We start from the raw sequence: 57,671 nt of genomic DNA, 5'->3' as shown, positions 1-57,671 counted from the left end.
GTAGCCGATTTCATTCCATTCCTCGCCCCGTTCGCGGCCGTGGCGCGCCAGGCCGCGCGCGCCGAAGCGCGTCACCAGGGTGCCGTCGGCCAGGGTGAATTGCAGGCTTTCCAGCGGCTGGGCGGCGGCCGGCAGCGGTGTCCAGCCGGTGCCGTTGGCGGGGAATTTCAAGGCCGACGTCGCAGTCGACGGCAGGCTGTTGTCGCTGCCCGGCGTCTTGAAGCTTACTTCCAGCAGCGAGTAGCCATACTGCGTGGCGCGCGCCACGCCCTGCAGGCGGGTGTAGCGGGCGTTCACGCCCAGATTGAAGAATTCCTCGGTGCCGCCGTGGCCATTGCTCACGTAGCGGATTTGCGACCATTTCTGGCCGTCGTCTGACACCTGCAGCGCGTACTGCTTGCCGTATGCGTTTTCCCACAGCAGTTTCATGTAGCCGACGGGCGTCTTCGCGCCGAAGTCGAACTGGATCCAGGCGCCGTCCTCGAACTTGCTGGCCCAGCGCGTGCCCGTCTTGCCGTCGATCGCCATGGCGGCCGACATGCCGTTGTTTTCCACGGGCGAGGAAGTGGCGGCCACGGGGCGGATATCCACGCCGGGCTGGCCCGGATCGATGGTGACCGGAGGCGGTTCGGTGACGGGCGGCGTCACAGGCGGCAGGACGGGCGTACCCGAAAATGCCTGGATTTCAAAGATGGAGTAACCGTACTGGCCCGCGCGCTTGACGCCCTGCATGCGCAGGTAGCGGCCTTGCGCGTCGAACCCCGTGATGTCCTCGATGCCGCCCTTGCTGTCGCTGACGTTCTGGATGGTGCTCCAGTGCGTATTGTCATCCGATACCTGCAGCAGGTAGGCGCTGGCGTGCGCGTTTTCCCAAGCGATATGCACGCGGGTGATGCGCTGCGAAGTGCCGAAATCGAGGGTCAGATATTCGTTGTCGCTAAAGCCGCTGCCCCAGCGCGTGCTGTCGTTGCGGTCGATCGCGGCGCTGGCTGACAGATCGCCCCGTTCCGCCGAACTGGCCGTGGCGGCGACGGGCGTCAGCGTCGTTTCCGCCGACGTTTGCGCCAGCAGGCGCTGCGCCATGGCGGGCGTGGCCGGGTTGTCGCTGCCACCGCCGCCACCGCCACCGCCGCATGCGGCCAGCAGCAGGGCCAGGGCCAGCGGCAAGCGTCGCATGGAAAAGTGGATACAGCCGGCTTGGTGCCGCCGGGGCCGAAGCAGGGATGTGTGCATGCTATCTTCCTTGTTTTTATTGATTATGCAAGATTGGTCAGAGTGGCCGTCTCCGCATCCCCGTCAATGGTGTTGCGCATGCTGCAGCGTCACCGCAGCGCCTTGCGGCCAGGGGCGGCAAGGAGGGGCATGGCGGGCAAAGATGGGGGAGCAGTTTTAATTGCCGTATGGCAATAATTTTCTTAAGTTATAGAAGCGCATGAGGCATGTCAAGAGGTCTCGTGGACTTGTCGTCAACTGTTCATGTAGTCCGGGTTTTTTGCACTATGCTGGTGCGCAAGATGAATAAGAATGGGTGATAGCATGAATAAAATTCAGGAAGAAATGCGTGGCGCGCGACGGGAATGCGGTATCTTCCTGAAATGCCTGCCGACTGCGCGTCCCCTTTTTTGAGGAAGAACTGACCTTGCCGATTCCACCCGCCACACCGATACTCCCGCCGCTCTCGCTGCCCGCCGCGCGCGCCTTGCACCTGGCCGCGCAGGGCTTGCTGCAGGCGCGCCGCAAGAAGGCCGTCAAGGCTGACGTGCTGGCCGCCGTGCGGCAGATGGGCGTGCTGCAGATCGACACCATCCACGTGGTGGCGCGCAGCCCGTACCTGGTGCTGTGGAGCCGCCTGGGCGACTATCCGCAGCCGTGGCTGGAGCAGCTGCTGGCCGAGGGCGCGCTGTTCGAGTACTGGGCGCATGAAGCGTGCTTCGTGCCGATCGAAGACTATGGCTTGTACCGCCACCGCATGCTGGACCCGGCCGCCATGGGCTGGAAATACTCGGTCAAATGGATGGCCGAGCAGGGTGATGCCGTCGCGTCGGTGCTGGAACATATCCGCGTCAACGGCGCCGTGCGCTCGGCCGACTTCGAGCGCACGGATGGCCAGGCGGGCGGCTGGTGGAGCTGGAAGCCGGAAAAGCGCTCGCTCGAAGTGCTGTTTACCTCGGGCGTGCTGATGATCGCCAAGCGCCATCAGTTCCAGCGCTATTACGACTTGGCCGAAAGGGTGCTGCCAGGCTGGCACGACGGCTTGCTGCCGCCGGAAGAACAGGTGCGCCGGCGCCTGCTGCTGGCCAGCGTGAAGGCGCTGGGGCTGGCGCGGGCCAGCTGGATCAGCGACTACTTTCGCACGAAACAGTCGCGCGTCAGCCTGGCGCACGACTTGCAGGCGCTGGTGGACGAGGGCGCGCTGCTGCGCTGCACGGTCGATGGCTGGATTGACGCCGTGTACGTGCATGCGGACCATGCGCAATTGGCGCGCGACGCGGCCGCAGGCAAGCTGGCGCCCACCCTGACGACGATTTTGTCGCCGTTCGATCCCGTCGTGTGGGACCGGCGCCGCGCGCTGGAATTGTTCGGCTTTGACTACCGGCTCGAATGCTACACGCCCGCTGAAAAACGCCGGTATGGTTATTTCACCTTGCCGATCCTGCGGCGCGGCGCGCTCGTGGGGCGGCTGGACGCCAAGGCGCACCGCGCGCAGGGGCGTTTCGAGATCAAGTCGCTGGTGCTGGAAGTGGGTGTGCGCGTCAGTGCCCGCCTGGTGCAGGACGTGGCAGGCGCCGTGCAGCGGCTGGCGCTCTGGCATGTCTGTCCCGATATTGATATTGCGCAGGCGCAGCCGGCGCTATTTGGCCAGCAGCTGGCTGAGGCCCTGCACGACGGCGATGCTGCCGCAAGGCGGGCCGCATGATGCTGCCACCGGCTCCGCCCGCGCTGCTCGACGCCGACGGTCAGCCCCGTTTTGGCCGCTACACGGGGCAATTGAACGCCTTCGACTGGGCCGCGCTGGCGCCACCGCACGCGCGCGGCGCCTTCTGGCGGCTGTTTCACCATAAGCGCTGGCACTACGTGGCCCTGTCCACGCCCACCCTGTTTTGCGGCGTGGCCATCGTCGACCTGGGCTGGACCAGCACGGCGTTCGCGTATGCCTTCGACCGCCACAAGGGCAAGATCGTGGCCAGCTTTTCGCAGGATGGCGTGCCGGGCTTGAGCGCTACCGTGGCGCCGCATGCTGCTGGCTGCAGCCATTTCCGGTTTTTCTCGCAAAAAATCAGCATCGAAGCCCAGCCCCAGCAGCGCTACCGTTTGCTGCTCGATTGCGGCCATTTCGGTATCGATGCGGAATTCGGCCCGCCCGTGGCACCCACCTTGCTGGCCGTGGGGCCCGTGGGCGAGGGCGGCAGCGTGCATGCGACGCAAAAGTCGGGCGGCTTGCCCTTGTGGGGCACTGTGCGCTGCGGCGCCATGGGCTACAGCCTGGACGATGGCGTGGCCAGCTTCGATTATTCGAATGGCTTGCTGGCGCGCGAAACGGAATGGCGCTGGGCCTCGGCGCACAGCCTGGACCTGGGTTTCAACCTGCAGGCCGGCTATTTCGGCGCGCATGAAAACGCGCTGTGGCTCGATGGCCAGCTGTATCCGCTGGGCCGCGCGCATTTCGACTTCAATCCCGACAACCCGCTGGCGCCGTGGCATGTGTGGACGGACGACGATTTGCTGGACCTGCACTTCAAGCCGGAAGGCGCGCGCCGCGAGGATAAAAACCTGTGGATCGCCGCCAGCCGCTACATCCAGCCCATCGGCACTTTCAGCGGCTGGGTGCGCACCAGCGCGGAGTCGCCCAAGCGCATCGTGGCGCAGCTGGCCGGGGTGACGGAAAGCCACCGCTCGCGCTGGTAGGCGCATTGTTTTTTGCGAAACGCGTGACAAGGTCAAGTTTTTTTGGCAATGCATCCTTTACACTGGCGCGTAGCCGCTCCGGCAATCCATGAGGCCAGAACATGAGTATCCGTAATCTCGACAAGCTGTTCAAGCCGGCCTCGGTGGCCCTGATCGGCGCCACGGCGCGCGAACGCAAGCTGGGCGCCATCGCCCTGTACAACCTGCTGGGCGGCGGTTACCAGGGAGAGATTTGGCCCGTCAATCCCAAGTACGACGAGCTGATGGGCCTGAAATGCTACCGCAAGCTGGCGCACTTGCCGAAGGCGCCGGACCTGGCCATCATCTGCACGCCGCCGGCCACCATCGCGGCCATGATCCGCGAACTGGGCGCGCTGGGCACGCGCGCGGCCATCGTCATGACGTCGGGCCTCGACCCCGTGCGCGAGCAGTCGCTGCGCCTGGCCATGCTGAAGGCGGCAAAACCGCATTTGCTGCGCATCCTCGGCCCCAACAGCATGGGGTTGCTGGTGCCTAAACTGGGCTTGAACGCCAGCTTTGCCCATGTCGGCGCGACGAGCGGAAAGATCGCCTTCGTCTCGCAATCGGGGGCGCTGGTGTCGGGCGTGCTCGATTGGGCCAATGCGCATGGCGTGGGCTTTTCCAAGTTCATTTCGCTGGGTGCCAGCTACGATATCGATTTCGGCGACTTGCTCGATTACCTGGCCGGCGACATCGACACGGCCGCCATCCTGCTGTACATGGAGGACATCCAGGCGGCGCGCAAATTCATGTCGGCGGCGCGGGCGGCCGCGCGCAGCAAACCCGTCATCGTGTTGAAAGCGGGGCGCGAAGCGGAAGGCGCGGCCATGGCGGCCTGGCATACGGGCGCGCTGGCCGGTTCCGACGCCGTGTACGACGCGGCCATCCGCCGCGCCGGCATGCTGCGCGTGTATTCGGCCGAGGAGCTGTTCGATGCCGTGGAAACCCTCACGCATATCCGTTCGCAGCGCGGCGAGCGCCTGGCGATCCTGTGCAACGGCGGCGGCCTGGGCGTGATGGCCACCGATGCGCTGGTGAGCAGCGGCGGCAAACTGGCCGAACTCTCGCCCGATACCGTCATTGCGCTGGAAAAGGCGCTGCCACGGGGCTGGTCGCACGACAACCCCGTGGGCTTGCCCGGCGACGCGGCCGTGCAGCGCTATGCCGATGCCATCAAGCCGCTGCTCGACGAGCCGCAGGCGGACGCCTTGCTGCTGCTGCACGCGCCCACGGCCATGGTCTCGTCGATCGACATCGCCGAAGCCGTCACGCCGCTGATCAAGGCCACCTCGCGCACGGTGCTGTCGTGCCTCTTGGGCGGGACCACCGTGGCGCCCGCGCGCCAGGTCTTCAACCGGGCCGGGATTCCCACCTACGACACGCCGGAAAAGGCCGTGCATGGCTTCATGCAGATCGTGCAATACCGGCGCAACCAGGAAACCCTGATGCAGGTGCCGGCGCAGCTGCCCATGTCGGCCACGCCGCGCCGCGCCAGGGTGCGCGAAATCGTTGCCGCCGCGCTGGCCGCTGGCCAGACGGTGCTCGGCGAATGTCGCTCGAAAGAGATTTTGGCCGCCTACGGCATTCCCGTCGCCACCACGCGCATGGCGGCCGACGTGGAAGAGGCGCTGGCCGTGGCGGCGGACATCGGCTACCCGGTGGCGCTGAAAATCCATTCGCCCGACATCGCCCACAAATCCGACGTGGGCGGCGTGGCACTCGACCTCGATACGCCCGACATCCTGCGCACGGCCGCCGCCGCCATGCTCAAGCGCGTGCGCCGCATGCGTCCCGACGCGCTGATCGACGGTTTTACCGTGCAGCAGATGGCGCGCCGGCCGCAATCGCATGAATTGATCGTCGGCGTCACCACGGACGCCGCCTTCGGCCCCGTCATCCTGGTGGGGCAGGGCGGCATCGCCGTGGAAGTGACGGCCGATCACGCCATCGGCCTGCCGCCGCTGAACATGGTGCTGGCGCGCGACATGCTGGCGCGCACGCGCGTGTCGAAACTGCTGGCCGGCTACCGCAACCAGCCGCCGGCCGACATCGACGCCATCTGCTACACCCTGATCCAGGTGGCCGAACTGGTGGCCGACATCGGCGAGCTGGCCGAACTCGACATCAACCCGCTGGTGGCCGACGCAGACGGCGTGATCGCCCTCGACGCGCGCATCCGCCTGCAGCCGGGCCAGCAGCGCGACCGCCTGGCCATCCGCCCGTACCCGCAGGAGCTGGAAGAGCAGGTGACGTGGATGGACCAGTCGATCCTGCTGCGCCCCATCCGCCCCGAGGACGCGCCGCAGCACATGGACCTGTTCCACGCGCTGGACCCGGACGACGTGCGCCTGCGCTTCTTCACGTCCATGCGCGAGTTGCCCGTGTCGCAGCTGGCGCGCCTGACGCAGATCGATTACGACCGCGCCATGGCTTTCATCGCCACGCACACGGGGCCGGACGGCAAGCCGGAAACCCTGGGCGTGGTGCGCGCCGTGGCCGACCCGGACAATATCCACGCCGATTTCGCCATCGCCGTGCGCTCGGCCCTGAAGGGCAAGGGGCTGGGCCACATCCTGTTCGAGAAGCTGGTCGATTACTTCCGCAGCCGCGGCACGGAAGCGCTGGTGGGCGAGGCGATGGCGCGCAACAAGGGCATGCAGCGGCTGGTGAAAAGCTTTGGCGGCGAAGTCACGCCGTCGGAAGAGCCTGGCGTCGTCAACCTGCATATCGGCCTGCGCGAGTCCTGAAAAAAGCGCAGGGGTCCCGCCGCGGGTTTGTGCAGGATCAAACCGCCCCCTGTCGGTAGTCTTTACACTTTCACTTCCAGGATGACATATCCAGCGCGTTTTCGGGAGTGAGTGCATGCTTACGGCAACATATATATTGGTTTCCCTGTCGGTGGAACAGGCCAGCATTCGCATGAGCCTGCTGGCTTTTCAGAAGTACATGCATGTGCAGCTGCGCCACCAGAGCCAGCTCAGCCTGGCGCAACTGCAGTACGCGGGCGACTGGCTGAACCGGCTGTACCAGGGGGGCTACTGGCGCAAGCTGGAGATGTACCTGATTCCTGCCATCCGCCAGGCCGCGCCCGATGCCGATGGTCTGTTGAATGAAATCAATGGCTTGAACCATGCAGCACTGGAAAGCATCAATGTCGTGCAGCAGCGCGCCGGTGCCGCCATCGACCATTCCGAATTGCAGGCCGAACAGCTGTGCGCCGCCATCGACGCCTTTTGCGCGGTCTTGCTGCAGCGCCTGGAAAAAGAAGAGCGCGAGCTGTTCGCGCTGGCGCGCAAGGTCATCGTGGGCGAAGCGTGGTTTGCCATCGCCTACCAGTTCCTCGCCCACGATGCGCGCGCGCGGGAAGCGCGTCGTGGCAGGGCGCAAGTGTTACCCTTTTTTTTGCCAGCACCCTTGCCAGCGCCTTTGTCAACGCCCTTGCAGGCAGCCGGCGGCAGCGCTGAAACGGCAGCGGATGGCGCCGCGTCCGCGCCGCCCGTGCCGCGGCAGCCGCTGCGCGCGCAGGCTTGAACGGGTAGCGAGCGCACACCCCGCCAGGCAGTATCTGCCGGGGGTGTTTTTGTGATGCTGACTGGCGCGCCGTCATAGGGGGAAAATATAGGGAAAAGATTGGCTTTATTCATTTGATAACTTGTTCAGCCCTGTCCGATGCAATACCCCGGGCTTTGTTATGATGGTGGTTTTGATCCACGCGAAACCCGTCATGTTCGAATTTCTCTTCAAGCGTTCTGCCAGCAAGACTGCCGTACCCGATCCTGTCGTGGCAGAACAGGCCGCCGCCTCGGCGCAGAGCGCATCGCGCCGCGCCGAACAGGTTGCGCGTGCCCATGCCGTGGCCGGTGACGAAGCCGCCGCCTTTGAATTCATCGTGTCCAGCGAATTTGCCGATGCCCGCCTGATTGCGGCTGAACACGTCCATGCCTTGCCCCTGCTGGAAAAAGTCCACCACGCCATGCGCAACACGGACCGCCGCGTTGCCAAGCTGGTGCAGGGCCGCATCGACCTGATCCGCCACCAGGCTGCCGAGACGCAACGCGCCCAGTCCAGCATCGCCACGGCTGAGCGCCTGTTGAGCGATGACAAGCTGAGCCCCAACCAGGTAGCCGAATTGGACCGCCAATGGCAAGTCATCAAGGCCACGCCCGAGCTGGCAACGGCGTTTGCCGCCGCACGCGCTGCGCTGGCCGCCCGCCTGGAAGCGCAAGTGGTGCTGCAGCGCGCCGTGATCGACGCCGTCGGCGCAGCGCGCGCGCTGGCCAGCAATGGCCAGTCCGCCGGCGAGCTGGCGCAGGCGCTGGCCCGCCTGGACGCGGAACATGCGCAGCATGCGCAATCGCCCGAGCGCGGCTCCTTGCCGAAACACCTGGAAAGCGATTTCACGCAGGCGCGCGAGCAGGCACAGTCCGCCCTGCAAGCGCTGCAGCAACACCAGGCTGTGTTCGACGCGCGCCAGGCCGCGCTGGCGGAATGGCAGGCGCAGGACGCCGCTACCCTCGATGCGGATACCTTGAAACGCACTTGGCAAGCCCTGCCGCGCCTGCCCGAGTCGCCGTTGTCCGACAGCCTGCAGCAGCAATTTGCGGCCCTGCTGGCCAGCGCGCCGGCGCCCGTGCAGTCGGCGGCGCCAGAGGCCGCAGCGGCCCATGCCGAGCCTGTACCTGTACTGCGCAAGCCGCGCCAGGAGCACGCGCCCGTGTCGAAAGAAGCGACGGAGCAATTCTTCAAGGTGCTTGACGCCATGGAAGCGGCCCTGCAGGATGGCTTGTTGCACGTGGCTTCCGAGCATGACAAGACCTTGCGTGATAGCAAGCACGGCCGATTGACGCCTGCGCAAGCGGATCGCCTGGCCCATGTGCGCGGAGAGTTCAAGCGCCTGGCCGACTGGGCGCGCTGGGGCGGCAACGTGTCGCGCGAGGAACTGGTCAAGGCGGGCGAGGAATTGCCGGCGCAAGAATTGCCAATGGCCGAGCTGGCCAAGAAAGTGGGCAGTCTGCGCGAGCGCTGGAAGTCGCTCGACACCCTGTCCGGTCCGGCACCGAAATCCCTGTGGGAACGTTTTGATGCGGCCTGCAGCGTGGCGTATGCGCCAGCGGCCCAGCATTTCAAGCAATTGGCCGAAGAGCGCCACGGCAATGCGGCCAAGGCCCAGGAACTGATCGCGGAAACGGCGGCCCTGGCGGCCGAAGAGAGCACCGACTGGAAACACGTCGCTTCAAGCTCGCAGCGCTTGCGCCAGGCGTGGACGCGCCTGGGCACCATCGACCGCAAGGAAAAGAAACGCCTGGATGCGGAATTCGGCGCCGCGCTGGACGCCCTGTCGAAGCCGCTTGACACGCAGCGCCAGATCGAGACGGCGCGCCGCGAACAATTGATCGTCGAAGTGGGCTTGCTCAAGCCGTCCGAGCGCAACACCGTCGACATGCTGAAAGCCTTGCAGGATAAATGGCAGGAACTGGCGAAAGCCCTGCCGCTGGAGCGCCGCGCGGAACAGGCGCTGTGGCAGCGTTTCCGCGCCGCCTGCGACGATATCTTCGCCAGGCGCAAGGAAACGGCCCACGCGGCAGACCACGAGCGCCGCGAACACTTGCATGCGCGCGAAGCGCTGTGCGCCGCGCTGGAAACGGCCGTCGTGCCCGAGGGCGACGACAAAACCCGCACATCCTTCATCAACCACTTGCTGCGCGACACGCGCGCCGCCTGGAACGCCACCGGTCCCGTGCCGCGCGCCAGCGAAGCGAAGATCGAGCAGCGCTACCAGGCGGCCGTGGCCGGCGTGCAAGCGCAAGCGGATGCCATCGCCGAACGGGCCGGCGCGGCCCAGGCCAACGCCCTGCGCGACAAGCTGCGCCTGGTGCAATCGCTGGAAGCCGCACTGGCCGAGGGCGACGCCAGCGCCGATGCGGTCACCTGGTCCGAACGCTGGAGCGCCTTGCCGCCGCTCGACGTCCAGTACGAACGCAGCCTGCAGCAGCGCTTTGCCGTCGCCCAGGCCGCGCTGGGCGAGGGCGCTGCCGCCTACGTGCAGCAATTGCAAGGTAACCAGGCACGCTTGCTCGAGGAAGTCTTGCGCCTGGAAATCGTCGCCGGTGTCGACAGCGGCGCCGAATTTGCCCGCGACCGCCTGAAAATGCAGGTGGAAGTGCTGCAATCGTCGCTGAAATCGGGCCAGAAGCCGCTTACGCAAGTGTCGCAGCTGATGCAGCTGTGCGCGATTGCCGCGGCCACCGATGCGCGCACGGCCAGCCGCATCGAAACCTTGCTGCGCCGTATCGGAGGGCATGCCAAATGAGTACCAGCGTCCGCGTCCAGCAAGCTGATTTTGACTTGAGTCAAGAAATCGCACAATTGCGTGCAGGCAACCCCAAGGTGGGCGCCATCGTCGGCTTTGTCGGCACGGTGCGCGACATGAACGAGGGGCTGGACGTGGCCGCCATGGAGCTCGAGCACTATCCGGGCATGACGGAAAAGTCCATCGAAGCGATCGTCGAGCAGGCGCGGGGCCGCTGGCCCCTGTCTGGCGCACTGGTGATCCACCGCGTGGGACCCTTGCTGCCGCAGGAGCAGATCGTGCTGGTGGCGGTCTCGTCCGCCCACCGGGGCGAGGCCTTTGCCGCCTGCGAGTTCATCATCGATTACCTGAAGACGGAAGCACCGTTCTGGAAGAAGGAAGACACGCCGGAAGGCGCGCGCTGGGTCGATGCGCGCGACAGCGACGAGACGGCGCTGGACAAATGGGCGTCGAAAGCCGGCCCCGTCTGAAGTGTAGTTGCCGCGCACGCTAGCATTTGCCCAAGTGCAGCGGATTTCTGCTTTGTGTATGCTTGAAAAGTACTGCCTCACCCCAATTTGGTTAACAACTAATTAACCGGGAGCGCTTTTCATGCGACAAGACAAACTCACTACCAAATTACAGGAAGCCCTGGCCGATGCGCAAAGCTTGGCCGTGGGCAACGACAACCCCTATATCGAACCAGTCCACCTGCTGACGGCCCTGTTGAACCAGGACGACGGCGGCGCCCGCTCGCTCTTGCAGCGGGCCGGCGTCAATGTGGGCGGCCTGTCGAAGGCCCTGGGCGCGTCCCTCGAACGCTTGCCGAAAGTGTCGGGCACGGGCGGCGACGTGCAGGTCAGCCGCGAATTCGTGGCCCTGCTGAACCTGGCCGACAAGGAATCGCAAAAGGCGGGCGACCAGTTCGTGTCCAGCGAGATGGTCTTGCTGGCCATGACGGACGACAAGTCCGATTGCGGCAAGCTGGCGCGCGAAAACGGCCTGACCCGCAAGGCCCTGGAAGCGGCCATCGAGGCTGTGCGCGGTGGCAACAAGGTCGATTCGCAAGAAGCCGAAGGCCAGCGCGAAGCCCTGAAAAAATACACCTTGGACCTGACGGAGCGGGCGCGCAAGGGCAAGCTCGACCCTGTCATCGGCCGCGACGATGAAATCCGCCGCACCATCCAGATCCTGCAGCGCCGCAGCAAGAACAATCCCGTGCTGATCGGCGAACCGGGCGTGGGCAAGACGGCCATCGTCGAAGGCCTGGCGCAGCGCATCGTCAATGGCGAAGTGCCCGAGTCCTTGAAAGGCAAGCGCGTACTCTCGTTGGACATGGCCGCCTTGCTGGCTGGCGCGAAATTCCGTGGCGAATTCGAGGAGCGTCTGAAATCCGTGCTGAAGGAACTGGCCATGGATGAAGGCCAAACCATCGTCTTCATCGACGAAATGCACACCATGGTGGGCGCGGGCAAGGCCGAGGGCGCGATGGACGCGGGCAATATGCTCAAACCTGCGCTGGCGCGCGGCGAGCTGCACTGCGTGGGCGCCACCACGCTCGACGAGTATCGCAAGTACATCGAGAAGGATGCCGCGCTGGAGCGCCGCTTCCAGAAAGTGCTCGTCGACGAGCCGACCGTGGAAGCGACGATCGCCATCCTGCGCGGCTTGCAGGACAAGTACGCGCTGCACCACAAGGTGGAAATCACGGACGCGGCCATCATCGCCGCCGCCGAGCTGTCGCACCGCTATATCACGGACCGCTTCCTGCCCGACAAGGCAATCGACCTGATCGATGAAGCGGCGGCGAAGATCAAGATCGAGATCGACTCGAAGCCGGAAGTGATGGACAAGCTGGAACGCCGTTTGATCCAGCTCAAGATCGAGCGCGAAGCCGTCAAGAAGGAAAAGGACGAAGCGTCGTTGCGCCGCCTGGCCTTGATCGAGGAAGAGATCGTCAAGCTGCAGCGCGAATACAATGACTTCGAGGAAATCCTGAAGGCGGAAAAAGCCGTGGTGCAAGGCAGTACGCACATCAAGGAAGAGATCGAGCAAGTCAAGCTGCAGATGGAGCAGGCCACGCGCGAGAGCAACTGGCAGAAAGTGTCGGAGCTGCAGTACGGCAAGCTGCCGCAGCTGGAAGCCCAGCTCAAGCAGGCTGACAGCGGCATCCCGAAACTCGACCCGGATCAGCCGAAACTGCTGCGCACGGAAGTGGGCGCCGAGGAGATCGCCGAAGTGGTGTCGCGCGCGACGGGTATTCCCGTGTCGCGCATGATGCAGGGCGAGCGCGACAAACTGCTGCACATCGAAGAGAAGCTGCATGAGCGCGTCGTGGGCCAGGATGAAGCGATCACGGCCGTGGCCGACGCCATCCGCCGCTCGCGCGCCGGCCTCTCCGATCCGAACCGTCCATATGGTTCCTTCATGTTCCTGGGACCAACGGGCGTCGGCAAGACGGAATTGAGCAAGGCGCTGGCGACCTTCCTGTTCGATACGGAAGAATCAATGATCCGCATCGACATGAGCGAGTTCATGGAGAAGCATTCCGTGGCCCGATTGATCGGCGCGCCGCCCGGCTACGTGGGCTACGACGAGGGCGGCTACCTGACGGAAGCCGTGCGCCGCAAGCCGTACAGCGTGATCCTGCTCGACGAAGTGGAAAAGGCGCATGCCGACGTCTTCAACGTGCTGCTGCAAGTGCTCGACGATGGACGCATGACGGACGGCCAGGGCCGCACGGTGGACTTCAAGAATACCGTCATCATCATGACCTCGAACCTGGGTTCGCACAAGATCCAGGCGATGGAAAGCGATGATCCCGGTGTCGTGAAGCTGGCCGTGATGGCCGAGGTGCGCTCGCACTTCCGTCCCGAGTTCGTCAACCGCATCGACGAAATCGTCGTGTTCCACGGCCTCGACGAGAAGAACATCGGCGCGATCGCGAAGATCCAGCTGAAGATCCTCGAAGAACGCCTGGCGCGCATGGACATGCAGCTGAGCTTGACGGACGCGGCACTGCAGCAAATCGCCGAAGCGGGCTACGACCCGGTGTATGGCGCCCGTCCTTTGAAACGGGCGATCCAGCAGCAGATCGAAAATCCGCTGTCGAAGCTGATCCTGGAAGGCAAGTTTGGCCCGAAAGACGAGATCCGCATCGACGCCCAGAACGGCAACCTGGTGTTTACGGGGGCGCAGGTGGGGCTGGACAAGGTGTAAGCTGCCACGGTAATACTGCGCGATAGGCAAGGGCGCGATCAGGGTAGACCTGATCGCGCCCTTCTTGCTATCATCGTCACTATTTTCTGACTAATTCCGGAGGCGGTACGATGGCAAACACATGGCAAGCAGGGCGGCGCATTGGAGTGGGACTGGCCTTGGCGGCGGCCGCACTGGCCTTGTCTGCGCAAGCTCAGGCTCAGGAAGAGAAAGTCCTGAACATCTATAACTGGTCCGACTATATCGGCGACGATACGATCAAGAATTTTGAGAAGGAAACGGGCATCAAGGTACGTTACGACGTTTTCGACAATAACGAAATCCTCAATGCGAAACTGGTGGCGGGCAAGTCCGGCTACGACATCGTCGTGCCGACGGCCCAGTGGGCGCGCCTGCAGATCGATGCGGGCTTGCTGCGCAAACTCGACAAGAGCAAGCTGACGAATTTGGGCAACCTGGACCAGAACCTGCAGGCCAAGCTGTCGAAGATCGACCCGAACAACGATTACCTGGTCGACTGGCTGTGGGGCTACACGACGGTGGGCATCAACGTCAACAAGGTCAAGGCCGCGCTGGGCGGCATGGCCATGCCCGACAATGCGTGGGACCTGATCTTCGACCCGAAATACGCGGCGAAGCTGAAATCGTGCGGCGTGTCCTTCCTTGACTCGCCGTCGGAAGTGCTGCCGGCCGCTCTGCAATACCTGGGCAAGCCCGCCTACTCGAAAACGGCCGCCGACTATCAGGAAGCAGGCAAGGTGCTGCAGGCGATCCGCCCCTACGTGACCCTGTTCAGTTCGTCCGGCTACATCAATGACATGGCCAACGGTTCCGTCTGCGTAGCGCTGGGCTGGTCGGGCGACATCAATATCGCGCGCCAGCGCGCCATCGATGCGAAGAACGGCAATGTGATCCAGGTGCTGGTGCCGAAGACGGCCGCCCTGATGTTCGATACCATGGCCATCCCGGCCGACGCGCCGCACCCGACCAATGCGCACCTGTTCATCAACTACATTTTGCGCCCGCAAGTGCATGCCAGCCTGAGCAACAAGGTATTCTATGCGAATCCGAATCCGGCCAGCATCAAATATGTGCGCAAGGATATCGGCGAGAACAAGGCCATCTTCCTGTCGGACGCGGAAAAGCAGCGCATGGCGGCGCCGGAAGCGACCACAGCCGATATTCGCCGCTTGATGACGCGCATCTATACGAAGTTCAAAACGGGAGTGTAAAAACAAGGATGGCGCGAGGGACGGGCCTGTAGGCCGTCGCTGGCGCCATTCGATATTGCCGAGGTGAACACTACTCGTGGTAGCGGTCCATCAGCTTGTGGTGACTGCCGCGCATTTCTTCGATCAGTTCAAAGGCGACGAAGCCGATGATGGCGGCGAAGATGGCGATGAAGAGAAAAACGAGGAAGGTTAACATGGTCTTTCAGCCGCCGTTGGACGGCTGTCCGCTGGGTTGCTCAATGTACCAGAGCGGCGCTCCAGCACGTAGTTGATGCAATTAAACTCTAGCAGATCGGCAGCGCTTTACAAGGCTACCGTGTTGTAATTCCTGCTAGTATTTGTCCCAGCGCACTTTTTGCGCATTTCCTGCTGCGCTGCCTGATTTCGCCACCCTTATTTCACAACCAAATCATGCGCCATCACGGCTTTTAAATAAACGCTGATCGGGTCGCCTGGCTCACGTTGGGAAAACCACCATGCGCTGGCCTTGCGCATTTCCCATTCCTGCTCCTCTCCCGTCAGCAGCAGGGCGGCCGCCTGGCCCAGCGTGGGCTGGTGGCCGACGATGAGCACGGTTTCCTTGCCGCCGGGCCAGTTGGCCGCCTTGAGGATGTCTTCCGCCTCGGCGCCGGGCGCCAGTTCCGGCATCAGCTTGAACTTGCGCCCCAGCGCTTCCGCCGTTTGCAGGGTGCGCAGGGCGGGGCTGACGAGGATACGGCAATTTTCCGGTAGTTGCGAGGCCAGCCATTCGCCCATGCGGCGCGCCTGTTTCTGGCCTTTGACGGTCAGGGCGCGTTCGAGGTCGGGAACGCCCGGCTCCGCTTCTGCGTGTCGCCACAAGATGAGATCCATGCTGTACTCCTCTGTGTAGAATTGCCTATTCGCCGACCTCCGCGCCCGGCGTGCCCAGTGTATGCATCAAATATTGCTGGGCGCTGAACGGCGTTTGCTTGCCGCGCGGCTTGCGGCGCGCGTAGTGGCCCGTCGGCTCCAGTTCCCATGCATTGGTATTATCCTTCAAATACGGATTCAGGCCCTCGGCGATCACGCGCCGTTTCAGCGCCCGGTCCAGCACGGGGAAGGCCACTTCCACCCGGCGGAACAGGTTGCGGCTCATCCAGTCGGCGCTGGCCAGGTAGACATCGTGCGCCAGGTCGTTGCGGAAGTAGTAGATGCGGCTGTGTTCGAGGAAACGGCCGATCACGGAGCGCACCTTGATATTTTCCGACAATCCCGGCACGCCCGGCTTCAGGGTGCATGCGCCGCGCACGATCAGGTCGATCTTCACGCCATCGGTCGAGGCCGCATACAGGGCGCGGATCACGGATTCGTCGACCAGCGCATTGACTTTCACGATGATGCGCCCGCGCCGGCCCGAGCGGGCGATCTTCGCCTCGTTGCGGATGGCCTTGATGATTTCGCTTTGCAGGCCGAACGGCGCCAGCCACAAATGGTTCAGGTTGTGCGGCTTGGTCAGGCTGGTCAGGTGGATGAAGACTTCATTGACTTCCACGGCCAGGTCCTGGTTGGCCGTCAGCAAGCCAAAATCCGTGTACAGCTTGGTTGTCGTGGGGTGGTAATTGCCGGTGCCCAAGTGGGCGTAGAAGCGCAAGCTGCCTTCTTCGCGGCGGATGACGAGCGCCACCTTGGCATGGGTTTTCAATCCCACGACGCCGTACACGACTTGCGCGCCCGCTTGCTCCAGCTTGTCGGCCCAGTTGATATTGGCTTCTTCGTCGAAACGCGCCATCAATTCCACGATGACGGTCACTTCCTTGCCCATTTTCGCCGCCGTGATCAGCGACTCCATCAGGTCCGAGTTCATGCCCGTGCGGTAGATCGTCTGCTTGATGGCCACGACGGACGGATCGTAGGCGGCGCTGCGGATGAAGTCGATCACCGTCTGGAACGACTGATACGGGTGGTGCAGCAGGATGTCGTGCCTGGTCAGCGCGGCAAAGATGTCGTTGCCGATGGCTTTGTGCGCGAGGCCGGGGAAGAAGGGCGGGAAGCGCAGCTCAGGCTGCTTGACGTGGTCGATCATTTCCGACAGGCGCACGAGATTGACGGGGCCGTTGACGCGGTACAAGCGGCTTTGATCCAGGCTGAACTGGTCGAGCAGGAATTGCGACAATTCTGGCGGGCAATTGCGCGCCACTTCCAGGCGCACGGAGGTGCCGAACTGGCGACCGACCAGCTCGCCCTTCAGGGCCTGGCGCAGATTCTTGACTTCGTCCTCGTCCACCCACAGGTCGCTGTCGCGCGTGACCCGGAATTGCGAATAGGCGATGACTTCGCGCCCGGCGAACAGGTCGGAAATGTGCGCATGGATAACGGACGACAATAAACAGAAGGACACGCCGTCGCCGGAAATCTCGTCCGGCAGCTTGATAACCCGCGGCAAGACGCGGGGCGCCTTGACGATGGCGATCGCCGTGCCGCGGCCAAACGCATCCTTGCCGCTCAGCGAGACGATGAAATTGAGACTTTTATTCACCACTTGCGGGAACGGGTGGGCCGGATCGAGGCCGATCGGCGTCAGCAGGGGCCGCACTTCGCGGTCGAAGTATTGCTTGACCCACGCGCGCTGCGCTTCGTTGCGGTCGCTGTCGCGCAGCAAATGCACGCCCGCTTCGCGCAGGGCCGGCAAGACGTCGTTATTTAATATCTCGTACTGGCGTTCCACCAGCGCATGGCACTCCTTGCCAATGCGCTCCAGGTTGGCCGCCAGGGCAGGGTGGCCCGCCAGCGAACCGCCGATGCTGCCGGCCGCCAGGAGGCTGGCCACGCGCACCTCGAAAAACTCATCCATGTTACTGCTGACGATGCACAGGTAGCGCAGGCGCTCGAGCAGCGGAATGTTCGGGTCTTCCGCCTGGGCCATCACGCGCCGGTTGAAAGTCAGTTGCGACAGCTCGCGGTCAAGCAGGATGCCCGATTTGGTCACTTCCGTGTGCAGTTCAGGTTTCATATTCTTTTGTCTTTGCAGATAGTTAATTCTAGCCGTATTTCATCATGTATGACGCGTTGTGAGTGTAATCATGAAATATGACGTAAGCGTGACATAAGCTGTCATAAAGCGTCGCCGGCCCTGTCATTTTTCACGCCGAAAATGGCCATCCTCGGGGCGTAGCCAATTATTTCAGGATTTTTTACCCATGTCATAAAGCTGTCATATTCGCTTGCTAGACTGCGCAGCATTCAACCGGGACTTTGAGCCCTAACAACCCTGAGGACTTGATATGCAAATGAAGCAAATGTTCAAATTTATCGTCGTGGGTGCTTCGGCAGCGATGGCATTTTCTTCCGCTTCCGTCATGGCGGCAGATATGACAGGTGCTGGCGCAACTTTCCCGTACCCGATCTACGCCAAATGGGCTGAGACGTACAAAGCCAACACCGGCAACGGCCTGAACTACCAGTCCGTCGGTTCCGGCGCTGGCATCAAGCAAATCAAGGCCAAGACTGTTGAATTCGGCGCCTCGGACATGCCTTTGAAGGCAGAAGAGCTGGAAGAAGCGGGCCTGATGCAGTTCCCGGCCATCATGGGCGGCGTGGTCACCATCGTCAACCTGGACGGCGTAACCCCAGGCCAGCTGAAAATGACGGGTAAAGTCGTTGGCGACATCTACCTGGGCAAGATCACCAAGTGGAGCGCGCCTGAAATCGCCGCACTGAACAGTGGCGTCAAGCTGCCGGATACGGAAATCACCGTGGTGCACCGTGCCGACGGTTCGGGCACGTCGTTCCTGTTCACCGACTTCCTGTCGAAAACCAACCCGGAATTCAAATCGAAAATCGGTGCTGGCTCGGCTGTGAAATGGGCCGTGGGCGTGGGTGGCAAGGGTAACGAAGGCGTCGCCGCCAACGTTCAGCGTATCAAGGGTTCGATCGGCTACGTCGAGTGGGCTTACGCCAAGAAAAACAAGATGTCGCACACCCAGCTGCAAAACAAGGACGGCAACTTCCTGCAACCTGACGACGAAAACTTCAAGGCAGCAGCCGCTTCGGCACCTTGGACGCAAACCCCAGGCTTCGGCGTGGTCCTGACCGACCAGGCTGGCAAGAACAGCTGGCCGATCACCGGCGTGTCGTTCATCCTGATGCACAAAGTCCAGGCTGACGCAGCCAAGGCCAAAGAAGTCCTGAAATTCTTCGACTGGGCCTACAAGAACGGTGGCGCCGCTGCCGTTGAACTGGACTACGTGCCGATGCCGGCATCGGTCATCAAACTGGTGCAAGAATCGTGGAAAGCCAACCTGAAAGATGCATCGGGCAAGTCGATCTACTAATAAACCTACTGCGCGGCGCTATTTGCGGCCTGCGATGCTCACTGTGCTAAAGCACAGCTCCGCTTCTCAGCCACAACTAGTTGCCGCTCGCTACGGTTTATTCAAGCAAGAATGTCCTTGTCCCCGCCAGCAGCACGGCGGGGCAGGGAGTTAGCCAGGACCGCCCGCAAGCCCTTGCAGGCGTTCCCGGCTAAAAGAGCACGATAAAAATAGCAGTACCTGCAGTACCACCCATATGGCACACTATGAGCGCACAATCTACCTCCTCCACGATCCCCATGCCAGGCGGCACCATGACCGATTCCATCAGTCACGCGCAAATGCTTTCCACCATGCGCAAGCAGCGCTTCCAGGATTTCATGTTCCACAAGGTGACGATGCTGTTCGCCCTGTCGGTGCTGATCGTCCTGGTCGGCATCATTATTTCGCTGATCATGGAATCGATACCGGCCTTCAAGACCTTCGGCCTGCATTTCATCGTGTCCGCGGAATGGGATCCCGTCAATGACCAGTACGGCGCCCTGATCCCCATCATCGGCACCCTGGTGACCTCCGTTATCGCCTTGCTGATCGCCTTTCCCGTCAGCTTCGGCATCGCCCTGTTCCTCACGGAAATCTGCCCGGCCTGGTTGCGCCGTCCGTTGGGCACGGCTGTCGAGCTGCTGGCCGGCGTGCCATCGATCATCTACGGCATCTGGGGTCTGTTCGTGTTTGCGCCCCTGTTTGCCGACCACGTCCAGCCCCTGCTGAAAGCCACCCTGGGCAACGTACCCGTCATCGGCCAGTTGTTCAGCGGCCCCATGATGGGCATCGGCCTGCTGACGGCCGGCCTGGTGCTGGCCATCATGATCATCCCCTTCATCGCTTCCGTGATGCGCGACGTGTTCGAGATCGTTCCTGCCGTGCTGAAGGAATCCGCATACGGCCTGGGCTGCACACGCTGGGAAGTGGTGCGCAAGATCGTCTTGCCGTACACCAAGACCGGCGTCGTCGGCGGCGTCATGCTGGGCCTGGGCCGCGCGCTGGGCGAAACCATGGCCGTGACCTTCGTCATCGGTAACGCGAATAAACTGTCGTGGTCGCTGTTTGCCGCCGGTAACAGCATCACCTCCCTGCTGGCGAACGAGTTTGGCGAAGCGCAATCCGAGTTGCACGTGGCATCGCTGTTCTCGCTGGCACTGATCCTGTTTGTCATCACCTTTATCGTCTTATCCGCCGCCAAGCTGATGCTGGCTGGCATGTCCCGCAAGGAAGGCACGAAATGAGCCAGCTCAGCCAAGTTAGCACCCACGACGCTCCGGCCAAGCCGGCCATGAATCCCGTCTACCGCAAGCGCCTGCTGATGCACCGCGTCGGCATCGCCCTGTCGGTGGCCGCCATGGCCCTGGGCCTGGCCGTGCTCGTGTGGATACTGTTCACCCTGGTGATCAAGGGTTTCGGCGCCTTGTCCGTCGACCTGTTCACGCAAACGACGCCGGCTCCCGGCAGCGAAGGCGGCGGCTTGATCAATGCGATCGTCGGCAGCGCCCTGATGGTGGGCCTGGCGACTGTCGTCAGCACCCCGATCGGCATCCTGGCCGGCATCTACCTTGCCGAATACGGCGAAGAAAACAAGCTGGCGCAAGTGACGCGTTTTGTGACCGACATCATGCTGTCGGCGCCATCGATCGTCATCGGCCTGTTCGTGTATGCGCTGTATGTGGCGCACGTCAAACACTTTTCCGGTTATGCGGGCGCCATCGCCCTGTCGCTGATCGCCGTGCCGGTAGTGGTGCGCACGACGGACAATATGCTGCGTTTGGTACCGAACAGCCTGCTGGAAGCCGCATTTGCTCTCGGCGCGCCACGCTGGAAAGTCGCCACCCTGGTGCGCTTGCGTGCCGTCAAGGCTGGCGTCATCACGGGTGTCCTGCTGGCCCTGGCCCGCATCGCCGGCGAAACGGCGCCGCTGCTGTTCACGGCCCTGAATAACCAGTTCCAAAGCTTCAACATGAATGCGCCGATGGCCAACTTGCCGTCCGTCATCGCATCGTTCGCGATGAGCCCGTACGACAACTGGCGCTCGCTGGCCTGGGGCGGCGCACTGCTGATCACCTTCAGCGTGCTGGCCTTGAATATCCTGTCGCGCACCGTGTTCAGCCAAAAAGTCCCTAATTAAACAGATACCGAGCGAAGCGAACCCATATGAATACGCAAATGAATCCAGCCCAAGACCTGGCACCAAAGAAAAAAACCATCGAGATTTCGGGCCTGAACTTTTTTTACGGCAAAACGCAAAGCTTGCATAACGTCAACCTGGACATTCACGAGAAGAAGGTTACCGCCTTCATCGGGCCGTCCGGTTGCGGCAAGTCAACCCTGCTGCGCACCCTGAACCGCATGTATGACCTGTATCCGGGCCAGCGCGCGGAAGGCTCGATCCTGTACCGCGGCCGCAACGTGCTTGACGCGGACCAGGACGTCAACATGCTGCGCGCCAAGGTCGGCATGGTGTTCCAGAAGCCGACGCCGTTCCCCATGTCCGTCTACGACAATATCGCCTTCGGCGTGCGCCTGTATGAAGACCTGTCGAAAGGCGAGATGGACGAGCGCGTCGAGTGGGCCTTGAAAAAGGCTGCGCTGTGGGGCGAGGTCAAGGACAAGCTGACCAAGAGCGGCCTGTCGCTGTCGGGCGGCCAGCAGCAGCGTTTGTGCATCGCGCGCGGCGTGGCCGTGAAACCGGATGTCTTGCTGCTCGATGAGCCGACCTCGGCGCTGGACCCGATCTCCACCTCGAAAGTGGAAGAGCTGATCAGCGAACTGAAACAGGATTACACGATCGCCATCGTGACGCACAATATGCAACAGGCGGCGCGCTGCTCCGACTACACGGCCTATATGTACCTGGGCGAGCTGGTGGAATTCGGCGAAACGGACCAGATCTTCATGAATCCGGCCCGCAAGGAAACGCAGGATTACATCACGGGCCGCTTCGGCTGATCCATCCCGCATAGCGACTACAAGACAACTGAATACGGAGAGACAGCATGATAGGCGAACATTCATCCAAGCAATACGACAACGAACTCGAAGCGATCCGCTCGAAAGTGCTCCTGATGGGCGGCATCGTTGAAACCCAGTTCCTCGATGCGATGACGTGCTTTCGCATCGGCAACCCGGAACGCGCCGACCGCGTGATGCGCGAAGACGACGTCGTCAACCAGCTGGAAGTGTCGCTGGACGACGCGTGCAGCCATCTGATCGTGCGCCGCCAGCCGGCCGCCAACGACTTGCGCACCATCATGGCCACCATCAAGGTGATTACCGACCTCGAGCGCGTAGGCGACGAGGCGACGAAAATCGCCCGCGTGGCGAAGAATCTGCACAAGCGCGGCAACGGCGTGGTCAACCATTACGAGATGGTGCGCGGCATTGCCAACACGGCCACCGACATGCTGCACGACGCGCTTGACGCATTCGCGCGCAACGATGGCAAGCAGGCCTTACAATTAATTGCACAAGATGCCATCATCGACCATGAGTTTCGGTCTATCATGCGCAACTTGATAACCTTTATGATGGAAGACCCGCGCACGATTTCGGCGGCGCTCGATACCCTGTGGGTGGCCAAGGCCATCGAACGGATCGGCGACCATGCGAAGAACATCGCCGAATACGTGATTTACGTGGTTGAAGGCAAGGACATCCGCCACACCAAGGTGGCTGCTCCCGCCATTTCCGAGGAGCTCCCTGAGTAAGCTTTATGGCATCTGATAAAACCACGGTATTGATTGTTGAAGATGAGCCGGCCATCGTTGAACTGGTCACCTATTCGTTGCGCGAATCCGGCTGGAATTGCTGTTCCGTACAAAACGTTGCCGATGCCTGGGAGTTCATCCAGCACCGCACGCCGCATCTGATCCTGCTGGACTGGATGCTGCCGGACCAGACGGGCCTGCGCCTGCTGTCGCGCATCCGCGCCGACCGCAATTTCGCCGCCATCCCCGTCATCATGCTCACCGCCAAGAGCATGGAAGAAGACAAGCTGGCCGGCCTGAACAGCGGGGCCGACGATTACGTCACCAAGCCGTTCTCGCCGCGCGAGCTGCTGGCCCGCGCCAAAGCCTTGCTGCGACGCAAGAGCCCGGAACACGCGCAGGCACCCATGCGCGCCGGCAACGTGGCCCTGGATCCCGTCAGCTGCACGGTGATGATGGATGAACAGAAGATCGATATCGGCCACGCCGAATACAAGCTGCTGAAATTCCTGCTGGCCCATCCGGAACGCGTATTTTCGCGCAGCCAGCTGCTCGACAAGGTGTGGGGCGACCATGTGGTGATCGAAGAACGCACGGTCGATGTCCACGTATTGCGCTTGCGCAAAGCCTTGAAAGAGGCGGAAAGCCTGATCAAGACGGTGCGCAGCGTCGGCTACATGTTGTCTGAAAAGTAAAGTTTGACTCTATGAATCCGAAATTGCTGTTCTGGGTACCGGCCGCCTTGCGCATGGTGCTGGCGCTGCTGGGCGTGGCCGTCGTCTGGTATCTGTTTGGCGCCACGTATGCGCTGGGCATCGCCTTCGTGCTGATGGCCATGATGGTGTTCGTGCAGCTGTCGTATCTGTTCCAGCTGAGTAATTGGCTGGACAATCCGCAAAGCGCCAAGCTGCCCGACGGCTGGGGCGCCTGGACCAGCATTTTCGCGCGTCTGTACCGCATGCGCCGCGATGACGAGAAAAACCAGGCCGAGCTGACGGAATGGCTGGCGCGTTTCCGCCAGGCCATGCACCTGTTGCCGGACGGCGTCGTCATCATGGACGATGTGCTGTTCCTCGAATGGTGCAACCCGGCCGCCGAGAAACACCTGGGCCTCACGCACGAGCGCGACAAGGGCATGCGCGTGACCAACCTGATCCGCAGCCCCGAGTTCATGGATTACATCATCCTGGGCCGCTACGACCAGCCGCTGACGATCACTTTCCGCAACCGCAAGCTGATCGTGCAGATCATCCCGTTCGAGAACCGCCGCCAGATCCTCGTCACGCACGATGTGACGGAGACGGAACGCATCGAAATGATGCGCCGCGACTTCATCGCCAACGCCTCGCACGAACTGCGCACGCCGCTGACGGTCATCGTCGGCTTCCTGGAAATTGCTTCCGCCGAGCTGGACCTGGACGCCGCCACGCGCGCCGCCCACCTCAAGCTGATGACGGAGCAGGGCCACCGCATGCAGCATCTGATCGAGGACATGCTGACCCTGTCGCGCCTGGAATCGGTCGACTATCCGCTGCGTCCCGAGCCCGTGGATACCAAAAAGCTCATGCAGCAAGTCTTGCGCGACGCCAAGGGGCTGTCGGCCGGCAAGCATGAAGTGACCATGGAATGCAACGGTCCCGACGTATTGGGCAGCTACGATGAGCTGTACAGCGCGTTTGGCAACCTGGCATCGAACGCCGTGCGCTACACGCCGGCCGGCGGCACCATCACTTTGCGCTGGCAGGATGGCCCGGCCGGACCGCAATTCATCGCGCAAGATACGGGCATCGGCATCAGCCAGGAACATATTTCGCGCCTGACGGAACGTTTTTACCGCGTCGACAAGAGCCGTTCGCGCGAAACCCAGGGCACGGGCCTGGGCCTGGCCATCGTCAAGCACGTGCTGCTGCGCCACGGCGGCACCCTGGCCATCCAGTCCGTGGCCGACAAGGGCAGCAGCTTTATTGTCAGCATGCCAAAATCCGTCGTCACGCCGCTACAGGGCGAGCTGCTGGTCAAGTAGGCTGGGGGGCTTGGCCCCCCAATGTTTCCTGTGCGACTAGTGCAAGGTTGGCATAAGTCGTTACAATCAGGCCATGACTTTAATCAACGCCTCTTTTCGCCACGCCGGCGCGCAGCAACTGGCCCACTCGCTGCAGGCCGCGCGCCAGGATACGCTTTCCCTGTTCGACTGTTATGTCAGCGCCGGCCTGGACGTGGTGGCCGGCTTGCCCCGCCATCCGCGCCTCGTTCCGCCCTTGTGGCAACTCGCGCAGATCGCCTGGTTTGCCGAGTGGTTCATCCTGCGCGAAGCCGCTACCAGCCATCCGGCCGACGCCATTTATAACTCCCTGCTGACGCGCGGCGACGACTTGTTCGACGCCAACATGGTCGAGCACCGCGCGCGCTGGAAGCTGGAACTGCCCAGTCCGGGCGCCGTGAAAACGTATTGCCGCGAAGTACTCGACCGGGTGCTCGATAAACTCTCGCGCGAAGCCAATGTCGACAGCGCCCTGGCGCCATACCGGTTGGCCTTGGCACATGAAGACTTGTGTGGCGAAGAAATGCTGGCAGGCTTGCAATGGCTGGGCCTGGAAGCGCCGGAATCCCTGGCAGCCAGCCCGGCCTTGCCGCCAGGCGCGGGCGAGATCGCTTTTCCTGGGGGCAGCATCGAACTGGGCTCGCCGCGCGGGGCCGGGTTTGCCTTCGACAATGAATCACCGCCCCATGCCGTTTATGTGCCGCCGTTTTCCATCGATGCTTGCGCCGTATCAAACGCCCAGTTTGCCGATTTTATCGCCGACGGCGGCTACCAGAACCGCCAGTTCTGGAGCGCGGCCGGCAGCGCCTGGCTGATGCAGCAGGAGCGCTCGTCGCCCCTGTACTGGCTGCGCGAAGCAACACAGTGGCGCACCATGCGTTTCGGCCAGCGCACGACCTTGCCGCCGAACGAAGCCGTGCGTCACATCAACCTGTATGAAGCGCAAGCGTACTGCGCCTGGGTGGGGCGCCGCCTGGCGACCGAGGCGGAATGGGAGTATGCTGCGCTGTCCGGCCATCCGCGCTTTCACTGGGGCCAGGTGTGGGAGTGGACGGCGACGCCGTTCGAACCGTATCCGGGCTTTGCGGTGGATGCCTGGCGCGAATATTCCGCGCCATATTTCATGCAGCACCAGGTGCTGCGCGGCGCCGCCTTCGCCACGCCGCCGCGCCTGCATTCGGCCCGCATGCGCGCCTTCCATGCGCCCGAACGGGGTGACATCTTTGCCGGCCTGCGCACTTGCGCCTGGTAGCGCGCCGAGAACAGACATTATTTCAGGATACCCTTGAGTACAGATAACGCCCCGCAGTTCATTCCCAAACGCATCACGCCCACGCCGGAGCAGGTCGCCATCCAGACGGCGCAAAAGAAAGTGGTCTTGATCGACGCCAATGCCGGCGCCGCCAAGACGACGACCCTGGCCCTGCGCCTGGCCGAGGCGCTGCACCGGGGCCGCGCGCCCGAGCGCATGTTGGCCCTGGTCTTCACGGAAGCGGCGCGCGTGGCCCTGCGCCAGCGCCTGCTGGAGGTGGGCGTGCCGCTCGGTGTCGTCAAGCGCCTCACGGTCGATACCTTCGACGCCTTTGCCGCCAAGGTGCTGTTGCAGCTGGAAAATATGCAGGTGGCATCCATGCGCAGCGATGAAGAGCTGCGCCCGGTAGCCTGGGAAGCGCTGGAAGTCGTATCGGAGAAATACGCGCACCGTTACCCGCTGGAAATTAATACGACCAACGGGGCGATTGCCGAATTCTTGAAATTGCAGTTGCGCACCAAGGCGCGCCTGGACTTTCAAAATCCTGACTTCGAGAGCAATTCCCTGGACGATAACCTGGAGCTGCTGGGCATGTCGCGCACGCATTATCTGTGGCTGCGCGAATACGAAGGCTTGCGCGGCGCCGACACGGGCGAGATCCAGTTCCGCGCATCGTTCGACGCCACCTACGACCTCGTGCGCATGCTCGACGGCGACGAGCCGCTGCGCCAGCAATTGCCAGCCTTCCAGATCATCGTCGCCGATGAATTGCACGATTTGAACGAAGCGTCGTTCCGCCTGCTGACCATGCTGATACGCCGCGGCAACGCGTTTTTCTGCGGCGCCGGCGACAAGGATCAAGTCATCTACACGTGGTCGGGCGCCGACCACCGCTTCCTGCGCCAGCGCTTCGAGCAGGAATTCCCCGCCTTGCAGCGCTTGCCGCTGACGGCTTCCTATCGCTACGGTCCGCAGCTGGCGCAGGCTGTCGGCGTGCTGAAAAACAAGGCCAGCGTGTCGGCCCTGTCGCGCGCCACCCACATCGAACTGCTGGAGTATGACCATGCGCAACCGCAGGCATGCAGCGCCCAGCTGATCGCGGCGCTCGAACATGCGCATGCGGGCACGACGGCGATCTTGCTGCGCGACCGCGACCAGGCCATCCGCGTGGAAACGGCACTGTTCCAGAGCGGCATCGCGTATGGCCTGGTGGACATGAACAGTTATCTGCTGAGCCTGGAAGTGCTGATGCTGCGCGGCATGGTCGCCATCGCCCGCAAGGATTTACATGCGATCAAGAGCGGCCCGCGCCGCGGCGAAATCCTCGAAGCCCTGGTGGCGTTCGCGGAAATCCCTTTTACGCGCACGGAGTTGCAGCAAGCCAAGGCCGACGTGGCCAACTATCCCGACTTGCTGGAAGGCTTCTTGACGAACCAGCTGGCCAAGTCGCACAACCAGGACAAGGCGGCGCTGACCCTGGCCGCCGTCGATTACCTGCGCGCGCTGCCTCCTGACGCCCCGGCGGGCGACGCGCTGCAGCACATCTTTGGCCTGATGCAGCTGGAACAGACGGCGCGCCGCATCTATGTCGACCCGGCCCAGGCGCGGGTCGTTGCCCGTTCCCTGCACGGCTTTATTGCCGTGTGCCGCGAGGCGGGCGTGGCGCTGGGCGGCTTTGCCGGCTGGCTGGGCGAGATGGAGGAAGCCGTGACGGTCTCGACTGGCAAGGCCAGGCTGGTCATCGCCTGCATCGACCAGATCAAGGGCCTTGAATACAACCACGTCATCTTGCCCTACCTGGCCGTCGATGAATTCCCTCGCAGTAAGACGGACCCGCTGGAAGAAGAAAACCGTTTCTATGTGGCCGCCACCCGCGCGCGCGACAGGCTCACCTTGCTGACGCCGCAAGACCCCGCCTACCGGAGCCACTACATCGCCGCCCTGCAGCTCAAACAGAAGACTGTTGCGCCGAAGTCATAGATCTTTTGCTGCGCAGCTGCTTTTTGCGAAAGACGAAAGCGGGCATACTTTGTTGGTGTGATTGACAGCAATCTAACCAGACAGGGAGTAAAGCATGAAAGTATTCTTGACGGGCGCAGCAGGATTTATTGGCAGTTCCATCGCGGCGGGCCTCGTGCGGGCCGGCCACCAGCTGACGGGCCTCGTGCGCAAACCGGAACAGGTGGCCGAGCTGGCCACCATCGGCGTACATGGTATCGTCGGCACCTTGAACGACCGCGAATTGCTCATCGAGCAGGCGAAGGCGGCCGATGCCGTCATCAATGCGGCCAGCAGCGACCACCGGGGCGCCGTCGAAGCCATCATCGAAGCGCTGGCCGGCACGAACAAGCCGTTCCTGCATACGAGCGGCTCGTCCATCGTGGGCGACGCGTCGGGCGGCGAGGGCACGGAACAGATCTATTACGAAGACAAGTTGCCGGCACCCACGGCCGACAAGGCAGCCCGCGTGGCCATCGATGACCTGGTCCTGGCCAGCGCAAGCCAGGGCGTGCGCGCGAGCGTGCTGTGCAATACCCTGATCTACGGTCATGGCGTCTTGCCGCGCGACAGCGTGCAGTTGCCACGCCTGCTGAAACAGGCGCGCAAGAGCGGCATCGTGCGCCACGTGGGGCCGGGTCGCAATATCTGGTCCAATGTGCATATCGACGATGTCGTCAGCCTGTATTTGCTGGCGCTGGAAAAGTCGCCGGCCGGCACCTTTTACTTTGTCGAGTCGGGCGAAGCGGCTTTCCGCGACATGACGGCCGCCATCGCCACCGCACTGGACCTGGGCCCCGCGCAGGACTGGCCGCTGCCCGAGGCGATTGCCGAATGGGGTTATGAGATGGCGTCGTATGGCCTTGGCTCCAACAGCCGCGTGCGCGGTGAACGGGCGCGCAAGCTGCTGGGCTGGCAGCCGCAAGGGCCGTCCGTGCTGACATGGATCAAGAATGACATGCTCAACCCGCCGCATGCCGTCGCCGCTTGATGCAGCTCAGCAAAACCCCATCAGTGTGCGCTAGCGAACGGTGCTGTATGGCGATCGGGAGTATGATGGCTTTGCTTGGTTGAGACGCACTGCCGTGAAGTTGGCGGCATGTTCGATCTTCCAGCAGGTCAGCCGGTCGCCTCAAGGATCGGCACCAGATTTCTGTTCGCGTTTGCGCCCTGCGCCACGCGGCTGTGCACTGCAACTCCAGGTCGCGGTGTGGACTGCGAACCCCTTCAAGGCCGGCCTAGCCGGTCTTTTTTTTTGCCTGTTTTTTGCCCGTCATTTCCGCCGTTGCGCCATTCACCGCTGTCTTTCCGCCATTCGCCGAAGCGTTGTTTTCTCCTTCCCGAAATCCGCGTATCTTTACGATCAACCAACTTCAAGGGGTGACCGTGAAACCTGAACCAGCCTATTGCCGCCGTACCCAGCTGCTGTGGGGCGTGCTGCTGATCGCCATCGGCGCCATCGTCCTGCTGGACCGGCTCGATGTGATCTATCTCCACGATTACTATTCACTATGGCATTATTGGCCGGTGATACTGGTCGTCTTCGGCCTGAACAAGCTGCTCACACCCGTGTCCGCCAAGCAGGTATTGAGCGGCCTGTGGCTGATCTTTTTCGCCGCCTGGTGGTATGTATCGTATGAAGAACTGTGGAACTTGCATTTCTACAATAGCTGGCCCGCCTTGCTGATCGCCTGGGGCGTGGGTTTGGTGCTGGAACCGCTGCTGAACAAACATTTTATTGCCTACCGGGAGTCCGAGCATGAAAAATAAACCGCCGCTGCACTCGCCATCGCAGATCGTGCTGGGCATCATCGTCATCGGCCTGGGACTGCTGTTCCTGCTCGATAACCTCGGTTTCATCGATGTGCGCTATACCTTCCGCTTCTGGCCCACGGCGCTGATCGTGTTCGGTCTGCTGAAACTGTCGCAAAGCCGCAGCGCGAACGGTTATTTATTGGGCGGCATGCTGGTGCTGCTGGGCGTGGCCTGGACCCTCAAGCACATGGGCATCTTCTACATGAACTGGGACTTGCTGTGGCCCTTGCTGATCATCGGCCTGGGCGTGGCCGTGGTGTCGAAATCCCTGCCCGGCGCGCAGCAGCGCCAGCGTCGCCGGCGCTTTGGCGCGCAGCAGGATGGCATGGCAGCGCCTGACTCGTTCGGCCAGGCCAGGAATGGCGCCGTGTCGCTCGACAAGGATGCCGCCGCTGCCACGGCAGCGCCCGGCGCCAGCGGGCAGGCGGACGATGACAGCATCATCGAAGTGACGGCCATCCTCGGCGGTTACGTGCGGCGCGTGTCGTCGCAGCGCTTCAAGGGCGGCGATATCAATGTCATCATGGCCGGCTGCGAAATCGACTTGCGTCAGGCGTCGATCGAAGGCGAAGCCGTGCTCAACGTATTTGCCCTGTGCGGCGGCGTCACCATCAAGATTCCGCCCGACTGGAGCGTCGTGCTGCAGGGCACGCCCATCCTCGGCGGCTTCGAGGAAAAGACCATCGTGCCGCCGAACCAGGCCAAGCGCCTGTACGTGACGGGCTACGCCATCATGGGCGGCCTGGAAATCCGCAACTAGGCGCGCATGTCGGGGCCCTTGTCGAAGCGGCGCAGCGCCGTGGTGGTGTTCCTGGTCTGCATCGCGCTGGGCCTGGCCCTGGCCTTTATCCTGGCCAGGGTGGCGCACGCACCCTGGCTCAATGCCGTCGTGCTGGTGGTGCCCGCCACGCTCGTGTATGCGATCGGTTCCGGCTTTTCCGCGTTTTACCTGTGCCGCGCCTACCCCTTGCACGTCCGCCATCCGCTCGCCATCGCCGGCGTGATGGGCGTGGCGGCCCTGTTCGCGGGCTTGCTGTGGGCCACCCTGCTGCAATTTTTGAACAGCGTCAGCCTGTTGCTGGAGCTGCGCTGGCTGGGCGTGAACCTGACGCAATCGCTGCTGGCCCTGTTCTTCGGCCTGGGTGCGCTGCTGTATTGCCTGGCTGCCGCCGTGCATTATCTGTTGCTGGAATTCGTGCGCGCCAGGATGGCCGAGCAGCGGGGGCTGGAAGCGCAGCTGGCGGCGCAGGAAGCGCAATTGCGCATGCTGCGCACGCAAATTGATCCGCATTTCCTGTTCAACAGCCTGAACTCCATCAGCGCCTTGACGTCTATCAATGCGGCGGGTGCGCGCCAGATGACGGTGCAGCTGGCCAGCTTTTTTCGTCAGAGCCTGAGCCTGGAGGCGCACAAGCACATTACCGTGGAGCAGGAACTGGTGCTGATCCGCCACTTTCTCGCCATCGAGCAAGTGCGTTTCGGCGAACGCCTGCAAGTGGCGGAAGCCATCGACGCCGCCGCGCTGGCGTGTCTGCTGCCACCCATGCTGATACAGCCGCTGGTGGAAAATGCCGTCAAGCATGGTATCTGCGGCTTGACGGAGGGCGGCCAGATCGCCATCGAGGCCCGGCGCGTGGGCAGCCTGCTGCAGATCGCCGTGCGCAACCCGGTTGATGCGGATCAAGGGCCACAGCGCGGCAATGGCGTCGGCCTGGAGAACGTGCGCCAGCGCCTGGCCGGCGCGTATGGCCACGAGGCCGGCGTGCACTGGGGCCGGCGCGACGGCCATTTCGAAGTGATGATTTCCATGCCGGCGCAGACCGGCGACACGGAGGATGCATGATGCAGGCAAGAATGCGGGTCGCCATCGTCGATGACGAATTGCTGGCGCGCAGCGTGTTGCGTGAATACCTGGCGCGCCATGACGATATCGACATCGTGGCCGAGTGCGCCAACGGCTTCGAAGCCGTCAAGGCCATCGCGGATATGGAACCGGAACTGGTGTTTCTCGACATCCAGATGCCGCGCCTCGATGGTTTTGAAGTGGCGGAGCTGATCGGCGCCAAGACGCGTTTGATCTTTGTCACGGCCTACGACCAGTACGCCTTGAAGGCGTTCGAATGCCATGCCCTGGACTATCTGCTGAAACCGTTCAGCGAACAGCGCTTCGACCAGGCGTTGGCCCATGCGCGCGCCCACCGCAGCTTGCCCGAGACTGTGCTGACGCTGGCACGCGAGGCGGCCACGCGCAGCGCGCCGCTGGACCGCGTGCTGATACGCGACGGCGCCAAGGTCCACGTGATCGCCAGCGCGCGCATCGACTACATCGAGGCGCAAGATGACTACATCAGCATCCGTTCCGAGGGCAAGTCCTACCTGAAAAGCCAGACCTTGGCGGAACTGGAGACCCAGCTCGACCCCGCCAAGTTCCTGCGCGTGCACAGGTCGTATCTGCTCAATATCGACGGTATCCGCCGCATCGAGGCGGCGACGAAAGACAGCCACGTGGCCATCCTGCGCGATGACACGAGGATACCCGTCAGCAAGGCGGGCTACCAGAAGCTTAAGATATTAGTTGGCTAGCTGCACATCCCACCAGGTGGGCAAGAGCTGGCGGATTTCCAGGCGCGAAAAGCGGTCGTCGATCAGGTAGACGACACCCTTGTCCGACTGCGTGCGGATGACCCTGCCGGCCGCCTGCACCACCTTTTGCATGCCCGGATATAAATAGGTGTAGTCGTAGCCGGCGCCGAAGATATCGCCCATGCGCTGGCGGATCTGCTCGTTGACGGGGTTGATCTGCGGCAAACCGAGGGTGGCGATGAAGGCGCCGATCAGGCGCGCGCCGGGCAAGTCGATACCTTCGCCGAAGGCGCCACCGAGCACGGCAAAGCCGATGCCGCGCGTGTCCAGGCCGAAGCGGCCCAAAAATTGCGCGCGGGCAGCATCGTCCATGCGGCGCGGCTGCTGCCAGATGGGCACGTCAGGGTAATGCTGGGCAAACAAGTGGGCCGTCTTTTCCATGTAATCGAAGCTGCTGAAGAAGGCCAGGTAGTTGCCCGGCGTTTCCGCGTATTGCTTCGCCATCAGCTGGGCGATGGGCAGCAGCGAGGCCGCGCGGTGCTGGTAGCGCGTGGAAATGGTGTCGGCCACGCGCACGGACAATTGTTCCGCCTGGAACGGCGATTCCACATCGACCCAGGCCGTGTTGGCTGGCATGCCCAGGGTGTCGCTGTAGTAATTCCACGGGCTCAGGGTGGCGGAAAACAGGGCCGTGCTGTGGCTGGCCGCGAAGCGTTCCTTGAGAAACGGTGCCGGGACGATGTTGCGGATGCAGACGGTGGAACCCGTCTCCGTTTTGCTGACGTCGAACAGCGAATGCGCGCCGAAGCTTTCCGCCAGGCGGTTGATCAGCAGCACATCGAAATAGAAGCGCTGCAAGTCGTCATCGAGCGTGGTCGCGTGTTCGGCCATGTAGTCGCCGATGGCCGTGGCCACCCCTTGCAGGGCGCCAAAGAATTTGTCGGGCAAGGCGGGATGCACGTGGTAATCGCCATCCTGTTCTTTCAGCAAAGCCGTCCACTGGCGCGAGAGGCGGTCGAGCGGCTTTTTCATGGCGTCGGGCGCGAACTTGCGCAGCATTTTCAGGTCGATCTGTGCCAACTCGGCCGAATACATGCTGCGCGCGCGCGACACCATATTGTGCGCTTCGTCGACCAGCACATTGACTTTCCAGTCGTGTGCCAGGGTCATACCGTACAGCATGGCGCTGAGGTCGAAATAATAATTGTAGTCGCCGATGACGACGTCGTTCCAGCGCGCCAACTCCATGCCCAGGTAATACGGGCAAATACCCTGCTGCAAGGCGATGGCGCGCACGGCTTCCTTGTCCAAAATCAAACCGCTGGCCAGCGCCACCTCGCGCGCCAGCGGCAAGCGGTCGTAAAAACCCTTGGCCAGCGGACACGATTCGCCGTGACAGGCTTTGTCAGGATGTTCGCAGGCGCTGCTCTTGGCGCTCAGTTCCAGCACGCGCAACGGCAGCAGCGGGGCACTGTCCTTGAGGATGGCGCAGGCGTCGAGCGCCATTTGCCGCCCCGGCACCTTGGCGGCCAGGAAAAACAGTTTATCGAGACCATGCGCGGCCGTGGCTTTCAACATGGGAAACAGGCTGCCCACCGTCTTGCCGATCCCCGTTGGCGCCTGCGCCAGCAAGCCGCAGCCCCGGCTGCTGGCCTTGTACATGGCTTCGGCCAGCTGGCGCTGGCCCGGACGAAAGTCCGCGTGGGGAAAGGCCATGGCCGTGAGTTGCGCGTCGCGGCTGGCCCGGTGCGCCATTTCCTGCTCGGCCCAGTCGAGAAACAGCGTGCAATGCTGTTCGAAGAACAGACGCAGCGCCTCGGCCGTGCATTCCTCGTGCATGACGGTTTCCTTCTGGCTCACGATATCGAAATACACGAGCGCCACGCGCAGCATGGGCAAGTTCAGTTGCTGGCACAGCAAATGGCCGTAGATGCGCGCCTGCGCCCAGTGCAGCTGGCGGTGGTTGGCGGGCATGGTGTCCAGCTCGCCCCGGTAGGTCTTGATCTCTTCCAGCTGGCGCCGCGCCGGGTCGTAGCCATCGGCGCGCCCGCGCACGTGCAGGGGGCCGAAGTCGCCGGAAAGACTGATTTCACGCTGGTAATCGTCATCGCGCCGGCTAGTGACGGTGGCGTGCCCGGCCATGCCTTCCTGCGCCGTGGGGGACGGCGTGAAACGCAGGTCCAGGTCGCCCACCTTGGCCGTGAATTCGCACAGGGCGCGCACGGCGATGGTGTAAGTGTTGCGGCTCATGCTGCCGCCTGCCATTGCAGGTAGCACACGCTGACGGGCATGGCGTGCTCGGCGCAATACGCGATCCAGCGCAGCTGGTTGTCTTGCAGGCGGTCGCCCGGACCCTTGACTTCGATCATGCGATAGCGCCGTTCCGCTGGCCAGAACTGGATCAGGTCGGGAAAGCCGCTGCGGTTACTTTTGATGTCGAGCAAGATGCGTTCGAACGCCTTCTTCAGGTGCGCGGCCGGGATGCAGGCCAGCGCCAGGTCCAGCAAGCCGTCGTCCAGTACGTCCCAACTGACGAAGGGCGAGACGATACCGTGTTTGGCGGCAAGCGTGGCGCGGATGGCGGCGTGATAGCTGCCGTCGTCCAGTTGCGCCAGGCAAGCGGCGAAGTCGCCGCTGCGGCGCTGGCAAAAATCGGCGCTGTGCAAGTCGGCCGGGCCCCTGTGAAACGGGTGGAAGAAGGCGCCGGGCATGGCCTTGAAGATGGCGGGCCAGCACAGCAGGCCGAACAGCGAGTTGATCAGGGTGTTTTCCACGTAATACACGGGTGCGTCGTCCTGCATCAGGTGTTGCTGCACCACCGCTTCCACATAGCACGCGTGTTCCGGGCAGGGCAGCAGCAGGTCGATGCGCTCCACGGCGGCGGCTGCATTGGCCGCCTGCTTCGCATGGCCCAGCTTGCGCCGCAAACGGGGCGCCATGCGCAGCAGCAATTGCTGTTCCGCCTCGCTTTCCGGCGCCGCGAGGGCGATCGTCAGACGCTCGTAGGCCGCCTGCGGCTGTTCATCTTTCTCCAGCACGCGGATGGCGCGACCACGCGCGCCCGGATAGCGGCAATCGGCGTAGGCGCGGTAGGCGGCCGGCCAGTCCTGGCATTTTTCCAGGTGTTGGGCGATCTGGAAGCGCAGCTTGTCGCGCCGGCTGGCCAGCCAGGTATTGTCCTCGGGCAATGGCAGCGCAGCCAGTTCCTGCAGCACTTCGTCGGCCGGCGCGCTGTCGTTGTAGCGTTCGCGGCACTGGTGCAGCACTTCATAGTGCTCGATATCCTGGCGCGTGCGAAAACCGCGCGACTGCGGCGAGAATTCCACCTTTTCGTATTGGTACACGCCGAGGTCGGACAGCACGAATTCCGACCAGTCCTGGTGATAGTTGCCAAAATAAATCAGGCGCAGGCGGTCGCACAGCGCTTGCAGGCCGATGCGGTACAGTATGTCGGTGCTAGCCGGATGCCACGCGGAGAACGGTTGACTTTCCCCATGCTGCTCGCGCAAGGCGTCCAATTGCTCCGCCTTGCGCGCCGCCTTCAAAGACGCGGTAAGGTCGAAGGCCTGGGCGATTTCCGCTTTCGGCAGCAGTTCGAACAGTTCTTCGAGCGAAATGGCAGGATCGGCTTCCACCCAGCAAGTTGCCAGCAAGGGCAGGGCGGCGGCGCGCGTGTCGCCGATTTCCGGGTAATTGAGCTTGCTGGCGCGAAACAGGCAGCCCTTGCGCATGACGAGGCGCACGAACAGGGCGCGCGACGGCTGCGGCAGGGCGCCGAATGCGGCGATGAACTGCGTCTCTTCAGGACTCAGCAGATCGGCGTAACGCGCGCCGATCCAGTTCAGCACATCCTGGAAATTATCCAGATAGTACAGGGGATTTTCCAGGACTCTCAACATGGGGATGGCAATAGGGCAAGATGCAAAGTGATGGGTTTTACTGTGTTTATATACAGTTTAAACCTTCAGCCGTCGCTTGCCCAGCGATTTTATGTTCAGCCAGCCGTGCTGTAGGCAAAACAGCTGTCGAACTTTTCGTAGGGAATCAGTTCGGCGCGCAGGCTGGCCAGTTCGATGTCGGTCAGCAATCCCCTGTGCGTTTCCGTGCGTCCTTTCGGCAACGCCACGTCGTAATCGATGATGTCCCGAGCCAGCAGGCCCTGCAGCACGTCGGCTTGCCGCGCCGTCAGGTAGCGTGCATGCGTGCCCAGGGTTTTCGTCAGTTGATCCTTGAATGCCTCGTCGCTGACGTCGTTGTACGTGTCCTGGTCGGCCATGCTGTTCAACAACATGTGAACCATGAAATCTTGCAGGTTTTTCGCCAGGTACTGGGCTTCATTGTCGTCATGCCACAGCAGCACGATGGGCATCTCGCCGTCTTGCTCGCCTGACGCGAAAAAGCAGTAGTGGTCGCCCGCGCCCGTTTGCGCGAAGGGGATGAACTGGAAGGCGGGGTCGATCTGCCGGTAATCGTCCGTATCCAGCAGCGCGTCCACTTCCGCGGCAACGGCCTCGATGTTGAGCAATTCAAAATCGTCCGCATGCAACAGCAGGGTGGGCCGGTCCGTCAAGGTGGGATAGACCAGCTTGTACCAGTCGGGCCCATATTCGCCCACGGCCAGCATGCCGTCGCGCTCCAGCTGCCGATACAATGCGGGATAGGTGAAGCCGTGTTGTTGTTCTATTTCTGCCAATGTCATGTTTGCCCCGTTAAACGTGAGTGATGGGCAAATGATAGTCGAGGCGATGGCGCGCACGGTTGGCGCCATGGCAGCAGTGATGGACATAATTAATAAACATTTTAGTTTACTTATGTGGCGTGCTCACGTAGCCTTGCCAAACTATATCCATCGAGTCCGCATGAAAAACATCATATTAATTTCCGCCGCTTGCCTGCTGGCGCTGCTGTCGACCATCGGCGCCTCGCTGCCATACCCGATCCTGCCGCCTTTGTTTGCGGCCGAGGCGCCGAATGCCTTTAATAATTTTCTCGGCTTGCCGTCGAAATTGCTGTTCGGACTGGCGCTGACCATCAACCCGCTGGGCTTGCTGATCGGCTCGGCCCTGCTGGGTCCCTTGTCCGACCGTTATGGCCGCCGTCCCTTGCTGATGCGCACGGCCGTGGGCGCCGCCATCGGCCACGCCATCACGGCCTGGGCGCTGGTGATCCAGTCCTACCCGCTGTTCATCGTGGCCCGTTTCATCACGGGTTTGCTGGAAGGCAACGGCGCCGTGGCGCGCGCCATGCTGGCCGACCAGCTGACGGGGCCGCTGCGCCTGCGCGCCATGTCATGGCTGAACGGCGCGTTTTACCTGGGCTGGCTGGTCGGCCCGATCCTGGCGGGCGCGACCTTGCATTGGGGCGTGACGGTGCCGTTCTGGATCGCCGCCGCCGCTTTAATGCTGGTCGCCGTGCTGGTGGCCGTGGGCTTGCCGCGCGAAACGCCCTCGCTCTTGACGACGTCGTGGTGGCAAGTGGCGCGCGACCGCCATTCGCTTAATTTGCTGCGCCATGAGGAGCTGCGCACCCTGTTCATCGTGCAGCTGGCGCTGACCTGCGGCGTGGCCAGCTTTTACGAGTTCTATCCGCTGTGGCTGGTCGAAACGGCCAATTACCATGCACAGGAGATTGCCTGGGTGAATGTGGGCCTGTGCGGCACGATGACGGTCACGTCCTTGCTGGCGGGCGGTCCCAGCCGCCATGCGCCCTTGCTGCGGGCCAGCTGGTATGCGTGCGGCGTGGCGCTGGCCGTAGGAATCTTGGCACTGGGCAATATCTGGGTGGGCATCGCCGCCATCGTGCTGTTCGGCATTCCGAACGCCCTGTACAACACGGTGATCCAGGGCTGGTGCGCGGAGCGCTTCAGCGCGCACGGGCAGGGCGCTGTGATGGGCTTGCTGGCCACCACTTTTTGCATCGCCAACATCGTCGTCGCCCTCAGCGGCTCCGTGCTGACCCTGATCGATACGCGCCTGATCCTTGTCGCGGGTGCCTTGTCCGCTGCGTGGGCTGCGTGGCGCATGGCGGCCTGGCGCCGCCAGCTGGCTGGCGTAGGAGATGCAAAGGCGGTGGCATGAGCATGAACACGTCGGAGCAGACCCTGTTCCTGCTGAAGATGCGCGGCCCGCAGACGGCGCAGCAGCTGGCAGCCTTGCTCGATATCACCTCCATGGGCGCGCGGCGCCAGCTGGAAGCGGCGCAGGACAAGGGTCTGGTGGCGTACGGGGACGTAGCCGACAAGGTGGGCCGCCCGTCGCGGCGCTGGGCGCTGACGCAGCAGGGCCACGCGCGCTTTCCCGACCGCCATGCCGACCTGACCCTGGAATTGATCGCGCAAGTGAAAACCCTGTTCGGCGACGAGGGCCTGGATAAACTGATCGGCGCGCGCGAACGCAGCAGCGAAGCGGCCTACGCCAGGCTGGTTGACCCTGGGCTTGCGCTGGCGCAAAGAGTGGACAGCCTGGCGCGGGCGCGCGATGGCGAAGGTTACATGGCCCATGCCGAGCCGCAGGACGATGGCAGTGTCTTGCTGGTGGAAAACCATTGCCCGATCTGCGCAGCCGCCACGGCATGCCAGAATTTCTGCCGCTCGGAGCTGGCCATCTTTCAGCGGGTATTGGGGGACGATTGCACGGTCGAGCGCAGCGAATATCTGCTGCAGGGGGGGAGGCGCTGCGTGTACAGAATCATACCTATCGGGACCTGAGGACTCAGGCCCCGATAGTTGCGAATTTACTTCTTGGCAGCCTTCGGCTTGGCGGCAGGCGCCGCCTTTTCAGCCGTTGCCGTTGCGCCGCTCGTGGCCTTTTCCGTTGCCTGCGCCACTTGCGCGCTGGCCTTGGCGATCTGCTCTTCCACGGTCTTCACGGCCTGTTTCGTGGCCTTGGTCACTTGCTCGTAGCCGAGGAAGGCGTTGTCGATGGCGGCCTTGACGATGGCGACGGCGTTTTCCGAGCCTGGCGGCACGTTTTTCGTGACGTCGTAGATCAGGGCGCTCAGATTGCTTTTCGCTTCGGCCACGTGGGCTTCGGCAGCCGTGGTGAATTCCGTGTGGATTTCCTTGATGATGTCGTCGAGTTGCTGTTTATACGCTTTGGCGCCGGCCACGCCCGGTTGCAGCTGGGCGGCGGCGGCGGCCATGGCGGCCTTCGGATCCTTGGCCTGGCTGATTTCCTTGCTGGCGGCGAGGCCATCCTCGATGCCGGACTTGGCAGTGGCCATGTTCAGCGCCAATACCTGTTCCACGCCTTGCACGGCCTTGGAGGTGAGGGTGTTGAAGGTCATCAGCTGGAATTCAAACAGGGCCTTGGTGGCCGTTGCGAATTGTTCGGGATTCGTAAACATGTGGTCTCCTCGGTTTGAATAGATACGTTCTTATCGTTCCATACTCTTTCGACGCCGCATTGCCATCGCTTGCTTTCAAGCCGGTGCCCCGTGTGGTCATGGCCCCATTATTTAACAAGCGCCGGTTTTTCGCAACGGCTATCTTTGTACGGTCCCGAGGCCAGTTCCCAGCCAAATCCCAGGGTCGATTGGGCGCACGACAGGGTGCCGTCGATCTTGCTGCGCCATTTGTACCAGGGGGCGGGTCCGGCCAATGCGCAGGCGCAAACTGCCAGCAGGGCGGCGGCGGTCAGGTATTTCATGGGTACTCCGAAAGAAATGCTTGCTGGCATTGTAGCGCGCCAGCCCTTCAGGGGGCGGGCGCTTGCGGCGCGGCGGTGGGCAGTTGCAGGGTGAACGTGGTGCCGCCGCCGTCACCGGTGCTGCTGGCAACATGGATATGGCCGCCCAGCACGCCCGTGACGATGTTGTGCGCCACATGCAGGCCCAGGCCCGAGCCACCGGAACCGAGCTTGGTCGTGAAGAAGGGATCGTAGACATGCACCAGGTCGTCGGCGGCGATGCCCACGCCCGTGTCGGCGATGGACACGGTGATCGTCTGCCCGTCGTCGCTGCCGCGTGCCGTGATGGCGATGTTGCCGCCGCTGCGGCCCTCAAAGGCGTGGCGCAGGCAATTTTCCAGCAGGTTGCTCAGCACCTGGCCCAGTGGACCGGGATAGCTGTCCATGGCCAGGCCGTCCGGCACATCCTGCGTCAGGCTCAGGCCGGCGGCCTTGAGCGGCGTGGACAGGGGCAGCATCAGTTCGGCGACGAACTGGCGCAGCAGGAAGTGGCGGCGCTGCGAGCTGGCGCGGTCGACGGCGATCTGTTTGAAGCTTGAAACGAGGTCGGCGGCGCGCTGCAGGTTGCGCAGCATGATGGCGTCCGCCTCGCTGGCCTGGGTCAGGTAGGCGCCCAGTTCGGAGCGGCGTAAGCCGTCGAGGAAGCTGGCCTGGATTTCGCGCGTGCGTTCGGCCATGGTGGTGGCCACCACGAGGCCGTTGCCGATCGGCGTATTGAGTTCATGCGCGATGCCGGCCACCAGCGCACCGAGCGCGGCCAGCTTGTCGCGGCGCACCAGTTCTTCTTGCGTGATGGACAGGTTTTCCAGCGCGGCGGCCAGTTCGAGATTCGTTTGCTCCGAGTGTTCCTTGGCCTGCGTCAGGGCTGCCGTGCGTTCGGCCACCAAGTCTTCCAGGTGGGCGCGGTGGCGTTGCAGCTCGCGTTCGTGGCGCATGCGGCCAATCGCGATGCCGGCCAGGTCGGTCGCCGTGTCGATCAGTTCCAGGTCGCGCGCGTCGGGCTTGCGCACTTCGCGGTAGTACATGGCGAAGGACCCGAGCACGGCGCCATCCTGGCCGAAGATGGGGCGCGACCAGCAGGCGCGCAAGCCGAATGGCGCGGCCAGTTCGCGGTAGGGCGCCCACAGCGGATCGTGCATGATGTCGGTGACGACCACCGGTTCGCGCAGGAACATGGCCGTGCCGCAGGAACCCACGCCGTCGCCGATGGCCACGCCTTCGAGCAGGGCCATGTACTCGGCCGGCAGGCTGGGGCCGGCCGCGCTGTGCATGTGGACGCCGTCGTCGTCGAGCAGCATGATGGAGCAGAGCACGCCGCGCGACTGGCCTTCGATAAGGAGCAGCAAGTGGTTCAGGGTAGGGATCAGCGGCGCGCCCTTGGCGACCATTTCCAGCAGGGCGCTCTGGCCCGAGCGCATGGCTTCGGCGAGGTTGCGTTCAGTCAAGTCGATGATGCGCGCATGCACCAGCTGGCGGCCCGGCACGGACAGGCGCATCAGGCGGATTTCGCAGGCGATCGGGTGGCTGTCGCGGTGGCAGCAGCTGGCGCGAAAGACGACGATCTTGCCTTGCAAGGTATCGCGGATCTTTTCTTCCAGCAATTGCGGCGAGGCGCGGCCATCGTCCTGATGCCTGGGAAACAGCGGCTCCATGCCGCCTTGCAGCAGCTCGGCCAGCGGCATGCCGAACAAGTCTTCGGCCAGGTGGTTGGCGTCGATCAGCAGGCGGTTGTCGATGTCGAACAGCAGCACGGCATCGGGCGAACCGGCCAGGATGGAGTGGTAATTGACTTCCAGCGTTTGCGGATGCAGGGGGCGCGGCGGCGCGGCAGGCGTGGTGTAGGGGCGGGCAGCGGGCGTCTCGGCCTTGTGCAGCGCCAGTTCCATGAGGATTTTTTCCGCCACGTCGCGCGCATTGAAGGGCATCTTGATGTAGTCGGAGGCGCCGGCACCCACGCTGCGGCCTTGTTCCTCGGCGCTGGGAGTGGCCGACATCAGCAGCAGGGGCACGCTGTGGCGTCCGCCCGCATTGCGCAGACGCATGCAGGTGGCGCCGATATTCGTGCCTGCCAGGGCCGCGTCGAGCAGGATCAGGTCCGTGCCGCCGGCCGCCAGTTCCACGCCTTCGTCGATATCGCCCGCCAGTCCCGTACCCAGGTTATGCCGGTCCAGCACATACAGCAGTTCGCGCACATCGTTCGGCGAATTGCTGACCAGCAGCACATTGGCCCGGTCGGTGATGGAAGAAATCAACTGGTTCATGGTGTCGCGCCCTTACGCGTTTCATGGGCCTAGTATTACATCAAGGCAAGTAGGAGTAAACGATAATTCTTGATGACTAAAAGCAATGCGGATGGCTCTCGTTTACGCGGCCTTTTGCGCTGCGGGCGCCGTGGCCAGGTCGGTGCGCGCCTGTTCGATGCGCGGGTAATTATCCTCGATCCAGTCGACCAGCACGGCCAGGCGTTCGGCCGCTTCGTGTCCCAGCGGCGTGAGGCTGTATTCCACCTTGGGCGGTATCACCAGATACGCCTGGCGCAGCACGAAACCGTCGCCCGCCAGTGCTTCCAGGGTTTGCGCCAGCATTTTTTCGCTGACGCCGCCCACTTCGCGGCGCAGTTCGCTGAAGCGCCGCGTGCCGCTCAGCAGTAGCACCAGCACCAGCACGGCCCAGCGGCTGGTGAGATGGCTGAGCACGGCGCGCGACGGGCAGGCCGCCGCCAGCAGGTGCGCGCCCTGGTTCTGGCGGGCGAGGGCGGCGCGCATGCTGGCGCCGGGAGTGTCTGTGGACATGATAGTTGGCCTTGTTAATTGAGATCTTGCTCATACTTACCAAAAGGTACGTACTTACAATAAGTAAGTAATAGTCCTATTATAGGGTTTTACCACCCACGTACCAAGGAGAAATCATGATCGTCATCACCGGCGCCACAGGCAATCTGGGCCAGCACGTCATCGCCAGCCTGCTCACATCCGTCCCCGCAGCCAATATCATCGCCGCCGTGCGCAACCCGGCCAAGGCCGCCAGCCTGTCCGCCCAGGGCGTGCAGGTGCGCCAGGCCGATTACAACGACGGCGCCAGCCTCGATGCGGCTTTCAAGGGCGCAACGAAAATCTTGCTGATTTCGTCGAGCGAAGTGGGGCAGCGCGCGCAGCAGCACCAGAACGTCATCGATGCGGCCAAGCGGGCCGGCGTGGCCCTGCTGGCCTACACCAGCGTCTTGCGCGCCGATACGTCGCCGCTGGGCCTGGCCGCCGAGCACGTGGTCACGGAAGCGGCCATTCGCGCATCCGGCCTGCCGTACACTTTCCTGCGCAACGGCTGGTATCTGGAAAACCATACGGAACACCTGGCGCCCGTGCTTGAGCATGGCGTCGTGCTGGGCGCGGCGCAAGACGGGCGTTTCTCGTCCGCCGCGCGTCGGGACTACGCTGCTGCCGCCGCTGCCGTGCTGACGGCGGATCAGCCGCAAGCGATCTATGAACTGGCTGGCGACCAGGGCTTTACCCTGGCGGAATATGCGGCCGAAGTGGCGCGCCAGTCGGGCAAGGCGATTGCGTACAAGGATATGCCGCAGGCGGACTTCAAGGCGGCGCTGGTGAGCGTGGGCGTGCCGGAAGGCTTTGCCGAGCTGCTGGCCGATTCCGATGCGGGCGCGGCCAAGGGTGGCCTGGAAGACCATGGCAAGCAATTGAGCGCGTTGATTGGCCGTCCGACGACGAGTCTGCATGACGCCGTGAAGGCGGCGCTGGCCAAATAAGGGGAGGGTGCCGCAGGGATGCGGCATTCTGGAATGAAAAAAGCCGCAAACTCGTGAAAGTTTGCGGCTTTTTTGCGAATTAGGTAATGGTGCCCACGAAGGGACTCGAACCCCTACACCCGAAGGCACATGGACCTGAACCATGCGCGTCTACCAATTCCGCCACGTGGGCACTGATGCTGCTACTACTGATATCTCACTACTGTACTGCGGACTACAACGAAAACGACTCGTTGCTGGTGGTGCCCACGAAGGGACTCGAACCCCTACACCCGAAGGCACATGGACCTGAACCATGCGCGTCTACCAATTCCGCCACGTGGGCATTGTGCTGCTTTTACTGCTATCTACTACTGTACTGCGGATCACAACAATGAACAACTTGTTGCTGGTGGTGCCCACGAAGGGACTCGAACCCCTACACCCGAAGGCACATGGACCTGAACCATGCGCGTCTACCAATTCCGCCACGTGGGCATTGTTACTGCTTGCTGCTTATCGCTGCGTGTTCTGCAGCGAGGACAAAATCATAAGGGCTGGCGCGCATTCGGTCAATCAACATTTCGCACTTTTCTTCAAGAAACATGTTTTTTCGCCTGAAAACGGCTGCCTCCTATGAAAAAAGGCTGAATCTGCCTCTTTTTTCAGCGGTTTCTTGCGGGTTTCTGTCCGCAGGTGTGCCGGGTAGGCTGCTTGCTGGGAACGTGGTGGTGGCTTTTTGCTGCGGAAATGAAAAAAGCCGCAAACTCGTGAAAGTTTGCGGCCTTTTTGCGAATTAGGTAATGGTGCCCACGAAGGGACTCGAACCCCTACACCCGAAGGCACATGGACCTGAACCATGCGCGTCTACCAATTCCGCCACGTGGGCACTGATGCTGCTGTGACTTATTACATTACTGCTCGAGTACTTGTTGAAAAATAACTTCACAACAATTCTGCTATTATAGCGACTTGAAGAGTTTTGCGCCAGATGAGCTTTCGCTCCATACTGCACATCAACCCTGTACCGCTTTCCTGCAACTGCATTCCCGTGAAGGTTTGTCGCTGCAAGAGACCGAGATTATAGAGCAATATTTACCGAAGTCAAATGCATTGCGCAGCTTTTCTCCTTTTTTTCATCGGCGGGGCACTTGTTCGGTTTCCGCTACGCTGTCCGTTAGGCAAACCAAGGCGTCCTCCGGTACACTACCGGACATCACCGTGTCAATATTGACGGTGATGTCATCGGTCTTTGTCTTCCGTTTGATCACTGTCAATAACAACTATAGAAATACTTTTGAGCCAAAATACCCACACCATCCCCAGCCGGGAGGACATTCTCGGCATATTCCGCAGCGTCAGCGCGCCTCTCGACCCGCAGTCTCTCGGGAAAACGCTGCAAGTGCATGCCGATTCCATGGATGTCCTGGTCCGTCGCCTGAAGGCGATGGAGCGCGACGGCCAGCTCAAGTCTGACGCCAGCGGTGTTTTCAGCCTGGCCGACCAGAGCGCGCTTGTCGCCGGTCGCGTCACCAGCCACCGCGATGGCTTCGGCTTCGTCATTCCCGACGACGCCAGCGCCGACCTGTTCCTGCCTGAGAAAGAAATGCAGAAAGTACTGCATGGCGACAAGGTCATGGCCCGCATCGTCGGCACGGACCGCCGCGGCCGCCCGGAAGGCACGATCGTCGAAGTCACCTACCGCGCCAACACCCACGTCATCGGCCGCCTGATCCATGAAAACGGTACCTGGGTCGTGGCGCCGGAAGACCAGCGCATCGGCCAGGACATCCTCGTCACCGGTTCGGTCGGCAAGGCAAAAGCCGGCCAGATCGTCAGCGTCGAGCTGACCGAGCAACCGATGCGTTTCAAGCAGCCGGTCGGCAAGATCGTCGAAGTGCTGGGCGCTCTGGATGATCCCGGCATGGAAATTGAAATTGCCGTGCGCAAATTCAATGTGCCGCACATCTTTTCCGCCGCCGCCCTCAAGCAAGCTGAAAAACTGCCGTTCGAAGTGCGCGCCGCCGACCTGAAAGACCGTGTCGACCTGCGCGACGTGCCGCTCGTTACCATCGACGGCGAGGACGCGCGCGATTTCGACGATGCCGTATATTGCGAACCCGTCAAGATTGGCCGCGCCAACTGCTTCCGCCTGATCGTGGCGATTGCCGACGTCAGCCATTACGTGAAACCGAACGACGCGCTCGATATCGACGCGTTGGAGCGTAGCACGTCCGTCTACTTCCCGCGCCGCGTCATCCCGATGCTGCCGGAAAAGCTGTCGAATGGCCTGTGCTCGCTGAACCCGGCCGTCGACCGCCTGACCCTCGTCTGCGACGCTGTCGTCAGCGACAAGGGCGAGCTGAAGGCTTACCAGTTCTACCCGGCCGTGATCCATTCGGCCGCGCGCCTCACGTATGACGAAGTCGCTGCCGTGCTGGGCAACACCAAGGGACCCGAAGCGGCACGCCGCGCGGACATCCTGCCGCACCTGCAGAATCTGGAAGCCGTCTACCGCGCCTTGCTGAAAGCGCGCACGGAGCGGGGCGCCATCGATTTCGAGACGACGGAAACCTATATCGTCTGCAATACGGCTGGCAAGATCGAAAAGATCATTCCCCGCACGCGCAACGAAGCGCACAAGATCATCGAAGAGTGCATGCTGGCGGCCAACGTCTGTGCCGCCGATTTGTTGCTGCGTAACAAGCATCCAGGCACCTACCGCATCCATGCCAGCCCGACCAAGGAAAAGCTCACGCAAGTGCGCACCTTCCTCAAACAAGTCGGCCTGAACCTGACGGGCGGCGACACGCCGTCGGCATCCGATTACCAGACCCTAATGCAGCAGATCAAGGCGCGTCCCGACGCGGCCCTGCTGCAAACGATGCTGCTGCGCTCGATGCAGCAAGCCGTCTACAGCCCGGACAATATCGGCCACTTCGGTCTGGCCTACGAGGCGTATGCCCACTTCACCAGCCCGATCCGCCGCTATCCCGATCTGCTGACGCATCGCGCCATCAAGGCCATTCTGCAAGGCAAGAAATACGAGCCGAAGCTGTCCGAGAAGACCGTGCTGAACACGAACGTGTCGAACGCCACGCGCAAGCAGCAGGCGAAGGACAAGGCCGACGGCAAGCCGAAGAAGACGGATTTGACGATCTGGGACGCGCTGGGCGTGCATTGCTCGGCCAACGAGCGCCGCGCCGACGAAGCGTCGCGCGACGTCGAAGCCTGGCTGAAGTGCTACTTCATGCAGGACAAGCTGGGCGAGGAGTTCACCGGCACCATTACCGGCGTGACCACCTTCGGCGTGTTCGTGCAGCTCGACACCCTGTTTGTCGAAGGCCTGGTGCACGTCACCGAGCTGGGCACCGATTACTTCCAGTACGACGATGCGCGCCATGAATTGCGCGGCGAACGCACGGGCAAGCGCTACCAGTTGACCGACCGTCTGACGGTGCAAGTGGCACGTGTCGACCTGGAAACGCGCAAGATCGACCTGCGTCTGGTCACCGATGCGGAACTGGCGGGCGAAGAAGCGCCAGCCAAGCAAGCTGGCGGCAAGCGCAAGGGCGAAAAGAAATCCATGGTCAAGCCCGGTCCTGCGACCGAGCAGCGCCATGAGATCAAGGCCAGCGGCAACAACGGTGGCAAACCCGGCAATGGTTCCGGCGGCCGTTCCAATGGCGCCAAGGCGCAAGCCAAGCCTGCAGTCAAGGCCGCGCTGAAGGAAGCCCCCAAGGCGGCAGCCCCCAAGGCAGCTGCGCCGAAGCGCGGCAAGAAACCAGCCGCGGCACCCGCTGCGGTGGCACCACGAGCAGCAAAAACTGTATCTGTATCAAAAACAAGCAAGAAGAAACGATAAATAATGAAGAATAAAATGATTTTCGGCTTCCACGCCGTCACCTCGCGTCTGCGTCATGAAGCGTCGTCCGTGGAAGAAATTTTCGTCGATGCCAGCCGCGTCGACGGCCGCATGAAGGACATGATCGCCGCCGCCAAGGCTGCCAACGTGCGCGTCATGCCCGTCGATTCGTCGCGTCTGGACAAGATCGTCGGTACGCGCCGTCACCAGGGCGTGATCGCGTTTGCCTCGCAGCTGTCGCTGGCGCGCAATCTCGATGAGCTGCTGGACGCCATCGACGGCCCGCCGCTGCTGTTGATTCTCGACGGCATCACCGACCCGCACAATCTGGGCGCCTGCCTGCGCGTGGCCGACGGTGTCGGCGCACATGCCGTCATCGTGCCGAAGGACCGTGCCGTGGGCTTGAATGCCACGGCGGCCAAGGTCGCCAGCGGCGCCGCCGAAACCGTCCCGTACATCACCGTGACGAACCTGGCGCGCACCATGCGTGAATTGAAAGAGCGCGGCATCTGGCTGATCGGCACCTCGGACGACGGCGAAAAAGGTTTGTACGAAGCCGATTTCACGGGCCCCACGGCCCTCGTCATGGGTTCCGAAGGCGAAGGCATGCGCCGTCTGACGCGCGATACCTGCGACATCCTCGTCAGCATCCCGATGTTCGGCTCCGTCGAGAGTCTGAACGTGTCGGTCGCTTCCGGTGTATGTCTTTACGAAGCCCGCCGCCAGCGGATTGCTTTAGAAGCATAAGAACGTCCTGCACGTTTTGTAGCGCTTCCATGATCGGCCGCCGCCCTGGTGCTGGCGGCCGATTTGCTTTCCCCTCCAGCATTCCCCCGCCGAATACGCTACCATTTGCGTTCCACCTTATTCATTGTCATTATGTTCCACCACCTGCGCGAAGATATCAACAGCATCATTGAACGTGACCCCGCCGCCCGCAATGGCTGGGAGGTGCTGACCTGTTATCCCGGCTTGCACGCCATCGTCATGCATGGCTGGGCGCACTGGTGCTGGACGCGGCGCATGAAGTGGGTGGGGCGTTTCATCTCCTACCTTGCCCGCATCATCACGGGCATTGAGATCCATCCGGGCGCCGTCATCGGCCGGCGTGTCTTCATCGACCATGGCTTCGGCGTGGTGATCGGCGAGACGGCCGTCGTCGGCGACGACTGCACCATCTACCAGGGCGTGACCCTGGGCGGCACCTCGCTGCACAGTGGCGCCAAGCGCCATCCGACCCTGGAGCGCGGCGTCATCGTCGGCGCCGGCGCGCAGGTGCTGGGCAGCTTCACGGTGGGCGAGTACGCCAAGGTGGGCTCGAACGCCGTGCTGCTCAAACCCGTGCCGTCCGGCGCGACGGCCGTCGGCAACCCCGCGCACATCGTGCAAAAGGATGTCAGCGCCCTGCGCGAGGGCAGCACGGCGCATTTGTTCGCCGCGTATGGCGTCACGCCCAACGGCGACGATCCGCTGTCGAAAGCCCTGCAAGGCCTGATCACGCACGCCGTGGCACAGGAGCAGCGCATCGAAACCATCCTCGCCACCCTGAAGGCGGCCGGTATCTGCTGCCAGGGCGTGCCCGAGTGTGATAAATTCGATTCCGAGCAAATGAACAAGCTGGTTGATTAAGGATACAGGCATGACTACAGACGCAAATGCAGCAGAAAAGAGTAGCGATAATCCCAATCTGCTCGACCCCTTCGAGATCCGCGTGCTGGCCGTGCTGGCCGAAAAGGAAGCGCTGACGCCGGACAGCTATCCGCTGTCGCTGAACGCCCTGACCAACGGCTGCAACCAGCTGTCCAGCCGCGACCCCGTCATGGCCCTCTCCGAGGAAACCGTCTACGACGTGTTGCAGCGGCTGATGCAGCGCAAATTCGTCAATGGCATCACGCAGGCGGGCGCGCGCGTCGCCAAGTACGAACACCGCATGCGCATCAAGTGGTCGCTGGAACAGGACAAGCTGGCCATCCTGACGATATTGATGCTGCGCGGCTTGCAGACGGCGGGCGAGATCCGCAGCCGCAGCGGCAGGGTGCATGAATTCAAGTCCGTGGCGGAAGTGGAATCCGGTCTGCAGTTCCTGATCGATAAATACCCGCCGCTGGTGGCCAAGCTGATGGTGGCTCCTGGCGCCAAGGAGCCGCGCTACGGCCACTTGCTGGGCGGCGAGGAAGCGCTGGCGCAGAGCGAGACGGCGGCCGGTTTTGCGGCGACTGTCAGCGCGCCGCAGCAGGGCAGCAGGGTGGCGCAGCTGGAACAGGAAGTGCTGCAATTGCGCAGCGACTTCGATGGCCTGGCGGCGCAGTTCGAGGCGTTCCGCAAGCAGTTCGAATAAGGCTGCTTCACGCGTGACGTTTTCCTTCCTGTGCCGCTCCTGCGGCGAGACCCACACGGGGATGCCCAGCTTCGGCGCCGACGCGCCCTGGATGTATGAGCAGATGGCGCCCGCCGAGCGCGAAGCGCGCTGTCAGCTCGACAGCGACGCTTGCATCGTCGACGATGAACACTGCTTCGTGCGCGCCACCATCGATATCCCCGTGCATGGCTCCGATGAACCATTCAGCTGGGGCGTGTGGGTGTCGCTGAGCGGCGAAAGCTTCGATGCGTGGGACGCGTGCTTCAATGAAGCCAGGCGTTCGCACATCGGCCCCTTCTTCGGTTGGCTCAGCACGCAACTGTCCGAGTATCCGGCTACCCTGAACCTGAAAACCCGCGTGCACCTGCGCGACGACGGCATACGCCCGGCAATCGAGCTGGAACCGACCGACCATCCGCTGGCGGTGGAGCAGCGCGACGGCATCACGGCGGAGCGGGTGGCCGAGCTGTATGCGCGACTGATGCATGGCGCGTGACAGGCCCGGCTTTGCAGCAGCTCCCTGTCAGTCCGCTCATGTTTCCGGTATCATTCGGCATGAATACTATTTCCTTCCAACCGTTTGTTATTGGTGTCGCTGGCGGAAGCGGCAGTGGCAAGTCCACCGTATCCCAACAAGTGCTGGCGTCCTTTGGCGCCGACATGGTCTCGGTCGTGATGCAGGACGACTACTACTGCGACCAAACCCATCTCTCTCCTGAAGTCCGGCGCCAGCAGAATTACGACCATCCGCAGGCGTTCGAGTGGCCATTGCTGGTACAGCACATCCAGGCCTTGCGCAATGGCGAAGCGATCGAGATGCCCGAGTACGACTTCACGCTGCACAATCGCTCCAGCAGGACCATTCCCGTCAAGCCGGCGCCGGTGATCGTCATCGAAGGCCTGTTTGCCCTGTATGACGAAAACTTGCGCGACATGATGTCGCTGAAGATCTTTGTCGACACGGCCTCCGACGTGCGCTTCATCCGCCGCATGCAACGCGACATCACGGAACGCGGCCGCTCGGTGGAAAGCGTCATCGAGCAGTATCTGGAAACCGTACGCCCGATGCACAAGCAATTCATCGAACCGACCAAGCGCAATGCTGACGTCATTTTGCCGCATGGCGCGAATGGCCCCGCGGTCGACATGATTACGGCCAAGGTGGCGAGCGTCATTGGCCGCCTGAAGCCTGCCGGCTAAAAGCACGCTGCGTCAGCGCTCCCCCATCGATTCCGAGAACGTCTTGGTGATCGGTTTCGTCAGGTAGCGCAAGACCGTCTTGCGTCCCGTATTGATTTCCACGGTGGCCGTCATGCCGGGCTGGATCAGGATCGGTTCGCCATTCTTGCCCATCAGATTACGCCCGCTGGTCTTGATCTGCACGCGATAGTATGGCTGTTCGTTGCCCTTGTTGTCTTCACTTAAGGTGTCCGCGCTGATGTAGCTGACGGTGCCGCGCAGGCGCCCGTAGATGCCGTAGTCGTAGGCGTCCAGTTTCACTGCCGTGGGCAGGCCCGGCTTGATGAAGGCGATGTCGGCCGGTTTGACTTTCGCCTCGATGATCAGGTCATCGTCCGTCGGCACGATCTGCAGGATTTCTTCGCCCGGCTTGGCCACGCCGCCCAGGGTGGTGAGGCGCACGTTGCGCACGATGCCGTCCGTGGGCGCGTAGATATCCGTCGAACCCAGCTGCTCCTTGCGCTGCGTCACCGTCTGCAGCACGCCGGCCAGGTCTTCCTGGGCTTTTACCAGGTCCGTCTGGCTGTCCTGCAGGTACTTGTTGCGCCGGTTGGTGATCTGCGCCTGGATGTCGACCACTTGCCGCCGCAGTTTCAGCACCTCGGCGCGGCTGACGTCCCCCGTTTCCAGCAGCGGCAGATTCATTTCCAGCTCTTCTTTGATCAGCTTCATGGCGCTGTCCAGCGAACTGACTTCCGCCTGCACGGCGCCCTGGCGCTTGCTGAACAGGGCCAGCTGGTTGGCGCGAAATTCCGGGAACGCCTGCAGTTCGGGCGGGAACTTGGGCGCGCCGCCAAACACTTCCGCCTGCAGGCGCGCCACGGCCGCCTTCAGACCGGCTGCCTTGGCCGTGCTTTCTAGGTAGCTCGTCTCGGCCCGCGTGCGGTCGAAGCGCGCCAGCAATTCGCCCTTTTTCACCACGCTGCCTTCATGCACACGCAGCTCGGCCAGCACGCCGCCATCGGCCACCTGGATGATCTGGTTGCGCGAGCTGGCGATCACCTGGCCGTTGGCGCGCGTGACCTGGTCCAGCTCCGCCCATGAAGCCCAGGCGATGACACCCGCCAGCGCCGCCGTGCAGCTCCAGATCAGCACCCGGCCCCGTTTTGCTTCCTCTTTCGCTTCGACCCTGGCCAGTTTCATGCGACGGCTCCTTGCGCCACCGGCGCAGGTGTTGTACTGGGCACAGCCTGCGGCTTGCCCGACAGCTTGGCCAGCACGGCATCGCGCGGACCGTCGAGCAGCACCCGTCCCGCCTGCAGCACCACCAGGCGGTCGAGCAGGGGCAAGAGGGCGTTCTTGTGCGTGGTGGCGACCATGGTCACGCCTTCGGCCGCCAGTTCGCCCAACAGTCCGACGATGCGCGCTTCCGTTTTCGCATCCATGGCGCCCGTCGGTTCATCGAGCAGCCAGATGCGCGGCTTGGCCAGCAGCAAACGCGTGACGGCGATCAGCTGGCGCTGGCCGCCCGAGACGCCGCGCCCGCCTTCGGTGATGCCCAGCGCCAGTCCCCGTGGCTGGCCCAGTATCAGCTCGATCAATCCCGTGCGTTTGGCGGCAGCCAGGATCGCTTCCTCGCCCGGGTCGGCCAGCCCCAATAACAGGTTGTCGCGCAGGGTGCCGCTGAACAGCCGCGTTTCCTGCGGCAGGTAGCCGACCATTTCGCGCACCACGGCCGGCGCCAGCAGGGCCATGTCGACGTCGCCCAGGTAGGCTTTGCCTTCGGCCGGCTGGTACAGGCCCGAGGCCAGCTTCAGCAGGGTGCTCTTGCCCGAACCGATGGCGCCCACCAGGCCGACGCGCTCGCCGGGACGGATGGCGAGATTTTCCACTTCCAGCGCCACCTTTTGCGCGCCGCCATACGTAAAGCGGATGCGTTCGAAGCGCAAGCCCGTATCGAGGCTGCGCGGCGTCAGCGCGAACTGCGCGTTATCGGCCTCGTTGGGCAGGCTGATGACCTGTTCCAGGCCGTCGATCGAGGCACGCGCATGCGCCCACTGCACCATCACGGCGGGCAGCTGCACGATGGGCATCAGGGCGCGGTTGCTGATGATGGTGCAGGCCATCAGGGCGCCCATGGTCATCTGGTTTTCGGCCACGAACCACGCGCCCATGGAGATCAGCGCCACATTGGTCAGCTGCTGGAAGGCGGCCGTGATGTTTTGCGACAGGGCCGCATAGTCGCGGATATTCTGCTCCGCGTGGCTGCTCTCGGCCACCAGTTCGGCCCAGCGCGCCTGCATCATCCATTCGGCGCTGCTGCCCTTGAGCGTTTCCACGCCATCGACGGCTTCCACCAGCAAGCCGGCCTTGCGGTTGCTGGCGTTGAGGTTCTTGCGCGTATGGCTTTCGATGGCGCGCTGGAACATCAGTCCGCACACGAGGGCCAGCGGCAGGGCCACCAGCGGCACCACCACCAGCCAGCCGCCGATGATGGTGATCATGGCGAGAAAAATCAGGGCGAAGGGGACGTCTGTCAGCACGAACAGCGAGGTCGACGTCAGCACGCCGCGCACCATTTCAAAGCCTTTCACTTGCGCCGCCAGGGTGCCGACGGACGCGGGGCGCGACTCCATGCGGATGCCCAGCATGCGCTGGAAAAACCACTCGGACAATTCATGGTCGACGTCATTGCACGAGTGGTCGACGATGCGGCTGCGCACCTGTTTGAGGATGAATTCCAGGCCGATCGACAGGGCCACACCCACCACCAGCACCCACAGGGTGCTGAAGCTCTGGTTCGGAATCACGCGGTCGTACACCTGCATGGAAAACAGCGAAGTGGCCATGGTCAGCAGGGTTACCAGCGCGGTGGCCAGCACGGCGTCGACAAACACGCTTTTTTTCAGCCACAGGGCGTTGCGCACCAGGCCCAGGGCGCCGGGGCGGGCGCCGCTTTTTTCGCTGCGGCGCGGCAGGCCCACGCAGGCCAGGCCGGCCAGCGAGGCCAGTTGCAAGGCGCGCCCATCGACGCCTTCGCCGCGCCAGGCGCCGTCGGCACCGCGCGACTGCAGCAAGCCCCAGCCCGTGCTGGCGCTGTAGACGGCGAACGGCAGCTCGCCCGGCGACGGCTCGTGCAGCAGGCGCGCCGTGCCTTCCAGGCCGGCCGCCTGCCAGATGGTGGTCAGTACCGCGCCGGGCGCACCATTGCCGTCGGCGTCATCGAGCTGGCGCTGCAGGTCGGCCAGGCGCGCGGCGGGCACATGCTGGCCCGTCAGGCGGGCGGCCCGCTCGATGAGTGTCAGCAAGCCATGTTTGATGGAGGTATCCACGCTGTCTCCTGTTCGTGTCCTGTGGCGGTCAATTGGCGCGCACCATGCCTGCCGGCGCCGTGCGCCCGGCCAGGGTGCCCGTTTGCGCGGCCAGGCGCAGGCTGGCGGCGATCGCCTGCGCGCGCGTGTCTTCCAGCGAAAATTGCGCCTGGGTCGCTTCGCGCACGGCGTTGAGCACGTCGTTCCAGCTCTTGCGGCCGATGACGTACTGGCGCGCATACGACTCGAATACCTGCGTCGAGGTGGTGCTGGCTTCGCCCGCGTTGCCCAGGCGCTGGCGGCTCGCTTCGGCCTCGTTCCAATCCAGCGTAAAACGCTCGCGCACCTCGCGTTCGGCCACATCGTGCGCGGCGCGCGCGCCTTCGCGCCGGGCCACGGCGGCATCCACGCCAGCCTTGGCCGACAGGCCGGCGCCCGGCTGCGCCTGCAACACGAGCATGGCGCGCGTGCGGTTGTCGGCATTGATGCCGCCGCCGGTGGGCTTTTCCATGCGCAGCACCACTTTCGGCATGTAGGCCGAGCGCTGCAGGGTGATTTCGGAATCGGCTGCCTGCGCCTCGAAATCGAGGCGGTGCAGGGTAGGGGAGTAGTCGATGGCCTGGCGCATGACCCGATCCAGGCTGGCGTCGGGCAGCGGTTCGCCCACGCCGATGCCCGTGGCGCTGACGAGGCGCACGGGTTTGCCGGCCAGTTGCGACAGCTGCGCCAGCGCGTTTTCCAGCGCCTGGCGCGCATTCGATACATCGTTGGCCGCCTGGTAGGCGCGTGATTCGGCCAGGCGCTGGTCCGTTTGCGAGCTGACCGACTGCGCCACGCGGCGCTTGATCATGTCCAGCAGGCGCTGGTGCTCGGCCAGTCCCCCTTCCGCCGAGCGCACGCGCGCCGTCTGGCGTAGCGCTTCCGTGTAGGCGGCGATCACGCGCAGCGAGAGGGTCAGGCGTTCTTCCTCGATGGCGGCGCCGGCCGCATCGACCCGGCTGCCGGCCGCATCGATGCCGGCGTCGATGCGCCCGCCGCTCCACAGCGGCTGCTCAATGCGCACCACACCGCCCGTTTCCTGGGAACCGGTGGGCACTTCCGCTGACAGGCTGGGAAAGCGCTGCCATTGCGCGCCATCGAGTTCGGCCCGCGCGGCTGCCTGCGCCGAACGCCTGCCCTGCACGGCGGGATGGCTTTGCAGCGCCAGCTGCAAGACCTGGTCGAAGCTCCAGGCGGTGGCGCCCTGGGCGCCGGCGAAAGACGATACCGATGCCGTGGTCACGGCGGCAAGCAAGGCCGCGATGCGTGGCAGTGAAGACAATGTTGGGAAACCGCGTAATCTCATCCCGTATTTTTCCGGCACCAGGCCTGACGTATTTCAAGTTGTGGCGGGAGCGCGCCGTGTTGCGCTTCGCTCCCGCTGCCGTGCCAGGCGCGGCGCCTGGCGTGGGTGCCCCGCTTCAGACGACGAAGTTGGCCGCCGTCAGTTGCGTAATGTTCACCCCGCTGAGCAGCACCAGCGCCGTGTCGATGGCGTTGGCGTTGCTCAGGTCACTCGAGTGATACACCGTCACGGCGCCGTTGTTCTGCGCATCGGCGATGACGATGTAGCCCTGGCCCGACAAGACGCTGTCGTCGGCTGCGATGGCGCTGGCCGCCGCGCCGATCGACACGGACGTGCCGTCGAAGATGAACAGGTTGTTGTTGCTGAAGTCCGTGCCCACGTTGACGCCCACGGCCACCGAGGCCGTCAGGTCGGCGATGGCCGACATGTCGATCACGTCGCCGCCGGCGGCCGGCAGGCCGGTGCTGAAGTCGGCTACCGTCAGCGGGTTGTGCAGGGCATTCTGGCTCAGCACGAACAGTTGGCTCGCGTCCGTCAGGTCGGCTTGCGCCTGGGCTGCCGCCGCTGCGGCGGCATCGGCATTCGCCGCCACCGTCAGCGAGCTTGCATCCGTCAGGTCAGCCTGCGCCTGTGCCTGCAGGGCGGCGGCGGCGGCCGCATCGGCTGCCAGGTGCAGGGCATTGGCGTCCGTCAGGGCGGCCGTCTGCGCCGCTGCCAGCGCCGCTGCCACTGCCGCATCGGCGGCCTGCGTGAGCGCCACGGCATCGGTCTGGTCGGCGATGGCTTGCACGGCGGCGGCGTGGGCGGCATCCGCATTCGATATCACCGCCAGGGCGTTGGCGTCGGTCTGCGCGGCGAGGGCGTTCGCTTGCGCCAGGGCCACGTCGGCCGCCTGTGCGTCCGCATTGGCCTGGGCTGCCGCCGCGTCGTCCGCATACGCGGCACTCGCATTGGCATGCGCTTGCGCCGCTGCGGCGGCCGCGCTGGCGGCGGCCGCGTCATCGGCTTGCGCCGCTTGCAGGGCCAGCAGGGAAGCGGCGGCCTGCGCCTGCGCCAGCGGCGCGGCCGCATCGGCCGCATGGGCTGCCGCTGCCGCTGCTATCGCATTGTTGGCGTTGACCGTGGCAGCCGCTGCCGCTGCATCGTCGACCTGTGCCGCCTGGGTGAGCGCCAGCGAGGCCGCTGCCTGGGCGGCGGCTGCCGCGGCCACGTCGTCGTCGTTCTGCGCGGCCGTGGCCGCTGCCAGGGCCGTGGTAGCCGTTGCCGCCGTGCTGACGGCCAGGGCGTCGGCGGCGATGGCGGCCGTGTGCGCGGCCGTGGCCGCAGCGGCATTGGCCGCTGCCTGGTTGGCGGCCGTGTCGTCGGCTTGCGCCGCCTGTGCGGCCAGCAGCGACGCTGCCGCTGCGGCGGCGCTGGCGGTGGCGGCGGCGTCGGCCGCTGCCGCTGCCGTGGCAGCCGCTTGCGCCAGCGCTGCGGTGGCGGCGGCATCCGCGGCGGCCTGGTCGTCGGCGACGGCGGCGGCGTGCGCTGCCTGGGCGTTAGCCGCATTGGCCGCTGCCAGTGCGGCTGCCGCGTCGTCCGCCTGCGCCGCTTGCGTGGCTGCCAGGGTGATGGCTGCTGCAACGGCCGCTGCCGCTGCCGCCACATCGGCGTCATGCGCGTTTTGCGCCGCCAGCTGGGCGGCCGCTGCCGCTGCTGCCGTGGCGGCGACGTTGGCGTCGGCGGCGATGGCTGCGTTCAGCGCCAGTTGCGCATTGGCCGCTGCCGTGGCGGCCAATGCGCAACTGGCGCTGAACGCAGCCA

The 57,671-nt window shown here is 63.3% G+C and carries 46 protein-coding genes and 4 tRNA genes (1 of these 50 running past the window's edge); 31 read left to right on the top strand and 19 right to left on the bottom strand.

Going from position 1 to position 57,671, the window contains the following annotated elements; translation table 11 throughout:
• On the bottom strand, positions 1–1,233 hold the beginning of the coding sequence (locus CSQ93_RS23595) for a di-heme oxidoredictase family protein (RefSeq protein WP_233516320.1). It extends 1,995 nt beyond the left edge of the window; the window shows 1,233 of its 3,228 coding nt (coding positions 1–1,233); it begins with the start codon at positions 1,231–1,233; its stop codon lies beyond the left edge, outside the window.
• 406 nt (positions 1,234–1,639) lie between these two features.
• On the opposite strand from CSQ93_RS23595, the gene CSQ93_RS23590 reads away from it, so the two are divergent.
• From CSQ93_RS23590 to CSQ93_RS23555, 8 genes are all read left to right on the top strand, one after another.
• On the top strand, positions 1,640–2,917 hold the full coding sequence (locus CSQ93_RS23590) for a winged helix-turn-helix domain-containing protein (RefSeq protein ID WP_233516319.1): 1,278 nt from the start codon (positions 1,640–1,642) through the stop codon (positions 2,915–2,917).
• Positions 2,914–3,906, top strand: a complete 993-nt coding sequence (locus CSQ93_RS23585) for a DUF2804 domain-containing protein (RefSeq protein WP_099380139.1) — start codon at positions 2,914–2,916, stop codon at positions 3,904–3,906. Before CSQ93_RS23590 ends, CSQ93_RS23585 begins: the two co-directional genes overlap by 4 nt.
• 101 nt (positions 3,907–4,007) lie before the next feature.
• Positions 4,008–6,674, top strand: a complete 2,667-nt coding sequence (locus tag CSQ93_RS23580; protein WP_199534488.1) for a bifunctional acetate--CoA ligase family protein/GNAT family N-acetyltransferase — start codon at positions 4,008–4,010, stop codon at positions 6,672–6,674.
• A 115-nt stretch (positions 6,675–6,789) separates the two neighbouring features.
• A complete protein-coding gene (locus CSQ93_RS23575; RefSeq protein ID WP_158301339.1) occupies positions 6,790–7,458 on the top strand; it encodes a hypothetical protein in 669 nt (222 codons plus the stop codon).
• 160 nt (positions 7,459–7,618) lie between these two features.
• Positions 7,619–10,237: a DUF349 domain-containing protein gene (locus tag CSQ93_RS23570; RefSeq protein ID WP_233516318.1), complete on the top strand. Its 2,619-nt coding sequence runs from the start codon at positions 7,619–7,621 to the stop codon at positions 10,235–10,237.
• Entirely contained in the window at positions 10,234–10,707 is a 474-nt protein-coding gene (moaE, locus tag CSQ93_RS23565) for a molybdopterin synthase catalytic subunit MoaE (protein ID WP_099380137.1), read from the top strand. Before CSQ93_RS23570 ends, moaE begins: the two co-directional genes overlap by 4 nt.
• Positions 10,708–10,828: 121 nt before the next feature.
• Positions 10,829–13,435, top strand: coding sequence for an ATP-dependent chaperone ClpB (clpB, locus tag CSQ93_RS23560; RefSeq protein ID WP_099380136.1), 2,607 nt, complete (start codon positions 10,829–10,831; stop codon positions 13,433–13,435).
• A 110-nt stretch (positions 13,436–13,545) separates the two neighbouring features.
• A complete protein-coding gene (locus CSQ93_RS23555; RefSeq protein ID WP_099380135.1) occupies positions 13,546–14,667 on the top strand; it encodes a polyamine ABC transporter substrate-binding protein in 1,122 nt (373 codons plus the stop codon).
• 70 nt (positions 14,668–14,737) lie between these two features.
• Here CSQ93_RS23555 and CSQ93_RS29695 read toward each other — a convergent pair whose 3' ends face one another.
• The 3 genes from CSQ93_RS29695 to ppk1 all read right to left on the bottom strand — a co-directional run bounded on the left by CSQ93_RS29695 (position 14,738) and on the right by ppk1 (position 17,638).
• Positions 14,738–14,863 (bottom strand): hypothetical protein, encoded by a 126-nt coding sequence (locus tag CSQ93_RS29695; protein WP_254926692.1) that lies wholly within the window; start codon positions 14,861–14,863, stop codon positions 14,738–14,740.
• A gap of 197 nt (positions 14,864–15,060) precedes the next feature.
• Positions 15,061–15,519: a phosphohistidine phosphatase SixA gene (gene sixA / locus CSQ93_RS23550; protein ID WP_035817346.1), complete on the bottom strand. Its 459-nt coding sequence runs from the start codon at positions 15,517–15,519 to the stop codon at positions 15,061–15,063.
• 25 nt (positions 15,520–15,544) lie between these two features.
• Positions 15,545–17,638: a polyphosphate kinase 1 gene (gene ppk1, locus CSQ93_RS23545; protein WP_099380134.1), complete on the bottom strand. Its 2,094-nt coding sequence runs from the start codon at positions 17,636–17,638 to the stop codon at positions 15,545–15,547.
• Positions 17,639–17,924: 286 nt separating this feature from the next.
• Here ppk1 and pstS point away from each other — a divergent pair, with 286 nt between their 5' ends.
• The 14 genes from pstS (at position 17,925) to CSQ93_RS23475 (ending at position 32,385) form a co-directional block, all read left to right on the top strand.
• Positions 17,925–18,959 carry a phosphate ABC transporter substrate-binding protein PstS gene (gene pstS, locus CSQ93_RS23540; RefSeq protein WP_416208765.1) on the top strand — a complete coding sequence of 345 codons (1,035 nt, stop codon included), beginning with the start codon at positions 17,925–17,927 and terminating at the stop codon, positions 18,957–18,959.
• A gap of 293 nt (positions 18,960–19,252) precedes the next feature.
• Complete coding sequence (gene pstC, locus CSQ93_RS23535; protein WP_233516317.1) at positions 19,253–20,224, top strand: phosphate ABC transporter permease subunit PstC; 972 nt, start codon at positions 19,253–19,255, stop codon at positions 20,222–20,224.
• A complete protein-coding gene (gene pstA, locus CSQ93_RS23530; protein WP_099380131.1) occupies positions 20,221–21,117 on the top strand; it encodes a phosphate ABC transporter permease PstA in 897 nt (298 codons plus the stop codon). Before pstC ends, pstA begins: the two co-directional genes overlap by 4 nt.
• A 38-nt stretch (positions 21,118–21,155) precedes the next feature.
• Entirely contained in the window at positions 21,156–21,938 is a 783-nt protein-coding gene (gene pstB, locus CSQ93_RS23525; protein ID WP_373631409.1) for a phosphate ABC transporter ATP-binding protein PstB, read from the top strand.
• A gap of 47 nt (positions 21,939–21,985) precedes the next feature.
• Positions 21,986–22,696 (top strand): phosphate signaling complex protein PhoU, encoded by a 711-nt coding sequence (phoU, locus tag CSQ93_RS23520; protein WP_034778131.1) that lies wholly within the window; start codon positions 21,986–21,988, stop codon positions 22,694–22,696.
• A 5-nt stretch (positions 22,697–22,701) separates the two neighbouring features.
• The gene (locus CSQ93_RS23515) at positions 22,702–23,391 is read left to right on the top strand and encodes a response regulator (RefSeq protein WP_034755074.1); all 690 of its coding nucleotides are present in this window, start codon (positions 22,702–22,704) and stop codon (positions 23,389–23,391) included.
• 11 nt (positions 23,392–23,402) lie between these two features.
• Positions 23,403–24,719 carry a phosphate regulon sensor histidine kinase PhoR gene (gene phoR / locus CSQ93_RS23510; RefSeq protein ID WP_035817357.1) on the top strand — a complete coding sequence of 439 codons (1,317 nt, stop codon included), beginning with the start codon at positions 23,403–23,405 and terminating at the stop codon, positions 24,717–24,719.
• Positions 24,720–24,792: 73 nt separating this feature from the next.
• Positions 24,793–25,989 carry a selenoneine synthase SenA gene (senA, locus tag CSQ93_RS23505; protein ID WP_233516316.1) on the top strand — a complete coding sequence of 399 codons (1,197 nt, stop codon included), beginning with the start codon at positions 24,793–24,795 and terminating at the stop codon, positions 25,987–25,989.
• Positions 25,990–26,022: 33 nt separating this feature from the next.
• Positions 26,023–27,969 (top strand): UvrD-helicase domain-containing protein, encoded by a 1,947-nt coding sequence (locus tag CSQ93_RS23500; RefSeq protein ID WP_099380130.1) that lies wholly within the window; start codon positions 26,023–26,025, stop codon positions 27,967–27,969.
• A gap of 94 nt (positions 27,970–28,063) precedes the next feature.
• Entirely contained in the window at positions 28,064–28,978 is a 915-nt protein-coding gene (locus tag CSQ93_RS23495) for an NAD-dependent epimerase/dehydratase family protein (protein ID WP_099380129.1), read from the top strand.
• Between the two features lie 395 nt (positions 28,979–29,373).
• On the top strand, positions 29,374–29,757 hold the full coding sequence (locus CSQ93_RS23490) for a LiaF transmembrane domain-containing protein (RefSeq protein ID WP_233516315.1): 384 nt from the start codon (positions 29,374–29,376) through the stop codon (positions 29,755–29,757).
• Positions 29,747–30,562: a LiaI-LiaF-like domain-containing protein gene (locus tag CSQ93_RS23485; protein ID WP_099380128.1), complete on the top strand. Its 816-nt coding sequence runs from the start codon at positions 29,747–29,749 to the stop codon at positions 30,560–30,562. The genes CSQ93_RS23490 and CSQ93_RS23485 overlap by 11 nt, the downstream gene beginning before the upstream one ends.
• Before the next feature lie 6 nt (positions 30,563–30,568).
• On the top strand, positions 30,569–31,645 hold the full coding sequence (locus CSQ93_RS23480) for a sensor histidine kinase (RefSeq protein ID WP_099380127.1): 1,077 nt from the start codon (positions 30,569–30,571) through the stop codon (positions 31,643–31,645).
• Positions 31,646–31,656: 11 nt separating this feature from the next.
• Positions 31,657–32,385, top strand: a complete 729-nt coding sequence (locus CSQ93_RS23475) for a LytR/AlgR family response regulator transcription factor (protein WP_099380126.1) — start codon at positions 31,657–31,659, stop codon at positions 32,383–32,385.
• Here CSQ93_RS23475 and CSQ93_RS23470 read toward each other — a convergent pair.
• The 3 genes from CSQ93_RS23470 to CSQ93_RS23460 form a co-directional block, all read right to left on the bottom strand.
• Positions 32,374–34,635 carry an ATP-dependent DNA helicase gene (locus CSQ93_RS23470; RefSeq protein ID WP_099380125.1) on the bottom strand — a complete coding sequence of 754 codons (2,262 nt, stop codon included), beginning with the start codon at positions 34,633–34,635 and terminating at the stop codon, positions 32,374–32,376. The genes CSQ93_RS23475 and CSQ93_RS23470 overlap by 12 nt on opposite strands.
• A complete protein-coding gene (locus tag CSQ93_RS23465; protein WP_099380124.1) occupies positions 34,632–36,284 on the bottom strand; it encodes a VRR-NUC domain-containing protein in 1,653 nt (550 codons plus the stop codon). Before CSQ93_RS23465 ends, CSQ93_RS23470 begins: the two co-directional genes overlap by 4 nt.
• A gap of 95 nt (positions 36,285–36,379) precedes the next feature.
• On the bottom strand, positions 36,380–37,084 hold the full coding sequence (locus tag CSQ93_RS23460) for an SMI1/KNR4 family protein (protein WP_099380123.1): 705 nt from the start codon (positions 37,082–37,084) through the stop codon (positions 36,380–36,382).
• A gap of 160 nt (positions 37,085–37,244) precedes the next feature.
• On the opposite strand from CSQ93_RS23460, the gene CSQ93_RS23455 reads away from it, so the two are divergent.
• Together CSQ93_RS23455 and CSQ93_RS23450 are read left to right on the top strand one after the other, a co-directional pair.
• Positions 37,245–38,462, top strand: a complete 1,218-nt coding sequence (locus CSQ93_RS23455; protein WP_099380122.1) for an MFS transporter — start codon at positions 37,245–37,247, stop codon at positions 38,460–38,462.
• Between the two features lie 2 nt (positions 38,463–38,464).
• Positions 38,465–39,091, top strand: a complete 627-nt coding sequence (locus CSQ93_RS23450; protein WP_099380168.1) for a helix-turn-helix transcriptional regulator — start codon at positions 38,465–38,467, stop codon at positions 39,089–39,091.
• Positions 39,092–39,117: 26 nt separating this feature from the next.
• Here the strand turns inward: CSQ93_RS23450 and phaP are convergent, their stop codons facing one another.
• From phaP to CSQ93_RS23430, 4 genes are all read right to left on the bottom strand, one after another.
• Positions 39,118–39,729, bottom strand: a complete 612-nt coding sequence (phaP, locus tag CSQ93_RS23445; protein ID WP_099380121.1) for a TIGR01841 family phasin — start codon at positions 39,727–39,729, stop codon at positions 39,118–39,120.
• 107 nt (positions 39,730–39,836) lie between these two features.
• Positions 39,837–40,031 carry a hypothetical protein gene (locus tag CSQ93_RS23440; protein WP_099380120.1) on the bottom strand — a complete coding sequence of 65 codons (195 nt, stop codon included), beginning with the start codon at positions 40,029–40,031 and terminating at the stop codon, positions 39,837–39,839.
• A gap of 47 nt (positions 40,032–40,078) precedes the next feature.
• The gene (locus tag CSQ93_RS23435) at positions 40,079–42,331 is read right to left on the bottom strand and encodes an ATP-binding protein (protein ID WP_099380119.1); all 2,253 of its coding nucleotides are present in this window, start codon (positions 42,329–42,331) and stop codon (positions 40,079–40,081) included.
• 102 nt (positions 42,332–42,433) lie between these two features.
• Positions 42,434–42,862 carry a winged helix-turn-helix transcriptional regulator gene (locus CSQ93_RS23430; protein ID WP_099380118.1) on the bottom strand — a complete coding sequence of 143 codons (429 nt, stop codon included), beginning with the start codon at positions 42,860–42,862 and terminating at the stop codon, positions 42,434–42,436.
• Positions 42,863–42,978: 116 nt separating this feature from the next.
• Between CSQ93_RS23430 and CSQ93_RS23425 the strand changes: the two genes are divergently transcribed.
• On the top strand, positions 42,979–43,830 hold the full coding sequence (locus CSQ93_RS23425) for an SDR family oxidoreductase (protein ID WP_099380117.1): 852 nt from the start codon (positions 42,979–42,981) through the stop codon (positions 43,828–43,830).
• A gap of 87 nt (positions 43,831–43,917) precedes the next feature.
• Here CSQ93_RS23425 and CSQ93_RS23420 read toward each other — a convergent pair.
• From CSQ93_RS23420 to CSQ93_RS23405, 4 genes are all read right to left on the bottom strand, one after another.
• Positions 43,918–44,002: transfer RNA gene (locus CSQ93_RS23420), tRNA-Leu, on the bottom strand.
• A 68-nt stretch (positions 44,003–44,070) separates the two neighbouring features.
• Positions 44,071–44,155: transfer RNA gene (locus CSQ93_RS23415), tRNA-Leu, on the bottom strand.
• Between the two features lie 67 nt (positions 44,156–44,222).
• Positions 44,223–44,307 (bottom strand) — tRNA-Leu (locus CSQ93_RS23410).
• Between the two features lie 306 nt (positions 44,308–44,613).
• Positions 44,614–44,698 (bottom strand) — tRNA-Leu (locus CSQ93_RS23405).
• A gap of 408 nt (positions 44,699–45,106) precedes the next feature.
• Between CSQ93_RS23405 and rnr the strand changes: the two genes are divergently transcribed.
• From rnr to udk, 6 genes are all read left to right on the top strand, one after another.
• Positions 45,107–47,674, top strand: a complete 2,568-nt coding sequence (gene rnr / locus CSQ93_RS23400) for a ribonuclease R (protein WP_099380116.1) — start codon at positions 45,107–45,109, stop codon at positions 47,672–47,674.
• A 3-nt stretch (positions 47,675–47,677) separates the two neighbouring features.
• A complete protein-coding gene (rlmB, locus tag CSQ93_RS23395) occupies positions 47,678–48,421 on the top strand; it encodes a 23S rRNA (guanosine(2251)-2'-O)-methyltransferase RlmB (protein ID WP_034756912.1) in 744 nt (247 codons plus the stop codon).
• Between the two features lie 132 nt (positions 48,422–48,553).
• Positions 48,554–49,303 (top strand): serine O-acetyltransferase, encoded by a 750-nt coding sequence (gene cysE / locus CSQ93_RS23390; RefSeq protein ID WP_099380115.1) that lies wholly within the window; start codon positions 48,554–48,556, stop codon positions 49,301–49,303.
• Positions 49,304–49,313: 10 nt separating this feature from the next.
• A complete protein-coding gene (locus CSQ93_RS23385; protein ID WP_099380114.1) occupies positions 49,314–50,012 on the top strand; it encodes a YceH family protein in 699 nt (232 codons plus the stop codon).
• 13 nt (positions 50,013–50,025) lie between these two features.
• Positions 50,026–50,529 carry a DUF2199 domain-containing protein gene (locus tag CSQ93_RS23380; protein ID WP_099380113.1) on the top strand — a complete coding sequence of 168 codons (504 nt, stop codon included), beginning with the start codon at positions 50,026–50,028 and terminating at the stop codon, positions 50,527–50,529.
• A gap of 59 nt (positions 50,530–50,588) precedes the next feature.
• Complete coding sequence (gene udk, locus CSQ93_RS23375; RefSeq protein WP_034756921.1) at positions 50,589–51,233, top strand: uridine kinase; 645 nt, start codon at positions 50,589–50,591, stop codon at positions 51,231–51,233.
• Between the two features lie 12 nt (positions 51,234–51,245).
• Here udk and CSQ93_RS23370 read toward each other — a convergent pair whose 3' ends face one another.
• The 4 genes from CSQ93_RS23370 to CSQ93_RS23355 form a co-directional block, all read right to left on the bottom strand.
• A complete protein-coding gene (locus CSQ93_RS23370) occupies positions 51,246–52,415 on the bottom strand; it encodes an HlyD family type I secretion periplasmic adaptor subunit (protein WP_099380112.1) in 1,170 nt (389 codons plus the stop codon).
• Entirely contained in the window at positions 52,412–54,544 is a 2,133-nt protein-coding gene (locus CSQ93_RS23365) for an ATP-binding cassette domain-containing protein (protein WP_199534487.1), read from the bottom strand. Before CSQ93_RS23365 ends, CSQ93_RS23370 begins: the two co-directional genes overlap by 4 nt.
• Positions 54,545–54,572: 28 nt before the next feature.
• A complete protein-coding gene (locus CSQ93_RS23360; RefSeq protein ID WP_158301338.1) occupies positions 54,573–55,844 on the bottom strand; it encodes a TolC family protein in 1,272 nt (423 codons plus the stop codon).
• A 139-nt stretch (positions 55,845–55,983) separates the two neighbouring features.
• Positions 55,984–57,671 (bottom strand): hypothetical protein (locus CSQ93_RS23355; RefSeq protein ID WP_099380110.1); only part of this gene is annotated, 1,688 nt, incomplete at its 5' end.

Source organism: Janthinobacterium sp. BJB426 (assembly GCF_002735705.1).
Taxonomy (GTDB): Bacteria; Pseudomonadota; Gammaproteobacteria; order Burkholderiales; family Burkholderiaceae_D; genus Janthinobacterium.
Note: the sequence above shows the minus strand (reverse complement) of the source record. Positions and strands in the feature narration are given on the sequence as shown.

What these genes read in the sequence shown, in the direction of transcription:
- phaP (WP_099380121.1), bottom strand. Translation starts at nt 39,729, where the DNA reads ATGTTTACGAATCCCGAACAATTCGCAACGGCCACCAAGGCCCTGTTT.
- CSQ93_RS23495 (WP_099380129.1), top strand. Translation starts at nt 28,064, where the DNA reads ATGAAAGTATTCTTGACGGGCGCAGCAGGATTTATTGGCAGTTCCATC.
- CSQ93_RS23485 (WP_099380128.1), top strand. Translation starts at nt 29,747, where the DNA reads ATGAAAAATAAACCGCCGCTGCACTCGCCATCGCAGATCGTGCTGGGC.
- udk (WP_034756921.1), top strand. Translation starts at nt 50,589, where the DNA reads ATGAATACTATTTCCTTCCAACCGTTTGTTATTGGTGTCGCTGGCGGA.
- moaE (WP_099380137.1), top strand. Translation starts at nt 10,234, where the DNA reads ATGAGTACCAGCGTCCGCGTCCAGCAAGCTGATTTTGACTTGAGTCAA.
- CSQ93_RS23440 (WP_099380120.1), bottom strand. Translation starts at nt 40,031, where the DNA reads ATGAAATACCTGACCGCCGCCGCCCTGCTGGCAGTTTGCGCCTGCGCA.
- sixA (WP_035817346.1), bottom strand. Translation starts at nt 15,519, where the DNA reads ATGGATCTCATCTTGTGGCGACACGCAGAAGCGGAGCCGGGCGTTCCC.
- CSQ93_RS29695 (WP_254926692.1), bottom strand. Translation starts at nt 14,863, where the DNA reads ATGTTAACCTTCCTCGTTTTTCTCTTCATCGCCATCTTCGCCGCCATC.
- CSQ93_RS23455 (WP_099380122.1), top strand. Translation starts at nt 37,245, where the DNA reads ATGAAAAACATCATATTAATTTCCGCCGCTTGCCTGCTGGCGCTGCTG.
- CSQ93_RS23450 (WP_099380168.1), top strand. Translation starts at nt 38,465, where the DNA reads ATGAACACGTCGGAGCAGACCCTGTTCCTGCTGAAGATGCGCGGCCCG.
- rlmB (WP_034756912.1), top strand. Translation starts at nt 47,678, where the DNA reads ATGAAGAATAAAATGATTTTCGGCTTCCACGCCGTCACCTCGCGTCTG.
- CSQ93_RS23575 (WP_158301339.1), top strand. Translation starts at nt 6,790, where the DNA reads ATGCTTACGGCAACATATATATTGGTTTCCCTGTCGGTGGAACAGGCC.
- CSQ93_RS23385 (WP_099380114.1), top strand. Translation starts at nt 49,314, where the DNA reads ATGACTACAGACGCAAATGCAGCAGAAAAGAGTAGCGATAATCCCAAT.
- CSQ93_RS23465 (WP_099380124.1), bottom strand. Translation starts at nt 36,284, where the DNA reads ATGTTGAGAGTCCTGGAAAATCCCCTGTACTATCTGGATAATTTCCAG.
- CSQ93_RS23425 (WP_099380117.1), top strand. Translation starts at nt 42,979, where the DNA reads ATGATCGTCATCACCGGCGCCACAGGCAATCTGGGCCAGCACGTCATC.
- CSQ93_RS23370 (WP_099380112.1), bottom strand. Translation starts at nt 52,415, where the DNA reads ATGAAACTGGCCAGGGTCGAAGCGAAAGAGGAAGCAAAACGGGGCCGG.
- pstA (WP_099380131.1), top strand. Translation starts at nt 20,221, where the DNA reads ATGAGCCAGCTCAGCCAAGTTAGCACCCACGACGCTCCGGCCAAGCCG.
- clpB (WP_099380136.1), top strand. Translation starts at nt 10,829, where the DNA reads ATGCGACAAGACAAACTCACTACCAAATTACAGGAAGCCCTGGCCGAT.
- CSQ93_RS23585 (WP_099380139.1), top strand. Translation starts at nt 2,914, where the DNA reads ATGATGCTGCCACCGGCTCCGCCCGCGCTGCTCGACGCCGACGGTCAG.
- CSQ93_RS23430 (WP_099380118.1), bottom strand. Translation starts at nt 42,862, where the DNA reads ATGTCCACAGACACTCCCGGCGCCAGCATGCGCGCCGCCCTCGCCCGC.
- CSQ93_RS23475 (WP_099380126.1), top strand. Translation starts at nt 31,657, where the DNA reads ATGCGGGTCGCCATCGTCGATGACGAATTGCTGGCGCGCAGCGTGTTG.
- CSQ93_RS23580 (WP_199534488.1), top strand. Translation starts at nt 4,008, where the DNA reads ATGAGTATCCGTAATCTCGACAAGCTGTTCAAGCCGGCCTCGGTGGCC.
- ppk1 (WP_099380134.1), bottom strand. Translation starts at nt 17,638, where the DNA reads ATGAAACCTGAACTGCACACGGAAGTGACCAAATCGGGCATCCTGCTT.
- pstS (WP_416208765.1), top strand. Translation starts at nt 17,925, where the DNA reads ATGTTCAAATTTATCGTCGTGGGTGCTTCGGCAGCGATGGCATTTTCT.
- CSQ93_RS23460 (WP_099380123.1), bottom strand. Translation starts at nt 37,084, where the DNA reads ATGACATTGGCAGAAATAGAACAACAACACGGCTTCACCTATCCCGCA.
- CSQ93_RS23435 (WP_099380119.1), bottom strand. Translation starts at nt 42,331, where the DNA reads ATGAACCAGTTGATTTCTTCCATCACCGACCGGGCCAATGTGCTGCTG.
- phoR (WP_035817357.1), top strand. Translation starts at nt 23,403, where the DNA reads ATGAATCCGAAATTGCTGTTCTGGGTACCGGCCGCCTTGCGCATGGTG.
- CSQ93_RS23555 (WP_099380135.1), top strand. Translation starts at nt 13,546, where the DNA reads ATGGCAAACACATGGCAAGCAGGGCGGCGCATTGGAGTGGGACTGGCC.
- senA (WP_233516316.1), top strand. Translation starts at nt 24,793, where the DNA reads ATGACTTTAATCAACGCCTCTTTTCGCCACGCCGGCGCGCAGCAACTG.
- CSQ93_RS23515 (WP_034755074.1), top strand. Translation starts at nt 22,702, where the DNA reads ATGGCATCTGATAAAACCACGGTATTGATTGTTGAAGATGAGCCGGCC.
- cysE (WP_099380115.1), top strand. Translation starts at nt 48,554, where the DNA reads ATGTTCCACCACCTGCGCGAAGATATCAACAGCATCATTGAACGTGAC.
- CSQ93_RS23480 (WP_099380127.1), top strand. Translation starts at nt 30,569, where the DNA reads ATGTCGGGGCCCTTGTCGAAGCGGCGCAGCGCCGTGGTGGTGTTCCTG.
- CSQ93_RS23470 (WP_099380125.1), bottom strand. Translation starts at nt 34,635, where the DNA reads ATGAGCCGCAACACTTACACCATCGCCGTGCGCGCCCTGTGCGAATTC.
- phoU (WP_034778131.1), top strand. Translation starts at nt 21,986, where the DNA reads ATGATAGGCGAACATTCATCCAAGCAATACGACAACGAACTCGAAGCG.
- pstC (WP_233516317.1), top strand. Translation starts at nt 19,253, where the DNA reads ATGACCGATTCCATCAGTCACGCGCAAATGCTTTCCACCATGCGCAAG.
- CSQ93_RS23570 (WP_233516318.1), top strand. Translation starts at nt 7,619, where the DNA reads ATGATGGTGGTTTTGATCCACGCGAAACCCGTCATGTTCGAATTTCTC.
- pstB (WP_373631409.1), top strand. Translation starts at nt 21,156, where the DNA reads ATGAATCCAGCCCAAGACCTGGCACCAAAGAAAAAAACCATCGAGATT.